The following is a 57,671-nucleotide window of genomic DNA, read 5'->3' as shown; positions in this document are numbered from 1 at the left end:
CTCACAGAAGGTCTAATCACGCAGGTGATTAGCCAAAAATTACCTGGAACTGCATGTGTGTTACTGCAAAAGGAAGTAGTTTATTATCTTCCAGTCCATGTAGGTGATGAAATTACTGCAGAACTTGAAATTATTGATATTAACCATGAACGAAACTGGGTAACGCAAAAGGTTAGTTGTTTTAACCAATTTGGAAATGAAGTGGTCAAAGGACAGGTTGTTATCCTCATTTTACCGAGCCACAGTTCTTAGGTGGGAAAAAGCCAATGTTAAAAAATAAATCTAACAATCGCATTCGATACAGCTTTGAGGATATTATCGGAGAAAGTCAATTGATAACTCAAATCAAAGAATTGGCAGCAAGAATCGGCACAAGTAATTCCACTGTCCTGATTACAGGGGAAAGTGGAACCGGAAAAGAACTATTTGCCCAAGCAATTCATGGCCTTAGTTCAAGAAAGAATCATTCATTTGTTGCCGTTAACTGTGCCGCTATACCCCATGAGCTATTTGAATCTGAGGTTTTTGGATATGAGGCAGGGGCTTTCAGCGGGGCAAAAAAAGAAGGAAAGCCCGGTAAAATAGAATTGGCGCAAAATGGGACCCTTTTTTTAGATGAAATATCCGAACTCCCATACCAAGTCCAGGGTAAGCTGCTTCGGGTATTACAGGAAAGAGAAGTGGAACGGCTTGGGGGAACAGGGAGTAAAAACGTAGATATCCGCATCATTGCTGCAACGAATCGAGATTTAAAATCACTTGTCCAGGAGGGCAAGTTCCGGCAGGATTTATTTTACCGCTTGTACGTGTTTGAATTAAAAATTCCTTCGCTGCGGCAAAGAAAAGAAGATATATTGCCTTTGGCATATCATTTTATCAATTATTTAAATGATCAAATAGCACAAAATGTAAAATATATGAGTCCCGAACTGCAGGAATGGCTTTTGTCTCATGATTGGCCTGGAAATGTTAGAGAACTAAGAGCGTTTATTGAGCGTGGGATGAATTTGGTAGAGGGTGATACACTAACAATTGAAAATTCATTTCTTTTTTCAGCTTTTGATGCTACTGCACATAAAACGGTTGAAGAAGAGGGCACGTTTGCCGTAAGCCTGGAAGAGGCAGTCACAAAGGCTGAAATAGGTGCTATTCAGCGAGCTTTAAAAGAATCTAACGGAGACCGGACAAAGGCGGCGCAAATTTTAAATATCCATTTAGCAAGCCTTTATCGGAAAATGGCAAAATATAAATTGAAATAAAATTTGTTAAAACACACATTTTCGTGTGTTTTTTTGTCTTTATAGGGTTTAAGGATTGAAAGTTTTCGCAGGGTTGTTTCGCAGATCTGCGAAAAAAAGTAGAATTGCGAATTTTCAAAAATAAAAAACCTGACAGAGAGCAATCACAAGTTGGCACGAAATTTGCAAATTTAAAAAGTAGAGGAGGGGGTATCTTGTTAAATTTTTCATTTAGCCAAGAACAAGATTATTTTCGAGACATGCTTAGAAATTTTTCCGTGAATGTATTACTTCCACAATACACGAAATGGGATCGCGAAAAGACTCTTCCAAGACATTTATGGAAAAAGCTCGGGGAGCTGGGGGTTAATGGCCTGAGGATTCCTGAAGAGTACGGAGGAAGCGGCGCTGAGTGTGTTACCGCTGGTATTGCGGCGGAAGAAATTGGCCGGGGTGATTTCAATCTGACTTATGCTGTTATGCTAAATGCATTGGCCTCTGAAATAATTACCAATCATGCAGCAGAGCAATTAAAAAAAACATGGCTTCCGCAAATTGCAAGCGGTGAAAAAATTGTTGGTGTCGCGATTACTGAACCATCGGCAGGAACCGATGCAGCGGGAATCCGCTCAACGGCAGTACATAAAGGAGATTGCTATGTACTAAATGGAGAAAAGTCTGGAATTAGTGCAGCGACGTTTGGCGATGCCTTTATTATTTTTGCCAAAACGGATCAGAATTCCGGCAGTAAGGGCATCAGTGCTTTCATAGTCCCTTCAGAACTACCGGGAGTGGAGTGTAAAGGCTATGACGACATGGGAAATATTCCGATTGGGAGAGGCTCTATTTATTTAACGGAAGTAGAGATACCTGAAGAAAATTTAATTGGATTAGAGAATAATGGCTTTTTCCAGGTGATGAATGGATTTGATTTAAGCCGGCTGTTAATTGGACTTCAATGTGTGGGGGCTGCCTTTCAAAGCATCGATGAAACAATTGAACATGTAAAAACAAGGCATGCATTTGGAAAACCATTGGCAAGGTTTCAAGGCGTATCCTTCCCAATTGTCACACATTACACTCAATTGGAATTAATCAAATGGCAGGCCTACCGTGGTCTTTGGCTTCGTGACCAAGGCAAAAAGCATACAAGAGAAGCATCCTCTGTAAAGTGGCTTGGACCAAAATACAGCCAGGAAGCCATTCACGAATGCATGCTCCTCAATGGTCATTATGCTTATACGAAAGATATGCCGCTTGAACAAAGATTACGAGACGTTATTGGTTTGGAAATTGGGGATGGAACGGCACAAGCAAATCAGATTGTCATCGCAAAAGAATTAATAGGTAAAGAATTTCGCCCATATTAATCTAGGAGACAATCCATTATATGGAACAATCTGAACCCTAAAAAAACTGGAGGGAAAAAGAGATGGAACTACAAGATGTAATGTATGAAAAAAGAGAGGGAATTGCCAAAATTACAATTAACCGACCTGAAGTTTACAATGCGTTTCGGGCGCAAACAGTTCAGGAATTAATCTGGTCATTCCGCGATGCCTGGGATGATAACCGTATCGGTGCTGTTATTTTAACAGGGGCAGGTGAGAAGGCATTCTGTACTGGCGGTGACCAAAAGAATAAAGGAGACAGCGGCTACGATAGCTCAGGAGGTCTTGGAGGGGGAATCGGCTTAGAAATAGAAAATCTGCACCGAACTATCCGTGCTATGCCGAAGCCTGTCATAGCTGCTGTTAATGGCTATGCGATTGGCGGCGGTCATGTACTTCATGTCCTCTGCGATTTGACTATTGCTTCTGAAACAGCCCTTTTCGGCCAGAGCGGTCCAAAGGTTGGCAGTTACGATGCCGGCTTAGGCTCAGCATATTTAGCTAGGATTGTTGGCGAAAAGAAAGCAAGGGAAATTTGGTATTTATGCGAAAAATACACGGCACAAGAAGCGAAGGAAATGGGCCTCGTCAATAAGATTGTGCCACAAGATGAATTGATGGGAACCGCCGAGGATTGGGCCGGAAAAATAGTAGAAAAAAGCCCGACCGCGATCAAAATGTTGAAATACTCCTTCAATGCTGATTCCGCAAATATTGAAGGGATTTCACAGATTGCAATGGCAAGTCTCGGAATGTTTTATAAAACGGATGAGTCAGCAGAAGGAAGAAATGCTTTTGTTGAAAAAAGACCAGTTGATTTCAAGAAATTCAGGCAGTAACAAAGTTTTACCTAGTTTAAAGGGGGAATCAAGCTGATGGGTTTTGAAACGATTTTAACAGAGGAAGTTTGTAAAAAATACGAGTCTGATTGGTCAAATAAAACCATTTTACATTACTTACATCAAGCGATTGACAAAAACCCTGATAAGACAGCCATAATTGATAAAAATAGCCGTTATACCTATAAAGAGCTTGATAAATTAGTAGATCGTGTGGCTCTAGGATTGCTCGAAATAGGCTTGAAAAAAGGCGATGTTATCTCATTTCAACTGCCCAACTGGAATGAGTTTGTTATTCTGCATTTTGCGGTTACGAGGATCGGAGCCATCAGTAATCCGTTGATCCCTATTTATCGTGATCGAGAAATTGGCTTTATGGTTAAGCTTGCCGAATCCAAGATGATTGTTGTCCCTGATGAGTTCCGAGGATTCAACTATCCAGAAATGATTGACAGACTTCTTCCGGAATGGCCTTGTATGGAACATATATACGTTATTGGGAAACATGTACCGACAGGAATGAAATCTTTTTCGTCCCTGATTGATGTACCATGGGAAGAACGAAGAAATCCGGCTGAATTAGACAGAATCAGCATTGATCCCAATGAACTTACTGAAATTATTTTTACATCCGGGACCACAGGGGAACCAAAAGGTGTTATGCATACCCATAATACCGTCACCTTTACCTCAGAACTTTGGCTCGATCATTTAAAGTTAACGTCTAAAGATGTGATTTTCATGGCATCTACTTTTGCACATCAGACAGGTTTTCTTTATGGCGTCCGCTTACCCTTTATATATGGAGGAACCGCCGTTTACCAAGATATTTGGAATCCAAAGGAATTTATCGAATTGATTGAAAAAGAGAAAATAACCTTTACGACAGCCGCGACGCCATTTTTACAAGATACCATACAAGTCGAGGATATCGAAAAATATGATTTAAGCTCCTTAAAATACTTTATTGCGATTGGGGCTCCAATACCAAGAACACTTGTAAAACAAGCTGCTCAAAAATTGCCATGCGGAATTCTATCAGGCTGGGGTCAATCGGAAAATGGCCTTGTAACGCTAACACTTGCGAATGATACGGAGGAAAAGCTAACCAATACGGATGGTGTTCCATTCCCTAAGATGGAGGTAAAGGTAGTTGACGCAAATGGAGGTCAGCTGCCGCCAAATAGTGAAGGCGATTTATTAGTTAGAGGTCCGGCGTTATTTGTTGGTTATTTAAAAAGATTGGAGCTAACAAAGTCCGATTTTGATGGTGATTGGTTTATTACGGGGGATCGGGCAGTTATGGCTGAAGATGGGTATATTCGAATCACCGGCCGTAACAAAGATATTATCATACGCGGAGGCGAAAATATCCCTGTGGCCTATATTGAAAATATTTTATATGAACATCCCGATTTATCGATTGTTCAAATTGTAGCTATGGCAGATGCCCGACTACAAGAGAAAGCCTGCGCCTTTATAAGCATGAAACCCGGGAAAGAACCGCTTACGATGGAGTTATTGAAAACCTTTTTAGCAGAAAAAGGGGTGGCTAAGCAATATTGGCCGGAACACGTAGAAGTGATTGAAGACTTCCCAAGAACGCCAAGCGGTAAAATTCAAAAATTCCGCTTACGGTCGATGATTAATGAGAAGTTAGCGGATAGGGTGTAGCTTTTTGCTTTTTAGAGTGAAAATGGCCTCTGTTGAAGATTCTAATTATTTTGTAAATTATTCATTGTAGATAGTAAAAGTGTTACTAAACAGAGAAGAAGTAATAGGAGGGATCGTGAATGATTCAACGTGTTGCGTTTGTAACAGGGGCAGGAAGTGGAATTGGCAGAGAGATTGCGAAATTACTAGCTTCCCAATCTATGAGAATCATTGTTGCCGATATCAATAGTGGTGGTGCAGAAGAAACCGTCTCCATTATAAAGGGAAACCATGGTGACGCGATGGCTGTATATTGTGATGTTACGGATTTAGATAGTGTAAAGAATGCAGTTAGGGAGTCGTTGAATTTTTACCAAAGAATCGATGTTCTTGTAAATAATGCAGGCTGGGATAAGGTTGAACCTTTCCTAAAAAGCGAGCCTCAGACATGGAAGAAAATTATTGATATCAACTTAATGGGGCAGGTTCATACATGTAAAGAGATTTTGCCGGTAATGATTGATGGCGGTTATGGGAAGGTCGTAAATATTGCCTCTGATGCTGCCCGAGTGGGGTCAAGCGGGGAGGCAGTATATTCCGCTGCAAAGGGAGGAGTTGTCGCACTGACAAAAACCCTGGCACGTGAAATGGCCCGCCATAAGATCAACATTAATTGTGTGGCACCAGGACCAAGTAACACGCCGTTATTTCAAGAAATTGGTTCGTACAATGAAGGGCTTGCCGGGGCATTAGAAAAAGCAATTCCCTTCCGTCGCTTAGCACAGCCGGAAGATATAGCCGGTGCTGTAGCTTACTTCGTTTCGGATGATGCAGGCTACGTAACAGGTCAAACCCTATCGGTCAGCGGCGGATTAACGATGCTTTAATGACTAGCCAATAGGGGGAATTCCCCCTATAGTAGTTCTATTAAATAAAAAGGTGCTTTAATAACTGGATCGGACATGTTGCTGCATGTTTGATCTTTTTTACTAATATAACCCATAAAGATGTGCAAAAAACCCATTAAGATATATAATTATATCCATTATGGGTTTGTTAAAAATGGATCACACTGCTGTATGGGGGAACGGTTTATGGTTGCAATAAAAACAATTAAGATTGATGGTGAAGAGATTCATATTTTTAATAGTGCCATCTATATTTTTGAATCAAGCTCTGGATTTACGTTAGAGTTGGGGATCATTGTTAGTGAGATCACAGTAAAAAAATATAAAAATGAGGAAAACCTTATTATTGAAATCGAATTGGAAGATGGTAGAATCATAAATTCGATTATGCATGTAAAAATTCTGTCTGGCGGTCTGCCGCAGCTTAATTTATTTTGTGAACTCGATGATGGTCAAGAGTATGAAGATTTCGATAGAGTGAACGAAAAGGATTCGTGGTTTCCAAATATAGAAGAAGGAATCACTTTAGAAGAAATAAGAAAAGTGGAAATGCCTATTGAAGATATTAGTTTAAAATTAAAACTACCAATTGACCAAATAGAATGGTTAAAAAGCCAAAAAAAGAGTTCATTAAGTCAATTGTTCCAAGAATTCATTCATGATTATTGGAAAAAAGGATACTGAGATTTATAGCAACTAACTATCTTCCGCTCATTCCCTTATAAAATGAAGCAAATTTGACGAGACTGTTAAGGAACAGAGACCATTAATGTGGATGGAGTTGCTTTGATGACTACCCCTTTTGATTACCCGGAAATTTTTTATAATGAGGCTATTTTATATTTAGAAATGAAATGGGAGCGCAGACTCAGTGATCATGAACGACATGTGCTAATTGAGGGCTATCGCTTTGGCAGGATGGTTGAGGCAGAAGCGGAAATTAAAATTTTATTTGCTAATTAATTTGAAATTGGATCAAGTAGAAAAAGGGTGCCCAATCGGACACCCTTTTCTGAAATCACCGGTTATTGACCCTGTTGATTTCGTAATGATTGTTCAGCATAAGCAATAAGTCGTTTTGTCATCTCGCCGCCGACTGAACCGTTTGCTCGTGCGGTCGTATCAGCACCAAGTTGTACTCCAAACTCGTTAGCAATTTCTTCTTTCATTTGATCCAGAACATTGCCCGCACCAGGAACCAACAGTTTGTTTCTAGCCATGATACATCACTCCCGACGATTTTTTTTGAGCAATAAAATAAATTGCTCCGATATATTTTATCCTAATTATGAACATAAATTCAGAAAAATAAGTGATTAGTCCAACCCAACCATATAACTCCCTTTTTCTACAAAAAATAGTTTCCTTCAACTACAAAATTTGTAAGGTTCCTCAGACTTTTGACGTATTTTTGTGTTTAAAAGCGCAAAAATACAAGTTTGGATGTATAATAAGGACTTGCATAACGTAGAGGAGGAATTTAATTTGATGGAATGGACTTTAGCCGGATTGTTTTTGCTATCCGCTATCTTACTCACAATTTCTTTATTAAAATCTAATCGGATCGCGAAAGAAGAACATAAACAAATTGATTTGATTCATATATCGACGATGAAAGAAATCAATGCTTTGCAAGAGTCAATTCGGAATATGGAGCTTGACATGGAAGTGGTCACGAAGGATGCGGGAATTCAACTTTCAGCTGAGGATAAGGTATTAAAGCGTGAAGTACTAGATTTATATAGACGCAATTACTCGATTGAGAGTATCGCAGAGATGAAACAGGTACCAGAAAATGATATTGAACAGCTCCTTGCCCCATTTCAGGAAGTAAAGGGTGAAGGGAGAGCGGCTGCCAATGAGAATTAACTTACTAAGCAGCTTTGCAGCAGGAATTCTTATCAGCACAACCATATGCGGGGCCGTCTACCTTACAAATCCTAGTGACCAGTCAAAAGCAACTGTCAACACAGTTGAAAACCGATCAACAGTCAAACCTTCGGAAAAAGAGATGAAACAAAAGCTTGAGACAAAAGGCTATATTGTCCAAACGAAAGCTGAATTTGACAAAAACGTGAAGGATGCAAAGGACTCTGGGCAAAAACAGGTTACTCCTGATAATAACCAGTCTGCAAAAACCGTTACGAAAGTCATTGTGAATGTAGCTGATGGTATGACAAGTATCGATGTAGGCAAGGCACTTGTCCAGGCGAGTTTAGTCCAGGATGCATTTGCTTTTTCACAGGATATTGAGCATAAAGGTCTAGAAAACCGTTTGCGTCCAGGAGTATATATAGTGGATAGCGAAATGTCATACGACCAAATGGTCTCAACTATTTTTAAATAACACAAAATTAGCGAACAGTGCCGACACTGTTCGCTTTCTTTTTAGTGGCTGATTAGTTGGACTTCCAGCCATTTCCGCACACTATTGATGAACCAGATTTTTGTACTTTTATGTATATCCCCAACGGTTACTGTTTTTTCATGAATTTCTCCATTCCTTAGTAATACTTCACGAAATGTGCCTGCTAACAATCCGCTATCTATAGGCGGTGTCCATAATGAACCGTCTATTTCAAAGACAACATTTCCATTTGTAAACTCCGTTATCTCACTCTCTTCATTCCAAAGGAGGACATCATAAACTTCGGCGGGCTTCTCCAATTGAAATGGTGTATAAACTTCCCGATTTGTAGTTTTATGGTACACAAAGGGACTATTTTTATCTATTGGTTTATTGGCAAGCATTACTTTTAATGCTGTCCCCGGTTGCACAATCGGATTCCCTTCGGTGATTATCTCTCCGTTTTTAGCTAGCAGCAGCCGGACTTTTAACACATCATTTCCATTTTTCTTTGAAAAAATGTCCAAAGCCCTTTTGACATCGGCAATATCACATGGATACCCGAAGTATTGAGCCGAATTTTTCAGGCGCTGAAGATGTTCTTCTAATAAAAAATAGCTTCCTTTGTCTAATAACATGCTTTCAAGTAATTGAAACACAGGTTTGTTTTCTTTAAGGAAGCTAGCCTTTGTCAGAATTTCTTGATATTCACCCTCGCTGGTGGAATCCCAGGTGATTCCACCGCCAACACCATAGGTTGCTTGACCTGATTGATGTTCAATTAATACGGTTCTGATTGGGACGTTAAAAATGGCTTCCTTTTCAGGTGTAATAAAGCCAATGGTTCCACAATAAACCTCACGCGGTGCCTTTTCTAGGTCTGTGATGATTCCCATCGTGCTGACCTTAGGCGCGCCAGTAATCGATCCGCAGGGAAAAAGTGCTTTAAAAATATCAACAAGGGTTGTTTGGTTAGCAACCTTTGCGGTAACGCTTGAGGTCATTTGATGGACGGTTGGGTATTGTTCGATTTCAAAGAGCTTTGGCACGGAAACAGTGCCAAGTTCGGCGATGATGCTTAAGTCATTGCGCAACAGGTCGACGATCATCACATTTTCAGCTCGGTTTTTTTCTGAATGGTAAAGCCAACTGGCATTTGCTTCATCTTCAATCGTTGTTTTTCCTCTTTGTATTGTTCCTTTCATTGGCCGTGTTGTTAGGAAGTCACCTTGTAAGTGAAAAAACAATTCGGGTGAGGCAGATAAAATGCTATGTTCACCGGTGTTGAGATATGCACAGTAATTGGATGCTTGGGCCACTTTTAATTTTTCAAAAAAAGCAATGTCGTCACCACGAAAGTGGGAGTTTAGACGAATGGTATAATTTGTCTGGTATGTATTGCCGCTTTCTATCGCGTGTTTAATTGATGAAATAGATTGATTGTACTCATCTCTGCCAACAGATGATTTCCATTCGGAAAGTGAAAATGTATTAGTACTGGTTAGTGGTTGTTGCTGAGGTTCCCGGAAAATTCCAAACCATAAAAATGGCATTTTATTTCCGTCCTTAACTTTATAGGCAGAATCGAAGGCCGGCGCACTTTCGTAGGATAAAAATCCTCCAGCATAGAACCCGTCTTTAACAGCCTCTTCCACAAGTTGCAAGCAAGGAATAACCTCTTCGATGGTGTGCGCCTGAATCAGCCTGATCGGATTTTGAAAAGTTAGCGGTTGTATTTTACCGTTTGAATCAGCAAATTCAAATGAGAGTATTGGAGTTTGATTCATGATTTTTGGGTTCATCCTTCTTTTAAAAAATGATTTTTGGTAAGTTAACTATAAAATTTATAACATAGATTGCTTAGTGTATACTAGTGTAACTTATTCACTGTGGTTAGTTGTTTTAGAGAAAAGGATAGTGTTTTATTATATTAAAATAATAAAAAAATGTAAACGCTCTCTATGTAACTAAGGATTAAATAGAAAAGTAAGTTCAGAAACAGGCTTGTATAAGTAAAAAGACCTATTATTAGTAAAAATCTCCAAGTTTCATACTTTGTTCAATATTTCACAATCTGTTTTTCAAAATCCATTCTATGATAAATTCATAAATGAACAAGGAGTGATTAGACATGATGATTTGTGAATGGAAAACCTTCGCAACCGATTCTGAAACCTATACCCAGGAGGTATTTGAGGAAACAGTAGGCGATGAATTTGAAGCGATGCAGGTTGAAGATAATGAAGAAATTCCAGCCTATATTTGGACAGTCAATTATGTGATCATTGTCAAAAAGTATTCAAAAGTTTTAACTGAGATCTTATTTGAAAAGATTCCAAGAAATCCAGTTTGTGAATAACGCAAATGAAAACATAAACTGTTGCAACATGATCAAATCCTTTGTGAAATACATCGCATTTATTCACGCGCTCATTTGTTATTATAATTTTGAATATTAAAACATTTTCAAAAGTACTTATCCAATTGGAGGGACAATCATGACAGTGGTAGAAAAATTAGGAAAAGAAAAACAGACTGTAACAAATATGATTGATGTCTTAGTGGAAAATGGCTTAAAGGCATTAGAGGAATTCCGTGGATTTGACCAAGAAATGGTAGATGAAATTGTAAAGCAAATGGCCTTGGCAGGTCTTGATCAGCATATGCCATTAGCTAAACTTGCTGTTGAAGAAACAGGCAGAGGTGTATATGAAGATAAAATAATCAAAAATATGTTTGCGACAGAATATGTTTATCATAATATTAAATATGATAAAACCGTTGGGATCATTAATGAGAACGAACATGAAGGAATCATAGATATTGCTGAGCCGGTCGGAGTTGTCGCTGGGGTTACACCTGTCACAAACCCAACCTCCACAACAATGTTTAAAGCACTAATTTCGATTAAGACAAGGAATCCGATAATCTTCGCCTTTCATCCATCTGCACAGAAGTGCAGCAGTGAAGCGGCTAGAATCCTAAGGGATGCAGCGATTAAAGCCGGAGCACCGAAGAATTGTATCCAATGGATTGATACTCCATCCCTTGAGGCGACGCAAGCATTGATGAACCACACGAAAATATCAATGATTCTCGCAACTGGCGGAGCTGGCATGGTTAAATCTGCCTATAGCTCAGGTAAACCTGCCCTTGGAGTTGGGCCAGGGAATGTCCCTTGTTATATTGAAAAAACAGCCAATCTTCAACAAGCGGTTAATGACTTAATACTATCGAAAACATTTGATAACGGAATGATTTGCGCCTCCGAACAGGCCGTTATTATTGATAAAGAAATTTATGCTGATGTAAAACGGGAAATGATTGCGAACAATTGTTATTTCTTAAATGAGGAAGAAAGAGTAAAGATTGAATCCTTAGTCATCAATGAACATTCATGTAGCGTTAATCCAACCATTGTGGGCATGGCTGCTTCAAAAATTGCTGCCTTGGCAGGTGTTATCGTTCCAGAAAACACAAAAATCCTTGTGGTAGAGTTAAAAGGCGTGGGCCCTGCTTATCCACTATCAAGGGAAAAATTAAGCCCAGTTTTAGCCTGCTTCAAGGTTAGCGGTCATGAAGAAGGCTATAAAAGAGCAGAAGAAATGCTTGAATTTGGCGGTTTAGGACATTCCGCTGTCATTCATACCAATGACCAAACTGTCATCAAAGAGTTTGGTTTACGAATGAAAGCAGGACGGATCATCGTGAATGCTCCGTCATCACAAGGTGCGATCGGTGATATTTATAATGCCTACATTCCTTCCTTGACCCTTGGCTGCGGTTCGTATGGCGGAAACTCTGTATCTACTAACGTTGGTGCGGTTCATTTAATCAATATTAAAAAAGTGGCTAAAAGGAATGTCAATATGCAATGGTTTAAAGTTCCGTCAAAAATTTACTTTGAGAAAAATTCAACTCAGTATTTAGCGAAAATGCCGAAGATCTCGAAAGCGATCATTGTCACTGACCCTGGAATGGTGAAATTAGGCTATGTCGATAAGGTGCTTTACTATTTAAGGAAACGTCCGGATTATGTACATTGCAAAATCTTTTCAGATGTAGAACCGGATCCATCGATTGAAACGGTGATGAAGGGTGCCGAAATGATGGCTAAATTTCAGCCTGACGTGATTATTGCCCTTGGCGGCGGCTCTGCCATGGATGCTGCCAAAGGAATGTGGTTGTTCTATGAATACCCTGATGCTGAATTCTTTGGCTTAAAACAAAAATTCTTAGATATTCGCAAACGTATTGTTAAGTATCCGCATCTTGGAGCAAGGGCTCAATTTGTTGCTATACCTACAACGTCCGGAACAGGATCAGAAGTAACTTCCTTCTCGGTTATTACTGATAAAGAAGCCAATATTAAATATCCTTTAGCTGACTATGAATTGACACCGGATGTGGCGATTATTGATCCGCAATTCGTCATGACGGTTCCAAAACATATTACGGCTGATACAGGATTAGACGTATTGACGCATGCGATTGAAGCCTACGTCTCTTGTATGGCGAATGACTTTACTGACGGTCTAGCAATGAAGGCAATTCAGTTGGTATTTGAATACCTGCCAAGAGCCTTTAAAAACGGAGGCGATGAAGAGGCCCGTGAAAAAGTTCATAATGCATCAACGATTGCCGGTATGGCCTTTGCAAATGCCTTTTTAGGAATAAACCATAGTCTTGCACATAAATTGGGGGCCGAATTCCATATCGCCCATGGACGTGCTAATGCTGTGCTTATGCCGCATGTTATTCGCTATAATGCTTTAAAACCGAAGAAGTTTACCGCATTTCCGAAGTATGACCATTTCAAGGCTGACAAACGGTATTCAGAAATTTCCAGAATGCTCGGCTTACCTGCCATGACGACTGAGGAAGGGGTAGAAAGTCTTGTTCAGGCCATTATTCAATTGGCGAAAGAATTGGAAGTCCCAATGAGCTTAGAAGCAAACCTTATTGATCAATCTGAATTCGAAAGCAAGGTTGACCTCTTAGCAGACCGTGCCTTTGAAGATCAATGTACGACTGCCAATCCAAAACTACCTTTAGTAACGGAATTAGCCGAGATTTATCGATTAGCCTATAAAGGCATATAACCTATTATTTGCGGTCAGACCCCTGGTGAGCAAGAGCTTCAGGGGTTGACCACATTTTTACTTGAATTTTTAAATTATTCTTTTGTATTACAATAGAATAGTATATAAAATAATAGGGATAGAAATTATTGGAGCAGGTGGAATGATGGCAAAAACAATAGTCGAAAAATTGAACTTACAAAAATACAAAAAAACAGCGGTTTTAAATTTACCAAAAGGAGCAGATTATGTAGCAGAGCTCGCTGATTATGATACAGAGCTTGGCGATGGATCCTATGACCTTATTTTTGCATTTGTATTAGATTTGGATTCTTTAAAGGAACTTGTAAAAAAGGTAATTAATAAAAATCAAATAAATAAAAACGGTTATATGTATATGGCTTATCCGAAAAAGGGGAATAAAGTCTATCCAACCTTTATTCATCGTGATGACTTATTAAGCGGGTTGGGAGCCGATGAAAATGGCTATATTGGTACAAGCACGATCAAATTTGCTCGGATGGTAGGGTTAGATGAGGTTTTTACGGTGGTGGGTCTAAAAGAGGATTCTAAAACAAAAAATCAACCATCTACGAAAGCGAGTCAATGTGTTGATGATTATATTTCCATGATCCCTGACGTAGAAAAGGATTTGCAGGAGACACCGGAAATACTGGCATTCTATCAGTCACTTACGCAAGGATACCGTAAAGATTGGGCCCGTTATGTGTATAGTGCGAAACAAGAGGCAACAAAAGCAAAAAGGCGCGAGGAAATGAAATTGATCCTTAGTGCGGGTTATAAGAGCCGCGATCTATATCGCAGCGGAAAATAAAGTAGTGAAATCATAGGTCAAACTATTAAGTAAATAAGGCTGCCTATCCTACACAGGAACAGCCAGCCTTTTGCAATTATTATCTTTGGAGTGTGCTAACTGGTAAAACACTTTTTAGTACTGACTCCTCGTCAATGGTTAAAGGGACTAACGGTAAGCGGACACCGCCAACATTGATGCCTGTCAGATTTAATGCTGCCTTAACAGGTGTTGGGTTCGGTGCTGCAAATAGTGCTTTCATAATCGGAAGCAGTCGTTGGTGTGCTGTAGCGGCCTCTTTAAGATGACCATTTTTAAAGTTATTGACCATTTCCTGCATTTCATTCCCAATGACATGGGATGCGACTGAAATGACTCCGGCACCGCCAATCGCTAAAACTGGTAATGTTAAGCCGTCATCACCGCTATACAGCGTGAAATCCTCCGCAGTTTGACTAATAATTTCAGCCATAGCATCAAGGTTTCCACTCGCTTCTTTGACCGAGCCAATATTATCGATTTTTGAAAGTCGAACAATGGTGTCAACATTCATATTAATGCCGGTTCTTCCTGGGATATTATAGATCATTACCGGCAGGGAAGTTGATTCCGCTATCGTTTTAAAGTGTTGGTATAAACCTTCTTGAGATGGCTTATTGTAGTATGGAACAACAAGCATAATCCCATCTACGCCTGTTTCTTCGGCAAGTTTAGTTAGGCTAATTGAAGCCCTTGTATTATTAGAACCCGTTCCAGCAATGACCGGGATTCTTCCATCAACGACTTCTACAACAAATTTAAATAATGCAACCTTTTCCTCTGTAGTTAAGGTTGGGGATTCACCGGTGGTGCCCGCGACAACTAATCCATCGGTACCATTTGCAATTAAATGATTCACTAAATTTTTCGTTGCGTTAAAATCAACTTCACCATTTTGGTCAAATGGTGTCACCATTGCCGTTAATACTTGGCCAACATTCATCATTCTCACCCTTTTTCATTTTTTTTAGAAATTAGAGGGGGCAAAGGCCAATCTCAGATTGACGCAAAAAAGCAGCAGCGAGGGTTCGCAGCTGCCGTAGAAACATAATAAAAATAAGTTCCTATGCGTGGATAGCCCTCCATATAGTTTCCTATATGACAGTTCTGTGCTTATTCAACAGCAGAACCAGCTTCAAGACCATGAGTATCTCTGAAGCTTCGGCAAATTCCCCTTTAAACAATCGTCTAAGGATCTCATTATCCTCAAATTGTCTACTAATGGTCTTTGCGCCTCTATCCTCACTTCAAAAGATATTGAAGTAAGAAAGTATGTAATTGATTGCTACTATACCAGATAATTCAATTTAATACAAGAGAATTTTTCCAATCTATCGGTAAGTATTTGAATCCTTACTTCAATATAATACAATAGTAATAATAGACAAAAAATAGGATGATGATCATTGGATTCAACGATGAAAAAAATAATAGAAGCTAGTTATCTAACAGCGGACTCGGCGGCACACTATCGAACGATTCTCCGCTATTTTTACCATCAGCACGAGAGAATGAGAGATTTCATTGCACCGGAAGAGTTATTGGAATATATGCGCCAGGTTCCCTCTTTCGCCGATTATCAAGAAGAGCAGCTCCATCAACAATTAGCGCAGCTTGTAAAATGGAATAATTTAATCGCAAGGCAGGATATGACCAACGCCAAAACAATCGAAGAATATAAAAAGAAGCGGTTCCGCTATCAATGTACACCTTACACGGTTGAGATTGAGAGAATGATTGTGCAGCTTGAAAAATTAGGAGATACCTTCCAAGGTTCATTAGAACGATCGCAATTTGATCGTCTGTTCCAGGCGTTAACCACCATGCAAAATGAACTTGACCACAACAAATCGGCTGAAGAATATATGCGGATTTGGGAGGATGTATTTCGATATTTTCAAACGATTCGTACCAGCACCGCCGATTATATTGCCTATATAAATAGTGAACAAACAGACCAGCGAATGCAGACTGAAGCTTTCTTAGTCTATAAAAACCAGTTTACAACCTATCTACGAGATTTTATTGTATCTTTACAAAAAACATCGCTGCAAATCCAGCATTCATTAGCAGAATTAACCCCGGAACGGTTACAGCACTTTTTTCAAAAATTAATCGAGCATCGCGGGGCGATTCCCCGTCTTGAAGACGTTTCATCGTCAGCGAACGATTGGCTTACCGAATATAAGGAATATTGGTTTTCATTACGCCAATGGTTTTTAGGATCTGCCACACAGCAAAGTGAACTAGATGTCCTTCAGTGGCAGACCAATGAAATGATTCGCCGAATGGCAAGATATGTGCAGCGCATTGGCGAGAGGCAGCAGCATTTTCGCAGCCGGAAAAAGGATTATCTGCAATTATCAAAATGGTTTGTAGAATGCAGTGATCGTGAAGAGGCTCATAAACTATCAGCGGTTGTGTTTGGCTCGATGACAATCCAGCATCTCCAGCTCGAGGAAGCGACCACCGAAAACCTTCATGTCGATACATGGGAAGAAGCACCCACTGAATTAACAATAAAACCGAGAACAGTCCGCTACCGAGAAAAAACAAAACCGGGATCGTTTATTTCGAATGAACAGAAGAAAAAAGAACAGAGAGAACTCTATTTAAAGGAACGAGAGCAAGAGAAAAGGTTAATAGAAAAATATATGAATCAAGGCAGAATCACACTCTCATCGCTAACAACTGTAGAACCGTTTATCCGCAAGGTTCTATTAAGCTGGATTGGGAAATCAATGGCTAATAAAAATCGCGTGGTCAAGACGGATTACGGGTTACATGTTAAGGTAATGCTAGATTATGAGAAAATGATTACATTACAAGCTGAGGATGGTAATTTATTGATGCCAGATGCCACATTCTTGTTTGAGGAGACTAGGTGATAGTAATGGAACAAACACAATTATTCGATGAAAAAGCCACCCAAGGAATGGACATTCTATTTCATCATTATTGGATATTACGCACCGAACAGCCGGAATGGTATCAGCTGATTCGTGAGCGGGAGAAAGTCCTAAGGCGCTACCTGGATGAAAAGTTTGGCCTGCGTCTAATTGTCCATCAACATTTTATTAAACTGGAAAAAATTCCGGTTGAACCGGAAGGCTGGATGGGGATCCAGGATTTTCATGAGCCGATGGATTATGCAATTTTTTGCTGTGCGCTTGCCTTTTTGGAGGGGAAAGCTGTGGATGAACAGTTTCTGCTTTCAGAGCTATGTCAGGAGATCCAAACGGATTATCCGGGAGACTTTCCGCTTGATTGGACGCTCTATACCCACCGGAAATCATTGATAAGAGCTGTCAAAGTCCTGATGGAATTTCGGCTCATTCGGACGATTGACGGGGATATCGGCCGCTTTGACCAGAATGAAGAGCAGGAAGTTTTATACGAAGCTTCCACATATAGCCGTTATTTCATGAGAACGTATCCAGATGATTTTTCTAGCTTTCAGCATTGGAGCGAGTTACTAAAAGAAGATTGGAAACTGAACCAAGAGGATGAACGAAGAAAGAGAGTGTACCGCAAGCTGTTCTTTTCACCTGGATTGCATCGCCGAGATCAACAGGATCCTGATTTTCTCTATATCCGAAACTATCGTAACCGCTTATCGGAAGATATTGAGAAGCACAGTAATTATAAACTCCATGTCTACAAAAATACGGCTTTTTTATCGATTGCGGAGCCGAGGCAGTATCAACAGGTTTTTCCTAATTCCAAGGCATCGACTGATATTATCCTTCAATTGTCAAAGTACATTCATGGGCAGCCTGAGCGGTTTAATGCCAATGAAAATGGTGAAATGCTAATGACGGAAGGCGAGTTTGAACAAGTAGTGGATGATTTACGAAAACAATTTGGAACAGGATGGGCGAAGTACTTTCGTGATATGAGTACGAGTGGAATTCGAACGGAGCTGCTTCGAGCGATGAAGGATTGGATGCTAGTGGAAGTGGATGCCGAAACTTCGCTAATTCGGATTAAATCATTAGTAGGTGTAATGACGGGTGAGTACCCTGCAGATTATCTAACGGGAGGTACAGAATGATGACAGAAGCAAAATGGGTGATGAACCGTGCGGGGTTATTGAATTTTTGGTATTACGATGATGAAATTTTTCATTTTTCGGATGGAAAGCTCCTTTTGAGAGGGACGAACGGTTCCGGAAAATCGGTTACCATGCAAAGCTTTCTGCCTGTGTTGTTAGACGGAAAAAAATCTCCTGACCGCCTTGATCCATTTGGTTCTAAAGCGCGCAGAATGGAAGATTATCTGCTTGGGGAAAAAGAGGTAGTCGATCGTGATGAGCGTACAGGGTATCTTTTTATCGAATATAAAAAGGCTGGTGTTGAGCGCTATATTACAACTGGGATCGGGATGCAGGCCAAGCGGCACAAAGGGATTAAATCATGGTATTTTGTGATAACCGATAATCGCAGAATCGGACATGATTTTGAACTTGCCCATTCGCAACTGGGAGACCGAGTGCCTTTTTCCGCAAAAGAATTGGAAAACCGCATCAGCGATGGCGGCTATGTAGTCCATTCCCAGCGTGAGTACATGGAGCTTGTGAATAAATATATTTTTGGTTTCCAATCAAATGAGGCCTATGAAGACTTGATTAAGCTATTAATCCAATTACGGAGCCCTAAACTCTCGAAGGATTTTAAACCGACAGTTATTTATGAAATATTAGAATCAGCACTGCCTCCTTTAACCGATGATGAGTTAAGGCATCTATCAGATACGATTGAAAGCATGGATCAAACGCAGCAGCAGCTCGAACAGTTGGAACGGGAATTTGCTTCTAGCTCAAGGCTGGTTAATCAGTATCATTTATATAATCAATACATTTTGGCTGAACGGGCTGCGAAGTGGGAGAATGCGTTAAAAAGGTATACGGATGCCGAGCTGCCTTTTCGCAGCATGAGGTAAATGTTCACGATTTCGAACGTCATCAGCTAGAGGAGTTTGATTTTTCCATCTGGATTCGTGAGATTGGCAGTCATGAACAATTACTTGCCAATTTAAAGCAATTAGCTGATGAGGAAAATCGCCTGTCAGAAGAGCACAGCCGGCTTCAGCGGCATTCCTCTGAGAAAAAGAAAGAAGTAGATGGATTACGAAAAAATCTGGATCACTTAGCTGAATGGTTTACGGAAGAAAAACAAAAGTTGGAGCATCAGGTGTTTTCTTGGATCGAGCAGCATCCAAAGATTATTTTTTCAATTGAGAAGCGACAAGAAATCGCCCGTTCAATCGAGGGATTATATGAAGAAAATCGGTACGAGGAAGTAAGAGAAAAACTGCTTGCTGCGGTTAATGATTATATTACCGATGTCAGTACGAAGAAAAAACTAATGGAGAAAAAGATAGAAGATAAAAAGTTCGATTTGGAAGCAGCACGAGCAGAACTACATCGATGGAAGACCTTAAAAATGCCTAACCCAGAACGGGCTAAAGATACAGAGGCATTTCGCGGACAGCTATTGGAAGACGGACAAGCATTCGTTCCCTTTTATGCGGCTGTTGAATTTCAAGATCATGTGACCGAGGAACAGAAAGAGCGAATTGAGTCAGCGTTAAAACAAACGGGTATATTGGACAGCTTGATCACTGAAAAATCCCTTGCCCCGACCCATGATCGGGTGATTCGACCGGAGCCACAATTGCTGGGATATACGTTAGCAGATTATTTGCATCCGGATGTAGAGGCAGATAGTCCTATTTCAAACAAACTTGTTGATGAAATATTGCGGAGCATCTCTCTTGAACAGGAAGGTTCAGGTTTTCATGTGGATGCCGATGGGTCGTATTCAATTGGCTGTTTAGTAGGACATGCCCCAAATGAAGGACCGTCTAAATATATCGGACGTTCATCTCGTAAACGATACCAGCAGGAGAAAATCAAACAATGCGAGGAAAGCATTGAGCAACTCCAATTAGAGATGGAGGACCTAAACGCGCAACTCTGTCAATATGAAGAGGAACTCCTCCGTGCGGATCAATGGAAGCAGACGATGCCTGCGGATCACGAACTCAGTGATGTGAATGTTCAGATTGAAAAGACCGGTCATCAATTGGAGGAACAGAAAAAGATTCTTGAACAGTTAGATGAACAGTGGAAGCTAGTACACGGCCAGCTTCAGGCAATTAAGGTAAAACTCCACCAAGAGGGCGGCCAGCTAAATCTTTCTTTGACAAAAGAAGTCTTAGGTCAAGCATTAATCTCAGCTAAAAACTATCGTGATCAACTCTACAGCTTCAAAGATCTTTTTCAAAAATGTTTATTTTTGCTGAAAAGAATCGAGGATTTAACGCATCGCTTATCTGAAATGGAAACAGAACTGGACGACCTCAAAGGGGATCAAAATGTCAAGGAATCACAGTTGCGTAAAGAAAAAGCTGAAATTGAGTCGATTGAGCAGCAGCTGCAGTTAAAAGGAATTGAGGAAGTAAGACTTCGGATTCGGCAGGTGCAGCAGGAGCTAAAGGAAGCTATAGAAGGGATCAATTATCTGCTTGAAACCATCCCCGAAAAGAAAGCAAGGCAAGGGACTTGTCAAAAGGAATTAGTTTCCGCCAAAACAAATGCGGATTTCTGGTCAAATATGGCGGATGAATGGGAACAGATGGTGAGAGAAGAAATTGCTCGTGGTTTTGTAGAAATTGCTGAAATTGATCCTGTTAAAATCGTCAAACAGCTGGATTCTATTTTAGGAAAGTACGACCGGTCAAAGCTAAATGAACAGGTAACAAAGGCATTCATCAATGAACAAGTATTTTTAACAGAGTACAGGATGTTTGAATACCCGGAAGAGACCGAGCGTCGACCAGAGTGGTTTTCAAAAGAATGGGGCGAATATTTTGAACCATTTATCAATGAATGATATCAGCTTCAAAGCCGCCGTTTGATTCTAATGGAATATAAAGGGCAGCGTGTCAGTCCATATTTTGTGTTCACGTCACTTGAGAAAGAGCTGGAAGACCAAAAAGGCTGGCTTGATGAACAAGACCGCCAACTCTATGAAGATATTATCGTCAATACAGTTGGGGTGATTCTACGGAACCGAATCAAGCGTGCCGAAAAATGGGTGAGTGAGATGGACAAAATCATGGAAAGCCGTGATAACTCATCCGGATTAACGTTTTCTATTGCTTGGAAACCATTAACGGCTGAATCGGAACAAGAATTGGATACGAAAGATCTGGTTAAGCTTTTGCAGCGGAATAGTAAGTTTTTGAACGAGGAAGATTTAAATCGGATTACAAAACACTTCCAGTCAAGAATTGAAAAAGCAAAGGAATTAATTCAGTTACGGAATGAAGGGTCGACACTCCATCAAGTATTAAAGGAAGTGTTGGATTATAGAAAGTGGTTTACATTTGTTCTTTCCTTTAAGCGTGTAAATGAACCGAAACGAGAATTGACGAATAATGCTTTCTTTAAATTTAGCGGGGGTGAAAAGGCAATGGCGATGTACATTCCGTTATTTACAGCTGCCTATTCTCGCTATAAAGAAGCAGGGGCGATGGCGCCGTATATCATTTCCCTCGATGAGGCCTTTGCCGGAGTCGATGAGAATAATATCCGCGACATGTTTGAAGTGGTGGAACAGCTTGGCTTTAACTATATTATGAACTCGCAAGCATTATGGGGCGATTACGACACCATCTCGAGCCTATCGATTTGTGAGCTAGTCCGGCCAAAGAATGCCGACTTTGTCACGGTGATTCGCTATCAATGGGACGGGAAACAGAGGACGTTTGTTGCGGATGATGAGCCTGCTCAGGAGCTAGTAATTCATGAGTGACAAAGTACAGGTTTTCAGGGAAGAACCAGGCTTTCTTAAGTTGTTCCGGCTTTTTAAGGAAAAATATCGTTCTATTGGGCGAGTTGGCGGCACGGTTAGTTTAGATGGTTTTTCCTTTGATGAAGTGGAATCAATCGCTGGATTTTTAGGTCAGCCTGTTGAAGCCATTCTTAACAATGGAAAGGTTTCATTACTATCCTTTGAAAAGGAATTACCGCAAACTGGTTTTGTGGAATATTCACTTATTGAATTGCTTGAAAAAGTGCTGGGGGAGACCATCCTAACAAAAAACCAGGAAACGGGCATTGAAGAGGAGAAAGAGAAAAGATTTTTCGAAAAATTAAGGTTATCTTATCCAGATGGATACTGGTGGTGGAATTGGATGGAGTCGAAGTCACCGGATACCCGCTGGATTTGGTCCCTTTACAAGCAGGATTCTGCGGGGTTAATGGAGAGATTAATCACCGTTTTTAAAGCGTTTCAGGATGTTCCATGTATGGCGAATAGGTATGAAAAACTGCCGCTATTTGCCCAACGAATAACTGGGAACCCGCATTTTTTTGATAGTAATCAACTAACAGGTAAATTGCTTGTTAATTGCATGCAGGTGGATCAACAACTAAAGAGACAACGCGAATCGGGAATGCCGAAAACAACAGAGGATCTAAATGAGTTACTAGGATTGTATGGTTTGATGAGGGATGATTTGTGGAGTTTTGTTTCTTGCCGTGGATTACTTGCAGAAGGTGAAATGGGGCTGCATCCAGTTTGGCAAGCTGCCTCTGAAACGGATACCGTTTTAAACGTACCAATAAAGGAGTTATTAAAAATAAAGAGAATCTGGCCCGCTGTGGGGAAAAAGGTATGGATTGTCGAAAATTCCAGTGTTTGTTCGACGATTGTTGATGAGGTTGCTGAAGCTCCAGTAATTTGTACACATGGTCAATTTCGCGCAGCGAGCTGGATTATGTTGGATTTATTAGTGGAAGAAGGCTGTCATCTTTACTACTCAGGAGATTTCGATCCGGAAGGGATTTCCATGGCGCAGCGGCTTATGGATCGGTATCTAGGTCGTGTCACTTGTTGGCGAATGGATCTAGAGTCCTATGAAAAATCAATTTCAGCTGAGGACATTTCGGGCAGGCTTTCCAAAATAGATTCTATCACATCACCTGAACTTGTTGATGTAGTGAACACTATGAAAATCAGAAAAAGAGCAGGATATCAAGAGGGGTTAGTATTTGACCTTATTCAAGATATAAATAAGACAGTTTAAAAGCAGGAAAATGGGGCTGAACCAAAATGATTTTTTGGTTCAGCCTTTATTTGTTTATATACTCAATCAAAACTCAAAATCGTTTCCGTTTTTTAAAATATTTAGACAAATAACTTGATTATTTTTATTTAGTATCATACTATTTAGAATAATATAAAATATTTAATTACATTCGAAAAATGAAACAAGAAGGTATAGTTCCATTTTCGATATAAAAATTTTAATAAAGGAAGCGACTTTTTTTGAATTATTTATTTGCACCTCAGACCAAAACCTATGAATCTTCTGCTGTTAGAGACATTTTAAAAGTGACTCAGCAAGGAAACGTCATTTCATTTGCAGGAGGATTGCCGGCTGAAGAGATCTTCCCGATTGAAGAAGTGAAAATAGCTTATGAGAAAGTATTTGCATCTGGTAAATCTTCATTACAATACGGATTAACAGAAGGATTCACGCCACTGCGAGATGCCATACAATCCAAAATGGAACGAAAAGGTATTTCATCCACACCTGAAAATATTTTGGTTACTACTGGCTCACAACAAGTAATTGACTTATTTTCTCGAATAATGCTTACTAATGGAGATGTTGTCCTTACTGAAGATCCTACTTATTTATCAGCATTACAGGTATTTAGATCGTACGGGGCAAATGTTGTAGCAGTTAACAGTGACGAACATGGTATGGAGCTTGAAGATTTAAAGGAAAAGATGGAACGTTTTCATCCAAAATTTATTTACATCATTCCTACTTTTTCAAATCCTGATGGTAAGGTTTGGAGTAATGAAAGACGTCAGAAACTACTAAACCTTTGCTATGAATATAACGTTCTGATTTTAGAAGATGATCCTTACGGTGATATTCAGTTTCATTCAGAAGAACAATATCAGCCAGTTGCTGCTTATGATATTCATCAGAGTCATGTCGTATATACCAGTACATTTTCCAAGTCTGTTGTTCCTGCGCTCAGAACAGGATGGGTTACGGGACCAGTAAAGATTATTCAAATGATGGTGAAGGCTAAACAAATGAATGACTTACAATCAAGTAGTATTGACCAACAGGCCCTTTATTACTTATTACGGGACTTCAATCTTGATGGACATATCGAAACAATTAGAAAAGAGTATTATTTCCGAATGACAATTATGAAGGATTATTTGGATAAAGTTGGATCTGATTTATTTACCTATAAAGAACCAAAGGGTGGAATGTTCATGTGGGTAGAAGGGAACGAGAATCTAAACACAACAACCTTACTTTCTGAAGCTGTAAAAAATGGGGTTGCCTTTGTACCAGGAGCTCCTTTCTATGTCGACCAGCCCAAATACAATACATTTAGATTAAACTTTAGCCATTCGACACCTGAAAAGCTTAAAATTGGTATGGATCGCCTAATAGGCGTATTACTAAAGCCTGCTTCTGTCTAATTGAAAATTTTAAAAAGTAGGTTCGCACAAATAGTGCAAACCTACTTTTTTAATGGGTGATTTTGATTTCGCAAAAATTAATTGAATGTAGAGAGTTCATTCTACTGTAACAGACAAAGACTTTACTAATACCGATGGGGAGCCAATCGGTGAAAGCGGGAATGTTAAATCAGAGCCAATTTCCTTAACATTTTGCAATAATTGATAAAAATTACCCGCGATGGTCATTAAATTAACTGGGTATTGAACCTTACCATCCGCAACGTAGAATCCATTGGCAGCAACTGAAAAGTCTCCTGAAACAGTATTGGCCCCCGAATGCAAGCCTGATAGACCTGTAATCAAAATGCCTTCATCCATGGAAGCAAGCAAACTCTCAAATGTGATAGTTGAAGGCTCGATATAAAGATTGGATGGTCCAACCTTGACAGCACTTTTATAAGAATCTTTGTGTGCATGCCCAGTCGTTTTAGTTTGCTCTTTTTTTGCTGTCTTTTGATTGTGGAGAAAGGTTTGTAAGACACCGGACTCTACCAATGTAAGTTTCTTAGTCGCTACCCCTTCACTATCAAACGTTCTGCTTGCAAGGCCATCCTCTAGGAATGGGTCATCAACAATGGTAATTTTCCCTCCAGCGATTTGCTTTCCAAGCTTATCCCTTAGGGCAGAGATACCTGCTTGCGTGTTTTCAGCAGAAAAGTTTGGAGCATATGTTGCCAAAAGGCTTGCGGCGGCATCATTTCTTAATAAAACTGGATAGTCTTTGCTCTCTATATTTCTTGACCCCAATTGTGAAAGTGCTTCTTCCGCGGCTTTTTTAGCAATTTCCTTTGCATCTAAGCGATGAAAGTCTTTTGTCACCTTAAATTCAAAAGATGTTTTCGTTTCCTCGCCGGCTTTAACAATCGGTTCTACGATGACATACAAATAGTTCATTTTGTCCGTTAATGACAAACCTTTATTATTTGAAAGACTTCTAGAAACGGATTCTGTCCGGATCATGCAATAATCGGTTGCGACAATTCTAGGATCCAGCGCAAGTAATTCTCGTTCAACATCCTTTATAAATTGTATTTTTTCAGAAATGGTTATCTCATCCAAGGCTTTTGAGAAAAAGTTTCCTTGTTCATACTGACTGCTTCCGGCAAAGATTTCTTCAATATCTCCATCATGCATAATTTGTGTATTTTCTTTCGCGTTTTCTAATAAGAAGGGGATGGAGGCCTCATCTATTTTTTCGGAATAGGCATAACCCATTTTTTCATTAATAATCCCGCGGAAGGAAACACCTCCGTCTTCGGCAATTTCATATTGATCAATTTCACCTTTGTATACTTGGCAGCCAAAAACTTCTTTCTTTTCATAATAGATTTCTACATCTTTAAAACCGTAGTTTTGTGCTGCACTGAATAGGTTCGCCTGAAATTCTTGTATGTTCATTTGCTTATTCCCCCTTTGTCCCACCGACGGTAATTTCGCTGACACGGATCATGGGCTGACCGACGTTAACGGGAATACTTCCACTTAGTGAACCGCACATTCCGGCACCGTGTCCTAAATTATTCCCAACCATATCGACAAGCTGCAAGGTCTTAGGGCCATTTCCGATTAAAGTAGCCCCTTTTAACGGTTTTCCAAGCTTCCCGTTTTTCACTTCGTACGCTTCCATGACCGCAAAGTTATAATCACCCGTAGCAGGGTTAACCTGTCCGCCGCCCATGTATTTTGTATAAATCCCATGTTCGGTGTTGGTGATAATTTCTTCAGGTGTTGATTTTCCAGGGGCAATAAATGTATTCGTCATTCTGGAAGTTGGCGCAAAGCGGAAGGATTGCCTCCTGCCTGATCCGGTTGATTCCATGCCCATTCTGCGGGAGTTAAATTTATCAATTAAATAGCCTTTTAGAATGCCATTTTCAATGAGAACATTTTTCCGCGCCTTTTCGCCTTCATCGTCTATATTGATGGATCCCCATTCATTTTGAATCGTGCCATCATCGATATATGTAACAATGGACGGTGCGACCTTTTCACCCATGCGATTCGCAAACACCGAATTGTTTTTAGCAACAGCTGTGGCCTCTAAGCCATGTCCACAGGCTTCGTGGAAAATAACACCGCCAAATTCATTATCAATTATGACAGGGAATTTCCCGCTCGGACATGGGCTGGCATCCAGCATTGTTACCGCAATACGGGCCGCCTCGTTTGCATAATAATCCAAATTTAAATTTTCAAAGAATTCAAAGCCTTGGGAGGCACCTGGGCCATAGAACCCGGTTTCCATTTGGTTATCGCGAACCGCCACTGCCTGAATCGCCAGCCTTGAACGAACTCGTTTGTCTTCAATCCATTTCCCTTCGGAATTAGCAATCAGTATATTTTGTTCTTCATCCATAAAACGTACAGTTACTTGTGAAATACTAGAATGGTAGTTTTTGGTAGTATCATAAGTACGTTTCATGATGGCTGCTTTGTGGGATTTATCCACTTCTTGCGGCAAAAGTTGAATGGGATGAATGGCATCAAATGATTCTTGCACAAGAGGGGAAGGTTGAATAATTGTATTACCGCTAATGGCTTGCGCTGCATTTTTAGCTGCTTTTAGAAGTCCTTCCTTGCTATGGTCTGTGGTATAAGCATAAACACTCTGCAATCCTTTAAACACACGAATGCCAATTCCAAAATCACGTCCAGAGAGACAGGTTTCAATTTTTCCGCTTTGTAATGTGAAATTATTGGTGAAACGATCCTCGACGAAAATCTCCGAAAAATCACCGCCGGTGGATAAAGCTGCTGTCAGTACATCCTCAATTATTGATTGACTTAGCATTTTAGACCTCCTAAATTCTTTTTAATAATAGGAAGATTCCGATATTATTAAATGGAATCACCTGAAAACGGATTCATTTTTATCATACAACAATTTAATTATAAATGGTTAATTTTACCTTGCTAATGATTGCATTTTTTTAAATAGATAAAAACACCTTTGTAAAGGGAGGGAATTCCAAGCAAAAAGTTGAATATAAATGAGAATACGTTAAAAAAGGGAGACTAAAAGATGACTGCAATTCCTAGACCGGCATCAACCGTTGTGTTAATGGATCAATCTTCAAGGGTCTATTTGACAAAAAGACCTGAAACGATGAAGTTTTTTGGTGGTTATTATGTTTTTCCTGGGGGGGCCGTAGACCAAGCAGATGGCATACAGGATTGTAACGGTTTTATAAATGGAATACGTAATGATACATTTGAACTCTCACATTATGTGGCCGCTGCAAGAGAATTGTTCGAAGAGGTAGGGATACTAGTTTGCAAGAAAGAAGACGGTTCTCCTGTCCAACTGAATGAAGAAATAGAATTGGAATACCGACGTCTTCTTATAAAAGGTGATATTTCTTTTTTACAATTACTAAAAAAGGAAGGACTTCAATTTCAGCTTGATCACTTAACCTATTTCGGTCAAATCATTACACCAACTAGAAGCCGCATCCGATTTGATACACGTTTTTTTCTGGCACAATTGCCAACTGGGCAAGCTCCCAAACCAGATGCTAGGGAAATTAGTGAAACAAAATGGATTACCCCTGTCGATGCACTAACAGCTTTCCAAAATGGAGAAATTTTATTGGGGCCGCCGACGATTCATGCGCTGAAGACGATTATTAACCATCAATACGGCGGGCATTTGCAGATGCCCGAATTTAATGAAAACGATTATTTGGTTGATATAAGAGAGTAATAGGTATCCACTTGTGCAACGAAGCCTTCTTTTATTAATTTAATCAGATGTGCCTCTGTAGTTCGTTTTGCTACCTCAAAGACATTTGGATGTGGAAGCTTGTCATAAATTAGGTTTGTCAAATGGACGACGCTTAAGCTTCCATGGTCTTTGAGCAGGGATTTAATTTGGTTTTCGCGATGAAATCTTCTTCCTAATACAAAATCAATATGTTCGTAGGGATTTTCCACCCATTCCCCATGCCCAGGCCCAATTTTGGTTAATTTCAATTGTTTTAACCTTGTTAGAGTTTGGATATAGTCTGACATATCCCCATCAGGCAGCCCAATCCATGATGTTCCTTCCGCAACGATGTTATCTCCGGCAAGGAGAATTTGTTTTGACGGTATATAAAGATTTAATTGACCTGCTGTATGACCAGGCGCATGAATGATGATGATTTCTTCACCGGCAATGCTAATTTTGTCTCCATCCTCTAAGAAGGATAGTTGATTCCATGGAGCAATCGCTTTAATAGTGGCTTGTTTTTCCTGACGGTGGCAATAAACAACCGGTTCCCAATCCACTAATTGCAAAACACCTGGGGCGTGGTCAGGGTGTGAATGGGTTAATATAATCGATTTTGGCAGAGCAAGTTCGTTTTCCTTCATTGCACGATGTAAAACAATTTTTGTATCTGGTTGATCGTAACCAGCATCAACTAATATACTTTCGTGCTCGTTCCCTAGTAAATAGCAATTTGTAGTGGTATGTGGCAATAAAGTGGGTGTTGGTATTGGAACGCGAATGATTTTTAACTTATTTCCTTTTTTCATAGACAATTCCCTCACAATCGATAACGTCATATAAACGACCAATAAATAACGTATTCACCATCAGTATAGGAAATTCCTGCTAAAAAAAGGATACCCAAGTTTTTGCCGATTTTTTATCAAAAATTAATTATTGTCTTAATTTTTTCAATATCACCGATTCAATAAATTTCCATGGCATAAGACTTTTTAGAAACAAAGTTTGCTTTACACCTTTCCCAACTGGATATCTAAGGTCTGGTGTTTTTTGTTGTGAGGTAATTTTGGCGACTAGTTTCGCTACTTCGATGGGGTCGCCATGTGCTTCTTTTCCGCCCTCAATTTCTTTCATCATTCTCTCCATATAAGATAAATAGGGGGAGTCAGGATCTATATCCATCTGATCGACACTTGCCCAAATATTGGTTTGATAAGAACCTGGCTCAATTAAGGAAACATCAATCCCAAATGGTTTAAGCTCTAACCTTAAGCTTTCGCTATACCCCTCAAGGGCATGCTTGGAAGAAACATAAGCAGATAATCCAGGAAATCCCATTCTGCCGCTAATACTGCTGATATTAATAATCCTTCCGTTCCCATTTGCCCTTAAAAATGGAAGTATTGCTTGTGTTACTGCAATCACTCCAAAAAAATTGGTTTCAAATTGCCGCCGATATTCTTCAATCGACAACTCTTCACTAAAACCCCCGAGAGCAAACCCCGCATTGTTTACTAACACATTTATAGATGGATAATCTGATAGCAAGGTTTTAAACTCATGAATAGAATCGGATGAAGTAACGTCCAGCTGATGGATATGAATAGTTTTTTCTATCTCTTTTTCTTTTGCAAGTTCAAGGAGTTGGGTAGCTTTTTTTACATCTCTCATTGTCGCCAAGACAGTAAACCCCTTCATGGCCAGCTCAATCACGCACAACAAACCAAATCCGCTTGAGGCCCCCGTCACAATCACTGTTTTATTGGTCATAGATTTTCCCATAAAACCTCTTTTCATCTATTTAGGACGTCAGGGTTAATCAAGTTTTTAGGACGTTGACCCAATAGTCCAGACAGTAAATTTTCAACCGCCAAATTGGCCATTTTCAGCTCAGTTTCAAAGGTGGATGATCCGATATGTGGTGTAGTTACCACATTAGGAAACTGAAGCAATGGATGATCGGGCGATAATGGCTCTGATCTATAAACATCCAATGCGGCGGCGTGAATCTCCTTTTGATTTAATGCCGCAATCAGTGCTTCTTCATCAACCGTTTTGCCCCGTGAACCATTCACAAAAATAGCGGATTTTTTCATTAGTTTAAATTCTTGTTCCCCCATTAAATTCTCTGTTTCAGATGTAAGTGGCGTCATTAAGCAAACAAAATCTGATTGCTTTAGTAATGGTTCAAGGTCACAATATGTAGCGTTATATTTACCCTCGGCTTCTATGTTACGGGTACGATTGTAGTATAGGATATTCATATCAAAACCGAAATGCGCTCGCTTTGCGATGGCTGAACCGATTTTGCCCATCCCGATGATCCCCAATGTTTTATGGTGCACATCCACTGCATATTGTGCTGTCGTTAAATGCTGCTTCCAATTTCCTGATTTAACAAAGTGATCTAACTCTGGGATGCGCCGTGCAGCTGCAAGGAGAATCCCAAAAATAGCATCGGCTGTTGTATCCTCGAGGACACCTGGTGTATTGGTTCCCATTACACCGCGCTGTGTCATCTCTTCAATAGAGAGATTATTATAGCCAGTGGAATTATTAGAGACAATTTTTAACTTTGGTGCCTTTTCGAGTAACTCCTTATCAACCGGAAGAGCTAGGCCAACTATGCCTTCAGCATCCTTAAGGGCATGTAAAAAGGCATGGTCTGTTTTTGGATTAATCCCATCAAATATTTCTACTTCAAAGGAATCATCGAGCTGTTCAAGGGCATCAGTTAAGACCAAGTTATATGCGATTATTTTTCTTTTCATCGTATGTTTCTCCTTTCTAGTAGAAGTCCTTTGTTTGAAAAGGGGCAATACCTATATAGTATTAAAATATACCAATATGAAGCAAGAAAACTAGCGCATGATTAGTATATTTTTTGAAAAAATCGCAGAAGTAATTGTCGGGCTAGAAAAAAGATGAAAAGGAAGTTCAAATGAATACGAGGCACTATAGTAACCACTCTATTATTTTGCTAAAATAGTATGAGCTATTAGTTTTTTTAGGCTAAATATCATATAATAAGGCTAAAGTTAATTTTCTGAATAATTAAGTAATGTTGGGATCAGGCTAGGAGGAATTGTTGATGTGGGATTTTGATATGAATATAGATCAAATAGCTAGAATTAAAGTAATCGGTGTTGGCGGTGGAGGAAATAATGCTGTTAATCGAATGATTGAGGATGGCATTCAAGGCGTTGAGTTTATTGCCGTGAATACAGATGCCCAAGCTCTTAATCTATCAAAAGCTGAGATTAAGATGCAAATTGGGGCAAACTTAACAAGAGGATTAGGAGCAGGTGCCAATCCGGAAGTAGGGAGTAAAGCAGTAGAGGAAAGCAGGAAACAGCTGCAAGAGGTGTTAAAGGGAGCAGATATGGTTTTCGTTACAGCCGGAATGGGCGGTGGTACGGGAACAGGAGCTGCACCAGCGATTGCGCAAATATCCAGGGAACTTGGGGCTTTAACAATTGGGGTGGTGACACGTCCATTCGGCTTTGAAGGCCGTAAGCGTGCCGTAAATGCGGCCAGTGGAATCGAGGCAATGAGGGAAGCGGTAGATACATTAATTATTGTCCCCAATGATCGCTTATTGCAAATTGTTGATAAAAAAACACCTATGTTGGAAGCTTTTCGCGAGGCGGATAATGTCCTCCGCCAAGGTGTTCAAGGAATTTCTGATTTAATTGCCGTGCCGGGCTTAATCAACCTTGATTTTGCTGACGTGAAAGCAATTATGTCCAATCAAGGGACAGCGTTAATGGGCATTGGGGTGTCGAAAGGCCCACACCGTGCCGTTGAAGCAGCCAAAAAGGCTATATCAAGTCCACTCCTAGAAACCTCCATTAATGGGGCGCAAGGTGTACTCATGAATATCACAGGCGGCAGTAATTTGAGTTTGTATGAGGTGCAGGAAGCAGCCGATATTGTTGCCTCTGCCGCAGACAAGGAATTAAACATGATTTTTGGTTCGATCATTAACGATAGCCTAAAGGAAGAAATAATGATCACGGTTATTGCTACAGGTTTTGTGGATTATGATCGCCCATCCAAAAATCAGTCTACAACGATCACAAATGAAGGAAGGAACCCTTCTGTTCGTCAAAAAATCAAACAAGAAGAACCTGTACAGGACATGGAACGACAATGGCATCTGCCTGAAGAAGAACAGAAAAACGATCACCGTTGGCAATCGCAGGAGCAAGACGATTCTCTTGATATTCCGGCATTTTTGCGAAATCGAAATAAAAGGTCAAGATAAAAGGCAAACCCCCAAAATCTCCATCCGTTTGGGGGTTAGCTTTTTTCTTCTATTTCCTTAAAAAAAGACGCAACCAAGTGATTAAGCTTTTGGAAATTTATTTCTTCCGTGATGTCTTTTTTTGAATTCAGCGAGGATAGGGCACTTTCAATGAGATATTTTCGTGGTTTCTTGTTGTTCAATAATTCGTCATGTATAAAGTCCAGTAATTCCATGTTTTTGAACTGATCACCATTTTGATTTAGAGATTTTTTTAATAAAAGAATTGTATGGTAAAGTTCCTGTTGGAAAAACTGGCTGTATTTTTGACAGTTCGGCAGCCACTGATCTAAAACCTCTGGATTTAGTAATTGTTCATCCGCTTTTGACACTTCTGTCACCATGTGTTTTATCCGTTCCATACTATATCTGACAATTTTTTCAATACTGGTCGTATTTGACCTTTTCGCCATTCCGTTAAATTTTAGATTGTGGAGTAAAATCCCGATAAACATAACGGCACAATCTAACAAATAGGGCTTTTTGCTTTCGCCAAAGAGATCGATGAAGCGGTTGTAAACCCAGCGAAGAGACCTTAATTGTCCTCCTCTAATAAATTGCTTAAGTTCTTCATCATGTGAAACAAATACCTCTTCAAAAAGAAATAATAACTTATTCGTCCGCGTCATTTTCAATTGCAATTCCACTTGTTTGATAAAGATTTCGACGTTTGAGGGATCTTCTCCAATGAGTAATTCATTGCGATCATAATCAAGTTTTTTATAGATCATTTTAAAAAGAGCGATTAATAATTCGTTTTTAGAAGAAAAATAGTTATAAAATGTCCCTTTAGAGATTCCACTATAATTTAAAATGTCCTGAATGCTTGTGGCTTGATAACCTTTGTCAATAAATAATTGACGGGCGGCATCAACTACATGCTGTTTTCTGTCATTCATTTGATCACCCTTTATCAATTCTTTGGACTATATGTATAAAAAGACTACTTGTATAAATTGTATAGTACCGTATTTTTTGAATGGTTACAAACCCATTAAATAACAGGATATTTTTTAATTGCATATTTTGTACCAATGGTATAAGATATTGTTTATGCGAATTTAGAGAATAAATTTGAACTATCCGTCTAAGGGGGAACAATAATGGATCAAACCGAAAAAAAGCATGATCGTCCACCGTACGGAATTTTAGCCGTACTGATGATTGGTGCCTTTATTTCATTTTTAAATAACACGTTATTAAACATTGCACTGCCTTCTATTATGAGTGACTTGAAAGTAGAGGCAGCCACTGTTCAATGGCTCACAACAGGTTTCATGTTAGTAAACGGAATTTTAATTCCAGCTAGTGCGTTTTTAATCCAGAAATTTTCTGTCCGTCATATATTTTTAGCCGCGATGGGTTTATTTGCAGCAGGGACGATTCTTGCCGGTTTTGCTCATGTTTTTCCACTTCTTTTAGCGGGAAGAATGTTGCAGGCCTCCGGTTCAGCTATTTTGATGCCACTGTTAATGAACGTAATGTTAGTTGCCTTCCCGATTGAAAAAAGGGGAGCCGCAATGGGTGTTTTTGGGCTGATCTTAATGTTTGCACCGGCCATTGGCCCAACATTGTCAGGCTGGATTATTGAACATTATGACTGGAGAATGCTTTTCCACTTTGTTACCCCAATTGCCATTATCGTGATTTTATTAGGTGTTTTCCTATTAAAAGACAAAAAGGAAAAAGTGGATATCCGCCTCGATTTCTTGTCGCTTCTTTTATCAAGTATCGGTTTTGGCGGTATTTTATATGGTTTTAGTTCTGCAGGAAGTAAGGGATGGGACAGCCCACAAGTATATGGAACAATAATAGTGGGTATTATTTCATTGTTCGTGTTTATTTTGCGTCAATATAAGATAGAACAGCCATTATTAAATTTTAGAGTGTATAAATACCCTATGTTTGCTCTATCTTCTATAATTGCCATGATAGTAAACATGGCACTGTTTTCCGGGATGCTGCTTCTGCCGATTTATGTTCAGAACCTGCGTGGCATTTCTCCAATGGACGCGGGGCTAATGCTGATGCCTGGTGCGATTTTGATGGCATTCATGTCGCCTATTACAGGGAAATTATTTGATAAAATTGGCGGCCGAATCTTAGCAGTCACTGGTTTAGCGATTATTGTGGTAACAACTTATGGTTTTAGTCAATTAACACTTCATACCACTTACACACACTTAATCATTTTGTATTCGGTTCGTGCTTTAGGGATGTCAATGGTCATGATGCCGGTTTCGACAAACGGCCTAAATCAATTACCAAGAAGATTCTATCCACACGGTACTGCCATGAACAATACACTAAACCAAGTAGCAGGTGCTATTGGTACCGCATTGATGGTGACCATTATGTCAAATCGTGCGGTGTCGCAGGGTAAGGTGCTTGGTGAGGAAGCAATGAAACACTTGACTGGAAAACCCACTCCAGCTGCACTTGCCGAAATGAAACAGCAGATCATGATGCAGGCAACATTAGATGGAATTAATTTCTCCTTCCTTATCGCTGCCTGTATTGCCGCAGTAGCCTTAGTATTATCATTCTTTATCAAACGCGTTAAACAAGCAGAAGACGAACTAAAAGGCGGAAGCACCACTAAAACTGCCGATAAAAAAGTAGCTGCAAAATTAATAGAGAACTAAGGTGCCTGACACCTTTTCTACTTTTAGCAGTATGTTTACGAGCCCCTTCTTTTTTAAGAAGCGGGCTCGTTTTTCTGTATGATTTGTTTAGTTTTTGGGAGTTTTATTTCCGAAAATTCTTAAAATAAATTTTATTGAAAGCGTATGCTATAATGGTGATAAAAAACAACAGCAAGGAGTCTATCACGATGTTGAAAGATATTTTTATGGGTCTATCCCAAAACCAACTACTTAATAGTGCTGCAAAGAAATATGGGTTAAAAATGGGTGCACAAAGCGTTGTTGCTGGAACGAATATACCGGAAGTCATTAAAAGTATTAAAGAACTAAACGCACAAGGAATCTCTTGTACGGTTGATAATCTTGGAGAGTTCGTTTTTAAAGAAGAAGAGGCAACGGCCGCGAAGGAACAAATTTTGCAGGTCATTGAGGCAATCCATGAGAATCAAGTAGATGCACATATTTCATTAAAACCGACGCAGGTTGGCTTGGATATCGATTATACATTTTGTTTAAACAATGTTAGAGAGATTGTGGATAAAGCGAGCCAATATCAGATGTTTATCAATATCGATATGGAGGACTTTAAACATCTAGAACTTACCTTTAATTTATTGGACGACCTATCACTTGAGTATGATAATGTGGGTACCGTTATTCAGGCTTATTTCCATAATGCGCTGGAATACGTTGAACGATATAAAAATTACCGTATTCGTCTTGTAAAGGGTGCGTATAAAGAGTCAGATGAAATCGCTTACCAGGACAAGAAAGACATCGATGCCAATTATATTAAGCTGATTGAATGGCATTTATTAAACGGGAAATTCACTTCGATTGCTACCCATGATCACAGAATTATTAACCATGTGAAAGAGTTCGTAAAACGCAATGATATTTCAAAAGATAAATACGAATTCCAAATGTTGTATGGGTTTAGAAAAGAGTTGCAGCTAAAATTGGCAAGCGAAGGGTACAATTTCTGTACGTATGTTCCCTTTGGAAATGATTGGTATGGGTATTTCATGAGACGGTTGGCAGAAAGACCGCAAAATTTAAATCTTGTTGCGAAACAAGTATTTAACAAAAAGACAAACACCATAATCGGAGTAGCAGCAGGGGCATTTTTATTGGGAAGACTAACAACTACCAAAGACAAGAAGAAAAAACGTAAATAAATATTCATGTGACAGATATAAAGCAAAAAGACTACCTTCACCCCATTTGGTGTAGGTAGTCTTTTTATATACAGAAAAGAGCTATTGTTCATTATCACTATCATAATAATAAAAAGGGTGTCAGGCACCATTAGTAACAGCGCTGTAGGAGAAATTGGCGTCGTCCCATTGATAGAGTCCTTCTTGGAGTTTGATGATGGAATCAAATGGCCGTTGGAGGGAAGTGTCCGCTTCAAGTTCCATATCTTCCGGGCTATTTTTTTGCTCTTCGATCAATTGGTTTCTTAATCGAAGCATATCTGTTTTGGAAGCAATGCGAATGATTTTATCTAGGGTAATCTTCTTTTCGCTAATTCCAAAAGAATTACAAATACTTGTCTGAAAACTTTTGTTATACTGGAGCATCATGTGTAAATCATTGATACATGCCACGCCGAAAACCTCTTTTATAATATCCTCATAACGCAGCTGTGTTCCTGTTGCAAATTTAATAATATTTTTTTCCGGGTTCTCTAAGCAGTAAACTGTTTCAATTGTATTTTCCATTTATAACACCTTTTCTTCAATATATTTCTATCGCAAGTACTTCAATGGGCATTGTCGGTATGAGTGGGAAACTAGAAGGATTTTAGAAAAATTAAGCAAATATTGATAGTACGGCTCTTAATATTTCTGTGTATTAGTTATATTATATCATACTTTGTACTAACACCCGCTAAGTTCTTTTAAAATGTAGAAATTTGTCGAAATTATTTCAATGTAAACATAGGAAATTATTATTAATAGTTATAAAAAGTTCACAGGAATGTGGGAGAAATTGTTTTAAAATAGAAGTATGTTAAATACTTCACAAATTAGCGAAAAAAGTTTTGTTAAAGGGGCTCATCATATGGGATACAGTATACCAGCAAAAATTTTGGAAATAACCGTGGAAAATGGAGTGAAGAAAACGAAATATTCTCTGATGCAAACAATGATTTTAGGTTTTGAGGCAGGTGCCTTTATTGCATTAGGATACTTATTATTTATTCGGGTAACCGCAACATTATCGCCCAATTTAGAAGGGTTAAGTAGTTTAATTGGCGCGGCTGTTTTTCCAATTGGCCTAATTCTTACCTTACTTGCCGGTGGCGAACTTCTAACAGGGAATATGATGGCTGTGCCGCTTGCAAGAATGGAAAACAGGATTAACACCGGACAGGTACTTTTTAACTGGTTTCTTGTTTCGGTCAGTAATTTTCTTGGCGCCATCTTTGTTGCCTATTTTTTCGGCCACCTTTTGGGACTTACCGAAATGACACCCTACCTCGCGAAAACAATCAGTATCGCAGAGCACAAGCTTGAAGCATCCTTTTTGCAAGCCTTTATTTCAGGAATTGGCTGTAATTGGCTGGTTGCCGCAGCTGTCTGGCTTTCTTACGGGGCGGATGATATGTTCGGAAAAATTGCCGGTATTTGGTTTCCAACCATGACGTTTGTGGCAATCGGATTCCAGCACGTTGTAGCGAATATGTTTGTCATCCCGGCAGCAATCTTTGCCGGCCATTTTACCTGGATTGAGTATTTACATAATTTCATCCCAGTCTTCTTGGGAAATGCCATTGGGGGAACAATCTTTATTGGGATGGCTTATTGGTATGCTTTTAATAAAAATAAATCACCATACACCGAGACTAACATTAAGGAGACTATGGAAAAAGTAGGATAATGAAAAATACCTACAGCAGTGGTGGAACAGTCGTTCTGCCGCTGCTTTTTTCTTAACCAAAAAGCTTCGAACCTTTCCTTTTAAGTAAAACATTTTGATCATCACCCGGACATATAGACAGGTCATAAGGAATAAAATGGGTGAATGGAAGATCCAACTAATCATTCAGATTATGTTGGATAGCAACAATGATCATTGAAATAGAGGAGAAGTTGAAAGCAATGGCTATACGGAAATGGGCAATTACAATTTTAGTAATTGGTAGTTGTATAGGACTCCATTCGCAAAGGAAAATTAACAGTTGAAGTGAAAACCTCTGCGGCTTATCAAAGTCTTATTGAAAAAGGGAATTAGATAAACAGCGAAATGAGGAACTGAACTATTTCTGTCAGTTCCTCATTAGTTTTTGATACCAGTCTAGTAATCGTACAAACCTTATTGCAATCCTTCTATTGTAAGCATTTTGACAGGAAGGAAATCTTCGCCCGTTTCTAGGTAGCTAATCGCAACGTGATCTCCTTCTTTTAGGTAGATGGCTAGTGGCGCTTTTTCTGATGAAATTAGATAGTTTTTATGGTTGTCTAATAGGAAAGAAACAACTGTGAAATCGCCGGATTTTTCTTTATAAACCCTTAGGACTGTGCCAGATATTTGCATTTCTTTGGCTTTAGAGCTCCCATTCACGGTTCCTTTTCCGCGTTGCAATGCTGTCTTATATTGTTTTAAGGCTTCATTTGGGGTGACACCATAAACGGATATTTCTGGATTTGCTGCCGAAACGATAAAGTAATTTTGCAAGAATCCGTTAGAATCAAGTACAGGCGTTAGCCAGCTTGCCTCACCGTAGAAATTGTAAAGAATAGCCATTTGACCGTGCCATTTCTTTTCAATAAATTTCTTTTCAATAATCTGTAATGCCCCTTGTGAATCCATGTATGATTGATCCGGATTACCCGTATAGTAAGTCGCTGTGCCAGTTCTTGAGTTGGTTAGGGAGTAGCCAAGCATCGAGTCAACACCTTCTTTTGGACTAGTGAAATCGGTGAAGTAATACATAACACCTTTTTCATCAAAGATTGGACTGACATTTGCTTCTGTACCCTCATCTGAAGGCAGCTTTACATCAGATTTTCCGAATTTGCTATTCCAAAATCCGTGGATAAAGTTCCCAAAATAGCTGTTTTGAAGACTAACCACCTCAGGTGATACGGTGCCATCAATAAAATCGGGAACTTCGGTTAATGGATATTTTTTTGTTTTGCCATTCTTTGAATCGATCACTACTATTCCTTCTACATCAAAACCATTCCGTGCCGTAATAAATTTTCCGTAGGAACGAATATAAAATGGTTTTCCTTCGTCATCAATTTCCAACTGCACATCTCCATAGAAAATGTTCTTCGGAAAATTCATCCGAATATGGCGCTCAACATTTTTATTAAAGAAGGAGGAAGGGGTGTACACCATTTCCGACTTTATGAATTTAGGATTTGCAGATGAATCGGTGGCACTTAAGGAAAAATAACCCGGTGTTTGTCCGCCTTTCCACCATTTAAAAAATCCCGAGAATTCAACAGGTGCGATATAGACATAATCGCCGTTCACCTTTTGAATTTGTAAATTTCCAAGTTCATAATAGCTTGTGTTCGGCACTTGGCCGAATGCTTTTTTCATTTTGTTCCGGGCAAATTGCGGCGGAACGCTAGCAGGTGTTTCCTTCTCATCGAAGGTCTTGATTTCCACCTTTTGATCCATTTTTGCCATTTCATATTTTTCATTAGCATTAAACATAAAGGCGGTAAGGAAATACACAGCTGTTATGACGCTAACAATGAATAAAATGCCTTTAACCTTTCTTTCCACTCCTTTTGATAGGATTGCTCCACCGGCGGTAATAAAAATGGCTAACGGCCAAACGGTAGAAAAGTTTCTATCAACATTACTTAAATAATAGAAAGCAAAGACAGCAGGCATTAGAATGACGACCACCGCGATGATAACGCCCGTTTTTAGCTGTTTACCCTCCTTCGCACTTAGCTGTTCATTTTTATAAATGGGAAAAAGAATAAGAGCAGAAGCGATTCCAATAATCAGTGTAAATAATAATATGTTCCCCATAAAAATCTCCTTTATTATCTTGGCATTCCCTACGTTATGATAAATATACGGAAAACATAATGAAAAGTTTCATTTCAAAAAAAACGAGCCTCAGAGAGTTCCCTAAGGCTCGTTTTTAATATTTAGCACTATGGTATTAAGATTAATGGTGTCAGGCACCAATTTCATATGAACGTTCTAATTCATCAATAAGGGAACCGACGTAGGCGACAGCTTTTTTGATTGGATCTGGTTTTGACATATCGACACCTGCATGTTTTAAAAGTTCAAGCGGCTTCATGGTGCCGCCAGCTCGAAGGACTTCCAGCCATCTGTCAACAGCGGGCTGGCCTTCTTCCTGAATCAGTTGGGCAACAGCGGTTGATGCTGTTAATCCGGCTGAGTAGGTGTATGGGTATAGGCCCATGTAATAGTGCGGCTGACGCATCCAAGTTAAGCCAGCACCCTCATCGATTTCAACCGTGTCTCCCCAGAATTCGGCTAGGACGGCACCAGTGACTTCCGATAGTGTTTTGGCTGTAAGGGCTTTGCCTTCCTCAGCAAGGGCATAGACCCTTCGTTGGTATTCGGCTTCAAGTAAATGGGTCACGAAGTTGTGAAAATAGGTACCGAGCAGCTGCAGGATAACCCAGCGGCGCATTTGCTTATCTTCATTTTTAGCAAGCAAATGCTGACCTAACAGCATTTCATTCAGCGTTGACGGTGCCTCCACAAAATACATGGATGGACGGACATTCATAATCCGTTGGTATTTATTCGCTAGAAAGAAATGCCCCGCATGGCCAAATTCATGTGCTAAGGTGAAGCATCCGCGCATGTTATCCTGCCAGGTAATAAGGATGTACGGATGGGCACCATAAGGACTGGAACAGAAAGCTCCAGTTGATTTGCCCACATTATCAGCAAGATCAACCCATCTCTCATTAAATCCGCGTTCGATAATTTCACAGTATTCAGGACCCATTACTTTTAATGATTCCAAAATGACCTGGCTTGCTTCCTCATAGGTTGTTTCCGGATTGAAGTCCGGATCCAAAGGTGCTTTCAAATCACAGAAAAGCATTTGATCAAGGCCTAAAACCTTTTTCTTTAATTGGGCAAAGCGGCGCATATGCGGTGCTAATTCTGTAAAAATGGTGTCGATTTGGTTGTTATACATGTCTATGCTTACCTGTTGTGGTTCGAGCAGCATGTGGGTGGCCGACTCATACTTACGCAAGCGTGCAAGTGTAACCTGTTTATTCACTTCAGCAGCATAAGTTGCCGCCATTGTATTTTTGTACTGCAGTAGCGATGAAACAAAGGAATTGTAGGCCTTTCGGCGGATTTCTGTATCTGCGGAAAACTCATAACGATTTTCAAATAAAGCAAACGAAACAGGCCATTCGTTTCCGTCAGCATCTTGAATTGGTGCAAAATCCATATCAGCCAGCTTACTCATTTGGTAGATTTGATAGGGGGCTCCTTGTAAGTCACCAAGTGCTGCAAGTGCTTCTTCTGTTTCGGGCGATAATTTATGCTTTTTCGTTTCAAGAAGCTCCTCTAGGTTTTTCTTGAAGGCCATAAGCTCAGGCTCTTCTTCTAGATATTTTGCAACTTTTCCTTCCTCAAGTGTTAGGATTTCTGAGTTGATAAAAGATAAGGCAGCAAAACTTTTTGTCCGCAAGGCGGAGAATTTTGCTGAAGTCGCCTGATTTATCGGATCTGCGCCATCGGCGGATTGTTTTAAATTTGCAAATGTCCACGCCTTAATGATTCGCATTGAAAGCTGCTCTTGTGCAGACAAGCAATCTAGTAATGCCTTTGCACCAGTATGTAATGTCCCTTTAAATCTGTTAAACCCTAAGATTTGTTTTTCAATCAGTTCACATTCCGTTTCCCATGCCTCATCAGAAGGGAATAAATCATTCAAATTCCATGTTTGTTCTTCAGGAACCTCTAAACGAGTGAGTCGTTTTTCAACTGTTTTTTTCACCGAATTTCTCCTCCTTAAAATTTGGTCCTCCTAAATTTTATCATATCTTATCAAATATGTTATACTTTTCTGAAAAAGGGGGAGTGAGTATGGAAGAAACGGTAGTAAAAGCGATTCAAGATGAATATCCTGATGATTTTGCCTGGTGTTACGGCTGCGGCCGATTAAATGTAGCGGGGCATCATTTTCGAACAGGGTGGCAGGGTGAACAAACGGTGTCGATTTATTCACCTGATCCTGAACATTTAGCATTGCCGGGTTTTGTCTATGGCGGGCTTGTTGCCTCGTTCATTGATTGCCATGGAACAGGCTCTGCATCGCTATTTCTCCATCGAAAAAATGGTCATGAACCAGGTGACGGAGCAGAGCCGCCACGCTTTGTGACGGCATCATTAAATGTAAACTTTTTGAAGCCAACTCCACATGGGGTTCCTTTGAAAGCAGTTGGAACGATACAGGAAATCCATCCGAAAAAATATAAAGTGGAAATAGAAGTTTTTGCGAATGATGCGGTGTGTGCACTAGGTGAGGTTATCGCAGTCGTTATGCCTAGTACATTTACGAAAAAAGAATAAATGGGACACGCGCCAAAAACCCTTAATCTATTGATTAGGGGTTTTTTCTAGCTCATCTAATTGCCTAAAATAATCGTCGATCAGTGTTTCTAGCTGTTGAAGTTCCTTATTGCAGCAAGCATAACCATTCATCGATGTAAGAGCGCTTTTAATTAAGTATTTACGAGGGTTATTGGAATGCAGTAATTCATCTTGGATAAATTCTAACAATTCCAGATGTTTTTCTTCATCATCATCAGAAGATTTATTTTTTGACACCGATTTCCGAATGGTTCCAGACAAATGGAAGAGTTTCTCCTTTAATCCTTGTTTATTTCTTGAACCATTTGGCAACCATTTTTCCAAAAGTGCCGGTTCGAGCAATTGGTCACCGGATTCAGACACTTCTTCCACCATTTTTACTAAACGAGCGACACAATATCGAACCACAGGGCCAATTTTTTCACCTGTTTTATGGGCTCTCCGATTATATTGGACATTATGCTGCAGGATGCCCTGAAACATAATCGCACAATCCAACAAATATGGTTTTTTATCTTCACCAAAAATATCTATGAACCTAAGATACAGCCATCGAAGAGCATTCAACCGGCTTTTTTGAATAAATTGCTTGAGTTCAGAATCATTTGAAGCCATGACCTCTTCATAAATAGTAATAAGCTTGTTTTTTCTATTTGTAATCATTTGCATTTCAAGTTGTTTGATGAAAATCTCAAGATCGGCTGGGTCTTGACCAATCAATAATTCATTGCGTTCCTGTTCAAGCTTCTTATAAACAGATTTATAAATGCCAATTAATAACTCATTTTTTGATGCAAAGTAGTTATAAAAGGTCCCTTTAGAAATGCCACTATAATCTAAAATGTCCTGAATAGATGTAGCTTGGTAGCCTTTTTCGATAAATAATTGCTGTGCCATTTTAATGACGTTCTGTTTCCGATTGTACATAAAATCACCTTACCATTATTTTGTACTCCTTGTATAAAATATACTACCTTATATAAGCCCGCATGACAAACCCATAAATAAGCAGTTTTTTTTTGTTGCCAAAACTAAACTGACAGTATATTATTATGAAAGGTGAAACAGGGGTATAAAAAATTGGACTATCAGTTTATGAGGGGGAAAATCAATGGATCAAACAATAAAACAAACCAATCGTCCGCCGTATGGGATTCTTGCGGTTCTAATGGTTGGTGCCTTTATTGCCATGTTAAACAACACATTATTAAATATTGCCTTGCCGTCGATTATGACGGACTTAAAGGTGGAAGCATCGACTGTTCAATGGCTTGCGACAGGTTTTATGTTAGTAAACGGAATTCTGATACCGGCTACAGCATTTTTAATTCAAAAATATTCAGTTCGACAACTTTTTTTAACTGCAATGGGGTTATTTACTATCGGTACCATTCTGGCAGGTTTTGCCCACGTGTTTCCCATTCTTTTAGCAGGCAGGATGATTCAAGGGGCGGGGTCAGCCATCTTAATGCCGCTATTAATGAATGTCATGTTAGTTAGTTTCCCAGTGGAAAAAAGGGGGGCGGCAATGGGGGTATTTGGATTAGTACTTATGTTTGCTCCTTCTATTGGCCCGACACTTTCTGGCTGGTTAATTGAACATTATGACTGGAGAATGTTATTTCATTTTGTTACACCAATCGCGGTTATCGTGCTATTGCTTGGCATTTTCTTACTTAAGGATAAAAAAGAGAAAATAGATATCCGCCTTGATTCCTTGTCACTTTTACTATCAAGCATTGGGTTTGGCGGAATCCTTTATGGATTTAGTTCCGCTGGTAAGAAAGGCTGGGATAGTCCGGAAGTTTATGGAACACTTATTATTGGTGTTATTTCATTAGCCGTATTTATTATACGTCAATTAAAACAAGACAAACCGATGCTCAATTTCAAGATTTATAAGTACCCGATGTTTGCCTTATCCTCGGTTATTTCGATGGTGGTTACGATGGCGATGTTTTCAGGGATGCTGCTAACCCCTATTTATGTGCAAACTATTCGCGGAATTTCACCGCTTGATGCAGGTTTAATGATGCTGCCTGGAGCCATTATTATGGCAATCATGATGCCGATCACAGGAAAATTGTTTGATAAGTTTGGCGGTCGGATATTAGCGATAATTGGTTTAATTATTACCGTAGTCACGAGTTATTATTTTAGCCAATTAACACTTCATACAACCTATACACACTTAATTATTTTATACTCCGTGCGAATGTTTGGGATGTCGATGGTGAATATGCCGATTACGACAAATGGCTTAAACCAGTTACCTGCGCGTTTTTATCCACATGGAACAGCAATGAACAGTACGATGTCACAGGTTTCCGGCGCTATTGGTACGGCGTTGTTGGTGACAATCATGACAAATCGTACGACAACACATGCAAAGGAAATTGGTGCAGCTGCGATGGCTCACTTAACGAAGCAGCCAACACCTGCAGTACTTGCAGAAATGAAACAGCAAGTAATGATGAAAGCGATGCTAGAAGGAATCAACGATGCATTCCTTGTGACAGTAGGGATCGCGGCGGTTGCGTTGATTCTATCCTTCTTTATTAAACGAGCGAAACAAGCCGAAGATAAAACTGAAATAAAGCCGGCTGGAAAAAATGTAGCGGCAAAATTAGCGGGAAATTAATGACGGCAGGGAGGTGACTTTTATAGGCATCTCTCTTTTTCTTATGGCAACATTTGCTTTTATTATAAAAAAAATAGATTATAATGTAGGAAGCGACCATAGGAGGATTTTATATGTTAAAAGACCAAGAATATGTAGAGAAAGATGATAAAACTCGATTTCTAGATGCTTATATTGAACGTTGTGACAAAGAAACAGAAAATATGATCAAGAATGAATCATCTGCGTTTTTGGCTGAACCACTTGACTACCTAAAAAAGCATAAAAATGAGTTTATTTATCTAGAATCAAAATGGTTTGACTTAGTAAATGTGGACTCCATTTCAGTAGAAGCGGATGATGTATTTGGAACATACGATGTTATGCTGGGATTAAAGCTGCAGAAGAAATTTGAAAAGGTAATAAAAGAACAGCTAAATGCAAATCTACATGGTGGTGAAGCGAAATTCGATTTAATCTTCAGCCATGAGGATGGTTTATGGAATTTGAATTTTGCTTTAAATTATGTCGAAGGATTTAACGAGAATATAACAATGAATGAGGCTTTCCAGTTAATTTATCATTTCCTTTTTAAATTGATTGAAGCTGTAAAAGGGATAAATAGTTGAAAGTAAAAAACCTAACCAGCTAATGTTGCTGATTAGGTTTTTACTTTTTCAATGGTTTAGGATCACGTAAAAATATTATTCAATCGAGTTTTTTTTACAAGATTTTCATTTTGATTGTGTTAAATTGGAGGAGAATTCAGAAAGGTGTAAAACTTCAAGAAAAAGATTTTTACATAGTGGATAATGAAATGCTTGCATCATTTTACAGATTGTAAGGTGCATTGCCCATTTAGGGTCTGTAAAATTAGGATAGGATGCACAAATTTTCCGTGAAGATCAAATTATCATCAGAGGTAGGTGATTTTTTAAGTTCTTTTTATTGTTAAGCGCTTTCATCCTGTGTTTGTAATATAAATTATTCATGATTGAAGGAGGGCTTCTCTTTGGCGAATGAAAAAATGCAGCGTATTTCCATAACTGAACTTGAAAAGAACTTTTTAGAAGTAGAGCGTGGACTAACAAACCAAGAAGCTATTGAAGAATCGAACCGATGCCTCTATTGCTATGATGCCCCATGTATTAAGGCCTGTCCAACTGGAATTGATATTCCAACCTTTATTAAAAAGATTGCCTCAGGAAATCTATTAGGCTCTGCTAAAACGATTATGTCCTCAAATCCTGTTGGCGCAAGCTGTGCGCGGGTTTGTCCAACAGAGGAGCTCTGTGAAGGAGCTTGTGTCCTCAACCATTCTACTAAACCGATTATGATCGGCAATCTGCAGCGATATGCCACTGATTGGGCCATAAAAAATGAACAGACCCTTTTTCAACCAGGAGAATCAAACGGAAAAACAATCGCTGTGATTGGTGGCGGCCCTGCCGGATTATCTGCCGCAAGGGAACTGGCAAGATTGGGCTATGATGTCACCATTTTTGAAGCCTCTGAGAAAGCTGGGGGCTTAAATACGTATGGGATTGTTTCATTCCGGCTTCCGCAGTCCATTTCCTTCTGGGAAGTGGAACAGGTTGAAAAATTGAATGTAAAAATTAGGACCAACACCGTAGTCGGAAGGGATATCTCAGTTGAACAAATAATGGAAGATTTCGATAAGGTTGTCTTAGCGGTCGGAATGGCGCATGTTCCGAACCTCGGTGTCGAAGGTGAAGACCTAGACGGTGTCTATGATGCGATTGAATTTGTAATGGCAACCAAAAGTGGTCAATTATCGAACGACTTTGTTGGCAAACGAGTAGTTGTCATTGGTGCCGGAAATACCGCGATTGACGGGGCGACTTGTTCCGTGCGCTTGGGAGCAGAGAACGTCAAGATTTTATATCGCAGAACGGAAGAAGAAATGACGGCTTATGATTTTGAATATGAATTTGCGAAACAGGATGGGGTTGAATTCCGCTGGTTAACGGCTCTGAAAAGGATTATCGGTGATGAAAACGGACAAGTAACGGGCATTGAGTGTTTCAAAATGAAACTCGGTGAGCCAGAAAAAGATGGTCGCCGCAGACCTGTTGCGGTAGAAGGATCTGAATACGTGTTGCCTGTGGATGCCGTGGTAAAAGCAATCGGACAAACAAGGCACATGGAACTAATTGAGGCATTTGGACTGCAGCATGAAGGCGGTGTCGTTAAAGTCGAACAAGACACGCTTCAAACCTCCAATCATAAAATATTTGCCTGTGGTGATGTGGTTTTTGGAAAAGGAAAAGGAGACGCAATGGTCGTAACCGCTGCCCAGCAAGGTAAAAATGTGGCGTATGCCATTCATAAGCACTATTCGGCAGTCGGAACAGCAAATTGAATCTAGTAATCTATTAATCATAAAGGGGGAAAAATGATGGCTGATTTACGTATTAATCTTGCAGGAATAAAATCTCCTAATCCGTTCTGGCTTGCATCAGCACCGCCTACCAACTCAGGCTACCAAGTTCAGAGGGCCTTTGAAGCTGGCTGGGGCGGAGCAGTATGGAAGACATTAGGCGATCCAATCTTGAATGTATCTTCCCGATTTGCTGCGATTAGTTTTAACGGACAACGAGTGGCCGGTTTTAATAACATTGAGCTCATTACCGATCGTCCATTAGAAGTGAATTTAAAGGAAATCTATGAAACGAAAAAGCGATTTCCGAACCATGCGATTATTGCTTCATTAATGGTCGAGCCGAAGCAGGAGAAGTGGCATGAAATTGTCAAACAGGTGGAGGATGTCGGGGTTGATGGCCTCGAGTTAAACTTTGGCTGTCCACATGGAATGGCGGAACGGGGCATGGGTGCTGCTTCAGGCCAAGTGCCAGCTCTCGTAGAACGACAGACCTATTGGGTGAAAGAAGTGGCAAAGACACCGGTCATTGTCAAATTAACGCCAAATATTACAGACATTACCGCAACTGCCGAAGCAGCCTGTAATGGTGGTGCGGATGCTATCAGTATGATCAATACAATCAATAGTTTGATGGGGGTAGATCTCGATTCCTGGAACACGATCCCGCATGTAGCTGGAAAAGGGGCACACGGCGGTTATTGCGGCCCTGCGGTTAAGCCGATTGCCTTAAATATGGTCGCAGAATGTGCAAGACATCCGCATATTAACGTGCCGATTTCTGGCATTGGCGGGATTTCAAACTGGCAGGATGCTGTCGAATTTATGTTGATGGGTGCAACTGGTGTTCAAGTCTGCACGGCAGCGATGCACCATGGTTTCCGGATTGTCGAGGATATGATTGAGGGACTAAGCAATTATTTGGATAGTAAAGGAATCTCCTCTATTTCTGAAATCATCGGAAAATCCGTTCCAAGATATTCGGATTGGGGTAATTTGGATTTGAATTACAATATCGTCGCAAAAATCAATACCGATGTTTGTATCAACTGCAATAAATGTCATATTGCCTGCGAGGACACGTCCCATCAATGCATCGATATGCTGACGGATGCATCTGGAAAAAGCTACCTAAAGGTAAGGGAAGAAGACTGTGTAGGCTGTAATCTATGCTCCATTGTCTGCCCAGTTGACGGGGCGATCGACATGGTAGAAGCAACCAGGGAGCTTGCGCCGATGACATGGAATGAGCGCCAAGCTGCCTTAAGTCTCGCGGTTGAATGCAAGGCAGATGTTACCAAGTAAACGTAATAGATTAGGAGGAACCATTGATGAAAAAGATTATTAAAAACGGCACAATTGTTACCGCAGCTGACACCTATCAAGCAGAAGTATTAATCGAAGACGGCAAAATAACGCAAATTGGTACGAATCTATCAGCGCTAGGGGCAGAGGTCATCGATGCGAAAGGCTGTCTTGTTTTTCCAGGGGGAATTGACCCGCATACACATCTTGACATGCCATTCGGCGGAACGGTAACAAAGGATGATTTTGAATCGGGGACTATTGCCGCTGCTTTTGGCGGTACGACCACGGTCATTGACTTTTGTTTAACTAATAAAGGGGAGCCGCTTAAAAATGCTATTCAAATCTGGCATGATAAATCTCGGGAAAAAGCGGTCATTGATTATGGCTTCCACTTAATGATTTCGGAAATCAATGAGAACGTCCTGAATGAACTTCCACGGGTAATAAATGAAGAAGGCATTACTTCGTTCAAGGTGTTTATGGCCTATAAAAATGTCTTTCAAGCAGATGATGAAACGTTATTCCGTACCCTTGTTTCTGCTAAAGAACATGGTGCATTAGTCATGGTTCACGCGGAAAACGGGGATGTCATTGATTATCTAACGAAAAAGGCTCTTGAAGAAGGGAAGACCGAACCGATTTACCATGCGTTAACAAGACCGCCTGAATTAGAGGGCGAAGCGACAGGCCGCGCGGCAAAGTTAACCGGGTTGGCAAATTCCCAGCTTTATGTTGTCCACGTATCCTGCGCAGATGCTGTTGAAAAAATTACCGAGGCCCGCAGTAAAGGCTTCGATGTTTGGGGCGAAACATGTCCGCAATATTTAGTACTTGATCAAAGCTATTTAGAAAAAGCGAATTTTGAGGGGGCGAAATATGTATGGTCGCCGCCATTACGGGAAAAGTGGAACCAGGAAGTTCTCTGGAACGCATTAAAGAGTGGGCAGCTGCAAACACTCGGATCAGATCAATGCTCGTTTGATTTTAAAGGGCAAAAGGATTTAGGCAGGGATGATTTTACCAAAATCCCGAATGGCGGTCCGATCATTGAGGATCGTTTCTCGATTTTGTTCTCTGAGGGAGTGAAAAAAGGACGTATTAGTCTTAATCAATTTGTTGACCTCACTTCTACTCGTTCCGCCAAGTTGTTTGGTTTATTTCCGAAAAAAGGAACGATTGCCATTGGTGCTGACGCTGACCTTGTGATTTTTGATCCGAATTTTGAACGAGTGATTTCGGCAGAAACGCATCATTTAGCTGTAGATTACAATGCCTTTGAAGGAATGCAAGTGACGGGCGAGCCTGTTTCCGTTTTAGTGCGCGGAGAATATGTTGTCCGCGAAAAACAGTTTGTCGGGAAACCAGGATCCGGCCAATATTTGAAGCGGGCAAAATATAGCAGCAATGCCCCGTTAACCCAAGGCGAAACCTTATCCATTTAACTTATAATTGCAGCTCCATTCAGCATATTTTAACCTCCCCCAGCAATTGCTCGGAACTTCCTGGGCAATTGCCGTTTTAAAATTGAAAGGTTGATGTCGGTTTTGAATTTTGGAATCTAAAATTCTCGTTAAATTAACCGAAATGGAGTGTTTCTATGAAAAAAAGCCATTTAAAATCACCTGATTTATTGCCCATCCATCAAAAGGATCGAAAAATCACCAAATTGGGATTTTCCTTTATGTGGGTGGGGATGTGTGTGGTTCTTGCTGCCTTCGCCATTGGGGGTTCGGGGGTCATGTCCTTATCCTTACCATGGGTTATTCTCGCAACTGTCATTGGAAGCCTTGCAATTGGTTTTTTCATCTCCTTAATTGCTGACATTGGGATTGAGCATGGTTTGTCCTTTCCCGTTTATATGAGAGCACCTTTTGGAACGATTGGTACCCATATTCCTTCCATCACCCGCGGTGTGACCGCATCGATGTGGTTCGGTATTAATACCTATTTTGGGGCAACAGCGATGAACGGCATCTTAAATATTTTATTTGGCTTTGATAATTGGTTTGTCTGCTTTCTCATTTTTGCCGTGGTTCAGTTGGTTAATACTGCACTAGGAATTAAATCTATCGAACGTTTTGCTGACATGGCTGCACCTGTCATTATACTTATATCGTTATGGATGTATTCGTCCTTATCGGATAAGGCGGCGGTAGCTGGAAGAGATATTTGGAGCTGGGCGGAGTCCCCTGTTACCGGCGGGGCAGCATTTACCGCATTTTTAGTGGTGATTTTTAGCAATATGGGCTTTTGGGCTACCATAAGTGCTGATATACCATCTATTTCTCGGTTTATTAAAGCACCTGCCAATGAAAAGAACTGGTTTAAACGAAATAAGGGTTCCTTAATTGGCAACATGATTGCCATGCCATTAACGCAAACCTTTATGATCATTATTGGTGCTGTGGCCTATATTGCCGTCTTAAATTACGATCCTGTTGTTGCCCTTCAGGAGTCCGCTGGCGGTTTTATCCTTGCCATTCTACTGCTTATGATTGTTTTGGCACAATGGTCAACCAATACCGCGGCAAATGTTGTCCCTGCTGCGACCATTTTCTCTAACGTAGGCGGTCCGAAGTTTCCGTTTTGGGCTGGTGTCATTACGGCAGGTATTGTGGGAACCGTTGTTCAGCCATGGACGTTGTTTGGTGTAATCATTCCGATTCTTCTCATTGTTGGGGGGATTCTATCGGCAATCGTGGGCATACTGTTTGCTGATTATTATTTGCTCCGGAAGCGACGAGTGAATGTTCCTGAATTATATGAAGATCATGGACAGTATAAATACATGGGCGGTGTAAACGCTGCTGGCTTTATTGCCTGGATCATCGGTGGAGTTGCCTCCTATTTTGTTCCGGAATATGGGTTTTTAGTAGGTTTCTTAATTGGTGCAGTTATTTACTATGTGCTTGCAAAGTACTGGTGGTTCAATAAATATCGCCAGGCTGAAATCGAGGATCCAAGTGATGAAAAGTATTTAGGTATTTCGGTTGGACGCGATTGGGTCATTGAAGATCATTCGTATGAGCCTGTTGCAGAAGAAATCCCCAATAATGTAGATTTATATTAATTCAGAATAGAAGGGTGATAAAATGTCAGATTATCAACAATTTCTAAATGAACGAGACAAAATTGATTTTCTTCTCCAAAAAGGCTGCCGTATTAGCGGGGTAAGAGAACATTTAAATGGGGCTTCGGTTGATTTTTTACATCCAAATGGAAATGTAACCGAAACACTTCTGATTGGAACAGCTAATGGCCGGAAGTACTTTTCACATATTTTAATAAACCAGAAACAAGCGAATAGTTAAGCGGGATCGCGGTAAAAGGATGAGGATTGGTTCATGGATCAATCCTTTTCTACCCTAACATTTCAAGGAGAACCGGACATATGAAGGAACATTTTCAACTAAAGGTTGCAGATATAATTAAACGGAAACACTTTGAACAAGCTATGGTTATAGCGGGAAATGAGGGCATTCAGCGTAACGTCAAATGGGTTCATGTAGTCGAGGTTACGAGTATACGAAATCTATTAAATGGGAACGAGCTTATTTTATCAACGGGTGTTGCTTGGAAGGATAATATGAAGTTATTTGTTTCAATGGTTAAGGAATTCATTGAAAACAATGCGGCTGGGCTATGTCTTGAATTGGGAACCTACCTGTCAGACGTACCAGATGAGGTAATTGAAATGGCCAATGTGCATCAATTTCCGATTATTATTTTTCAAAAAGAAGTACCGTTTGTAGAAATCACACAAGATATTCATTCGGTTATCATTAATCAGCAATATCAAAAGATTTCTGATTTAGAGAATTATTCGCAAAGCTTAAATAAACGGCTGTTAACGATTGAAACCTACGAGGATATCCTTCAGTTTATTTTCTCAGCATTGGATGTGCAAATCATTTTTCGTCCAAAAAGTAAGGAATATGAATTTGTCCCAGAAATTAGCATCCATGAACAAGACTCCATTATTCAACAGCTTGAAGAGGCAAAGACGCAGGCTTATGATCATATTGCTTCAACGCCCATCTTTTTATTCGGACAAGAGTATGCTGAATTGTTCATCTATTCAAAGGATATTCCGATAAGCGAATTTGAATTATTGATTTTAGACCGGACAGCGACCGCCTTAGCCCAGCATTTATTAAGAGATTTATATGTTGAGGAAAAAAAGCGCGTGGAGGAATTTGAATGGCTGCAAGGCTGGCTGGAGGGTGAACATTCACTCGAGGACATTCACGAATACCTGACAGAGAATGGAATAAAGGCCAAGACGAATGACGCTGTCGTTTTGATCACTAAACAAATCCCGATTAAGGATAAAGCAAGTCAAGATGGAACCTACATGAAATTATTATTACGATCTGTTTTTGAACAGAATGGCTTTGCTGTCTTTTTCGTTGAAAAAAGAAATGATATGACCTTTATTCTGTTAAATAATCGCACGAAAAAGAACTTGAAGGAACGGATAAAAAAAGCAATTGAATCGATTCAAGACTCAGAATTTATCCGAAAACAATCTGCAGGAAAATTCATGATTGCAGCTGGGAAGTTGATTCATTCCATTAGTGACGTACATAAGAGCTATCAGACAGCGAAAGAGACCTTAAGAATTCAACAAAAAATGACGTATAAACAAATTTATTATTTTTACGAGGATTTGCATTTGTATCGACTTATTTCACAAATGAGTAAACATACTGATCTGCAGGAGCTCGCATCAGAATATCTTCAGCCGGTTATTCAATATGATCAAAAATACAACGGCAAACTACTAGGGACATTAAAGACTTATTTGGAATGTAACGGTTCCAAACAAGAGACTTCCAATAAGTTATTTATTGTCAGACAGACTCTGTACCACCGTCTGCAAAAACTTGAAAACCTTTTGGGAGAAGATTTTATGGAGCATGAGAAACGGGTAGCAATTGAATTTATGTTACTAGTTCATGATTATTTATCGTCTGCCCAGCCGAATAGCGTCAACCAAGCGAAGTAAGATTTTTGATTCTAGTAAAATGACTAAATGTAAAATGAGTGTTCAAAATGTCGCAGAATTGCTGTAAATTATTTTACATTTCGTCTAATGAAAGCGTTTTAGAGATGCGAGATAATGAGTTTATAAGGATATTTTAATAGTGCTAATCCAATTTTTAAAAACTAGGGGGTTTTCGCATGAGTGTGACGAAAAAGGAAACGGCTGTGTTGAAAAATTTTATTAATGGAGAATGGGTGAATTCGGTTAGTGAGCAGACACTTGATGTACCAAATCCGGCCACTAATGAAGTAATCACAAAGGTTCCGGTATCATCGAAAGAGGATGTCAATCTCGCTGTTTCAGCGGCAAAGGAAGCATTTAAAAAGTGGAAAAACGTTCCGGTTCCGAAGCGTGCACGAATTCTCTTTAAATATCATTACTTGTTAACGGAAAACCATGAAGAATTGGCCAAGCTCATTGTTCAGGAAAATGGCAAGGCCTATAAGGAAGCATATGGGGAAGTGCAGCGCGGAATTGAGTGTGTCGAATTTGCCTCTGGTGCACCAACTTTAATGATGGGTGAAACGTTATCGGGGATTGCCGAAGACATCGACTCTGAAATGTTCCGCTATCCATTGGGGGTTGTTGGCGGGATTACCCCGTTCAATTTTCCGATGATGGTGCCGTTATGGATGTTCCCGCTTGCGGTTGCTTGTGGCAACACATTTGTGTTAAAGCCTTCAGAGAGGACGCCGATATTGGCTAATAGATTAGCAGAATTATTCTTGGAAGCGGGAGCTCCAAAAGGGGTTTTAAATGTCGTCCACGGTGCCCACGATGTCGTGAATGGATTACTTGAGCACAAGGACATCGCGGCAATCTCGTTTGTCGGTTCCCAGCCGGTTGCCAAGTATGTATATGAGCGGGCAGCAGCGGGGGGCAAGCGGGTCCAAGCCCTTTCAGGTGCAAAAAATCATCATATTGTGATGCCTGATGCCGATATGGATAAAGCAGTTCAGCATGTTCTTAGTTCCACTTTTGGAAGCGCGGGGCAGCGCTGTATGGCCTGCAGCGCAGTAGTGGTTGTCGGCGATAATGAACCGTTTGTTGCAGCGCTAAAGAAAGCAGCAGATGAACTTATTATCGGAAATGGAATGGATGATGAGGTGTTATTAACCCCAGTTATTCGCAAGGAACACCGTGATAAGGCACTTGGCTATATTGAAAAAGGGATTGCAGAAGGGGCGGATTTAATTCGGGATGGACGCCGTGAGATGGCTGAGCTTACAGAGGGGAATTTCTTGGGTCCAACGATTTTTGACCATGTGACCGCTGATATGACCATTGCCAAGGAAGAGATCTTTGCTCCAGTATTAAGTTTGCTTCGTGCAAAGGACTTAGATGAAGGGCTGGACTATATCCGTAAATCAAGATTTGGCAATGGAGCAACCATTTATACAAACAATGCTAAGGCCGTCCGTCAATTCCGTGAAGAAGCAGATGCAGGGATGCTTGGGATTAACGTCGGCGTACCGGCAACCATGGCCTTCTTCCCATTCTCAGGCTGGAAAGACTCCTTCTACGGTGACCTCCACGTCAACGGCAAAGACGGACTAAACTTCTACACCAGAAAGAAAATGATCACATCAAGATTTGATGCCTAAGCATTAGCTGCATAAACATAGGAGAAAAGTGATTAATGGTGTCAGGCACCAATTATAATATTGGAGGGATGGGTATGGTGCAAACTAGTGGTCAGCATGAGACTTTGTTGACGCAGGATGATCAGTATGTTTGGCATTCGATGAAGCCTTATAATCCGAAGACAACTATTGTTGCGGCGAAGGCAGAGGGTGCGTGGGTAACGGATGCTGACGGGAAGCGCTATTTGGATGCAATGGCTGGTCTTTGGTGTGTGAATGTTGGCTATGGCAGAACAGAGCTTGCGGAAGCGGCCTATGAGCAATTAAAGGAGATGGCCTATTTCCCTCTATCGCAAAGCCATGTTCCCGCTATAAAACTAGCAGAAAAATTGAATGAAATGCTCGGTGATGACTATGTCATCTTCTTCTCCAACAGCGGTTCCGAGGCTAACGAAACCGCCTTTAAAATCGTAAGGCAATATCACCAGCAGAAGGGTGAGTCTAACCGCTATAAAATCGTCTCGCGCTACCGGGCTTATCATGGTAATTCTATGGGTGCTCTGGCCGCAACGGGTCAGGCACAAAGAAAATACAAGTATGAGCCGCTGGCACCAGGGTTTATTCACGTCTCACCGCCAGATTCCTACCGTGATGATACGAATGTTGCCGATCCAAGGGAATTGTCTTCCGTAAAAGAAATTGATCGGACAATGACCTGGGAGCTAAGCGAAACAATCGCTGCGATGATTATGGAACCAATCATTACCGGCGGCGGGGTTCTTGTCCCGCCAGATGGTTATATGAAGGCAGCAAAAGAGGTGTGTGAAAAACACGGTGCCCTCCTAATTGTCGATGAGGTCATTTGCGGGTTCGGCCGTACGGGTAAGCCATTTGGCTTTATGAATTACGGTGTGAAGCCGGATATCATCACAATGGCTAAAGGGATTACCAGTGCCTATTTACCACTTTCAGCAACGGCAGTACGTAAAGACATCTATGAAGCATTCAAAGGGACAGAGGAGTATGATTACTTCCGCCACGTCAATACGTTTGGCGGGAATCCAGCTGCCTGTGCATTAGCTTTGAAAAACCTTGAAATTATGGAAAAGGAAAAGTTATTTGACCGTTCTAGAGATCTTGGGGAACAGCTGCTGAATGACTTAACGAACCTGCTTCAGGATCATCCCTATGTCGGTAATATCCGCGGGAAGGGTTTATTAGTCGGGATTGAACTCGTAAAGGATAAGACGACGAAGGAACCATTGGATTCAGGTCTAGTCAATCAAGTCATTGCCAGCTGTAAGCAGGAAGGAATTATAATTGGAAAGAACGGGGCAACGGTAGCCGGTTACAACAATGTCTTAACCCTGGCACCACCGTTAAATATCGAACAGAAAGACTTACAATTTATCATTAAGACGTTGAAAGAATCGCTAAATAAATTACTATAATGATAAAAATGCCACTCGCAAACTTGATTTGCGGGTGTTTTTTAGTGGGGGGATAAAAGTGTAAATTTTACTTTGAGAAATGTCCAGCTCCAGCGCCCTAGCGGCTAGTGTCCTTCGCTCTCCGCCCTACGATAAGTCAACATCG

General features: G+C 40.1%; 46 protein-coding genes, 1 pseudogene and 1 riboswitch (1 of these 48 running past the window's edge). Of the genes and pseudogenes, 34 read left to right on the top strand and 13 right to left on the bottom strand.

Going from position 1 to position 57,671, the window contains the following annotated elements:
* From BABA_RS12435 to BABA_RS27315, 8 genes are all read left to right on the top strand, one after another.
* Positions 1–252 carry the 3' portion of a hotdog family protein gene (locus tag BABA_RS12435; RefSeq protein WP_007085545.1) on the top strand. The gene continues 174 nt to the left of window position 1, outside the view, so only the last 252 of its 426 coding nucleotides appear in the window; the start codon falls outside the window, past its left edge; it ends in the stop codon at positions 250–252.
* Positions 253–266: 14 nt separating this feature from the next.
* The gene (locus BABA_RS12430) at positions 267–1,259 is read left to right on the top strand and encodes a sigma-54 interaction domain-containing protein (RefSeq protein ID WP_007085544.1); all 993 of its coding nucleotides are present in this window, start codon (positions 267–269) and stop codon (positions 1,257–1,259) included.
* A 194-nt stretch (positions 1,260–1,453) separates the two neighbouring features.
* Positions 1,454–2,608, top strand: coding sequence for an acyl-CoA dehydrogenase family protein (locus tag BABA_RS12425; RefSeq protein ID WP_007085543.1), 1,155 nt, complete (start codon positions 1,454–1,456; stop codon positions 2,606–2,608).
* A gap of 62 nt (positions 2,609–2,670) precedes the next feature.
* A complete protein-coding gene (gene menB, locus BABA_RS12420; protein WP_007085542.1) occupies positions 2,671–3,468 on the top strand; it encodes a 1,4-dihydroxy-2-naphthoyl-CoA synthase in 798 nt (265 codons plus the stop codon).
* Positions 3,469–3,504: 36 nt separating this feature from the next.
* The gene (locus BABA_RS12415; protein WP_007085541.1) at positions 3,505–5,142 is read left to right on the top strand and encodes an AMP-binding protein; all 1,638 of its coding nucleotides are present in this window, start codon (positions 3,505–3,507) and stop codon (positions 5,140–5,142) included.
* A 119-nt stretch (positions 5,143–5,261) separates the two neighbouring features.
* On the top strand, positions 5,262–6,008 hold the full coding sequence (locus BABA_RS12410) for an SDR family NAD(P)-dependent oxidoreductase (protein ID WP_007085540.1): 747 nt from the start codon (positions 5,262–5,264) through the stop codon (positions 6,006–6,008).
* Positions 6,009–6,215: 207 nt separating this feature from the next.
* On the top strand, positions 6,216–6,713 hold the full coding sequence (locus BABA_RS12405) for a hypothetical protein (protein ID WP_007085539.1): 498 nt from the start codon (positions 6,216–6,218) through the stop codon (positions 6,711–6,713).
* Positions 6,714–6,818: 105 nt separating this feature from the next.
* Complete coding sequence (locus tag BABA_RS27315; RefSeq protein WP_157273173.1) at positions 6,819–6,992, top strand: hypothetical protein; 174 nt, start codon at positions 6,819–6,821, stop codon at positions 6,990–6,992.
* Between the two features lie 62 nt (positions 6,993–7,054).
* On the opposite strand, the gene BABA_RS12400 is transcribed toward BABA_RS27315, so the two are convergent.
* Entirely contained in the window at positions 7,055–7,249 is a 195-nt protein-coding gene (locus BABA_RS12400) for an alpha/beta-type small acid-soluble spore protein (RefSeq protein ID WP_007085538.1), read from the bottom strand.
* 268 nt (positions 7,250–7,517) lie between these two features.
* Between BABA_RS12400 and BABA_RS12395 the strand changes: the two genes are divergently transcribed.
* Together BABA_RS12395 and BABA_RS12390 are read left to right on the top strand one after the other, a co-directional pair.
* The gene (locus BABA_RS12395; RefSeq protein WP_007085537.1) at positions 7,518–7,898 is read left to right on the top strand and encodes a hypothetical protein; all 381 of its coding nucleotides are present in this window, start codon (positions 7,518–7,520) and stop codon (positions 7,896–7,898) included.
* A complete protein-coding gene (locus BABA_RS12390; RefSeq protein WP_007085536.1) occupies positions 7,888–8,376 on the top strand; it encodes a hypothetical protein in 489 nt (162 codons plus the stop codon). Before BABA_RS12395 ends, BABA_RS12390 begins: the two co-directional genes overlap by 11 nt.
* Before the next feature lie 41 nt (positions 8,377–8,417).
* Here the strand turns inward: BABA_RS12390 and pabB are convergent, their stop codons facing one another.
* Positions 8,418–10,163: an aminodeoxychorismate synthase component I gene (gene pabB / locus BABA_RS12385; protein ID WP_007085535.1), complete on the bottom strand. Its 1,746-nt coding sequence runs from the start codon at positions 10,161–10,163 to the stop codon at positions 8,418–8,420.
* A gap of 344 nt (positions 10,164–10,507) precedes the next feature.
* On the opposite strand from pabB, the gene BABA_RS12380 reads away from it, so the two are divergent.
* The 3 genes from BABA_RS12380 to BABA_RS12370 all read left to right on the top strand — a co-directional run bounded on the left by BABA_RS12380 (position 10,508) and on the right by BABA_RS12370 (position 14,292).
* Positions 10,508–10,735, top strand: coding sequence for a hypothetical protein (locus BABA_RS12380; protein WP_007085534.1), 228 nt, complete (start codon positions 10,508–10,510; stop codon positions 10,733–10,735).
* Positions 10,736–10,874: 139 nt separating this feature from the next.
* Complete coding sequence (adhE, locus tag BABA_RS12375) at positions 10,875–13,478, top strand: bifunctional acetaldehyde-CoA/alcohol dehydrogenase (protein WP_007085533.1); 2,604 nt, start codon at positions 10,875–10,877, stop codon at positions 13,476–13,478.
* A gap of 142 nt (positions 13,479–13,620) precedes the next feature.
* Entirely contained in the window at positions 13,621–14,292 is a 672-nt protein-coding gene (locus tag BABA_RS12370; protein ID WP_040346221.1) for a YdeI/OmpD-associated family protein, read from the top strand.
* A 79-nt stretch (positions 14,293–14,371) separates the two neighbouring features.
* Here the strand turns inward: BABA_RS12370 and dapA are convergent, their stop codons facing one another.
* A complete protein-coding gene (gene dapA / locus BABA_RS12365) occupies positions 14,372–15,253 on the bottom strand; it encodes a 4-hydroxy-tetrahydrodipicolinate synthase (RefSeq protein ID WP_007085531.1) in 882 nt (293 codons plus the stop codon).
* A 124-nt stretch (positions 15,254–15,377) separates the two neighbouring features.
* Positions 15,378–15,557: riboswitch (Lysine riboswitch) on the bottom strand.
* 159 nt (positions 15,558–15,716) lie between these two features.
* Between dapA and BABA_RS12360 the strand changes: the two genes are divergently transcribed.
* The 5 genes and pseudogenes from BABA_RS12360 (at position 15,717) to BABA_RS12340 (ending at position 24,836) form a co-directional block, all read left to right on the top strand.
* A complete protein-coding gene (locus BABA_RS12360; protein ID WP_007085530.1) occupies positions 15,717–17,198 on the top strand; it encodes a TIGR02677 family protein in 1,482 nt (493 codons plus the stop codon).
* Positions 17,199–17,203: 5 nt separating this feature from the next.
* Positions 17,204–18,364 (top strand): TIGR02678 family protein, encoded by a 1,161-nt coding sequence (locus BABA_RS12355; RefSeq protein WP_007085529.1) that lies wholly within the window; start codon positions 17,204–17,206, stop codon positions 18,362–18,364.
* Positions 18,364–22,130, top strand: a pseudogene (locus BABA_RS28500) (TIGR02680 family protein). Before BABA_RS12355 ends, BABA_RS28500 begins: the two are co-directional and overlap by 1 nt.
* A complete protein-coding gene (locus BABA_RS12345; protein WP_007085528.1) occupies positions 22,123–23,406 on the top strand; it encodes a TIGR02679 family protein in 1,284 nt (427 codons plus the stop codon). The pseudogene BABA_RS28500 and the gene BABA_RS12345 overlap by 8 nt, the downstream one beginning before the upstream one ends.
* A 242-nt stretch (positions 23,407–23,648) precedes the next feature.
* The gene (locus BABA_RS12340; protein WP_007085527.1) at positions 23,649–24,836 is read left to right on the top strand and encodes an aminotransferase-like domain-containing protein; all 1,188 of its coding nucleotides are present in this window, start codon (positions 23,649–23,651) and stop codon (positions 24,834–24,836) included.
* Between the two features lie 96 nt (positions 24,837–24,932).
* On the opposite strand, the gene BABA_RS12335 is transcribed toward BABA_RS12340, so the two are convergent.
* Positions 24,933–26,276 (bottom strand): TldD/PmbA family protein, encoded by a 1,344-nt coding sequence (locus BABA_RS12335; protein WP_007085526.1) that lies wholly within the window; start codon positions 26,274–26,276, stop codon positions 24,933–24,935.
* Between the two features lie 4 nt (positions 26,277–26,280).
* A complete protein-coding gene (locus BABA_RS12330) occupies positions 26,281–27,669 on the bottom strand; it encodes a TldD/PmbA family protein (RefSeq protein ID WP_007085525.1) in 1,389 nt (462 codons plus the stop codon).
* 231 nt (positions 27,670–27,900) lie between these two features.
* Between BABA_RS12330 and BABA_RS12325 the strand changes: the two genes are divergently transcribed.
* Complete coding sequence (locus tag BABA_RS12325) at positions 27,901–28,581, top strand: NUDIX hydrolase (protein ID WP_007085524.1); 681 nt, start codon at positions 27,901–27,903, stop codon at positions 28,579–28,581.
* Here BABA_RS12325 and BABA_RS12320 read toward each other — a convergent pair.
* The 3 genes from BABA_RS12320 to BABA_RS12310 form a co-directional block, all read right to left on the bottom strand.
* Positions 28,557–29,396, bottom strand: coding sequence for an MBL fold metallo-hydrolase (locus BABA_RS12320; protein ID WP_007085523.1), 840 nt, complete (start codon positions 29,394–29,396; stop codon positions 28,557–28,559). The genes BABA_RS12325 and BABA_RS12320 overlap by 25 nt on opposite strands.
* Positions 29,397–29,523: 127 nt before the next feature.
* A complete protein-coding gene (locus BABA_RS12315; protein ID WP_040346242.1) occupies positions 29,524–30,360 on the bottom strand; it encodes an SDR family oxidoreductase in 837 nt (278 codons plus the stop codon).
* A 23-nt stretch (positions 30,361–30,383) separates the two neighbouring features.
* Positions 30,384–31,361 (bottom strand): 2-hydroxyacid dehydrogenase, encoded by a 978-nt coding sequence (locus BABA_RS12310; protein ID WP_007085521.1) that lies wholly within the window; start codon positions 31,359–31,361, stop codon positions 30,384–30,386.
* Positions 31,362–31,681: 320 nt separating this feature from the next.
* Here BABA_RS12310 and ftsZ point away from each other — a divergent pair, with 320 nt between their 5' ends.
* Complete coding sequence (ftsZ, locus tag BABA_RS12305; protein ID WP_007085520.1) at positions 31,682–32,857, top strand: cell division protein FtsZ; 1,176 nt, start codon at positions 31,682–31,684, stop codon at positions 32,855–32,857.
* Between the two features lie 35 nt (positions 32,858–32,892).
* Here the strand turns inward: ftsZ and BABA_RS12300 are convergent, their stop codons facing one another.
* Positions 32,893–33,795: a TetR/AcrR family transcriptional regulator gene (locus tag BABA_RS12300; RefSeq protein WP_007085519.1), complete on the bottom strand. Its 903-nt coding sequence runs from the start codon at positions 33,793–33,795 to the stop codon at positions 32,893–32,895.
* 204 nt (positions 33,796–33,999) lie between these two features.
* Between BABA_RS12300 and BABA_RS12295 the strand changes: the two genes are divergently transcribed.
* Both BABA_RS12295 and BABA_RS12290 read left to right on the top strand, forming a co-directional pair.
* The gene (locus BABA_RS12295; RefSeq protein WP_007085518.1) at positions 34,000–35,541 is read left to right on the top strand and encodes a DHA2 family efflux MFS transporter permease subunit; all 1,542 of its coding nucleotides are present in this window, start codon (positions 34,000–34,002) and stop codon (positions 35,539–35,541) included.
* Positions 35,542–35,729: 188 nt separating this feature from the next.
* On the top strand, positions 35,730–36,719 hold the full coding sequence (locus tag BABA_RS12290; RefSeq protein ID WP_007085517.1) for a proline dehydrogenase family protein: 990 nt from the start codon (positions 35,730–35,732) through the stop codon (positions 36,717–36,719).
* A gap of 120 nt (positions 36,720–36,839) precedes the next feature.
* Here BABA_RS12290 and BABA_RS12285 read toward each other — a convergent pair whose 3' ends face one another.
* The gene (locus tag BABA_RS12285; protein ID WP_007085516.1) at positions 36,840–37,265 is read right to left on the bottom strand and encodes a hypothetical protein; all 426 of its coding nucleotides are present in this window, start codon (positions 37,263–37,265) and stop codon (positions 36,840–36,842) included.
* 343 nt (positions 37,266–37,608) lie between these two features.
* On the opposite strand from BABA_RS12285, the gene BABA_RS12280 reads away from it, so the two are divergent.
* Positions 37,609–38,427, top strand: a complete 819-nt coding sequence (locus BABA_RS12280) for a formate/nitrite transporter family protein (protein ID WP_040346216.1) — start codon at positions 37,609–37,611, stop codon at positions 38,425–38,427.
* Between the two features lie 435 nt (positions 38,428–38,862).
* Here BABA_RS12280 and BABA_RS12275 read toward each other — a convergent pair whose 3' ends face one another.
* Both BABA_RS12275 and pepF read right to left on the bottom strand, forming a co-directional pair.
* Complete coding sequence (locus BABA_RS12275; RefSeq protein ID WP_007085514.1) at positions 38,863–40,545, bottom strand: hypothetical protein; 1,683 nt, start codon at positions 40,543–40,545, stop codon at positions 38,863–38,865.
* A gap of 151 nt (positions 40,546–40,696) precedes the next feature.
* Positions 40,697–42,520, bottom strand: coding sequence for an oligoendopeptidase F (gene pepF, locus BABA_RS12270; protein ID WP_007085513.1), 1,824 nt, complete (start codon positions 42,518–42,520; stop codon positions 40,697–40,699).
* An 89-nt stretch (positions 42,521–42,609) separates the two neighbouring features.
* On the opposite strand from pepF, the gene BABA_RS12265 reads away from it, so the two are divergent.
* Positions 42,610–43,095: a PaaI family thioesterase gene (locus BABA_RS12265; protein ID WP_007085512.1), complete on the top strand. Its 486-nt coding sequence runs from the start codon at positions 42,610–42,612 to the stop codon at positions 43,093–43,095.
* A 27-nt stretch (positions 43,096–43,122) separates the two neighbouring features.
* On the opposite strand, the gene BABA_RS12260 is transcribed toward BABA_RS12265, so the two are convergent.
* Positions 43,123–44,043: a TetR/AcrR family transcriptional regulator gene (locus tag BABA_RS12260; protein ID WP_007085511.1), complete on the bottom strand. Its 921-nt coding sequence runs from the start codon at positions 44,041–44,043 to the stop codon at positions 43,123–43,125.
* Between the two features lie 184 nt (positions 44,044–44,227).
* On the opposite strand from BABA_RS12260, the gene BABA_RS12255 reads away from it, so the two are divergent.
* The 10 genes from BABA_RS12255 to BABA_RS12210 all read left to right on the top strand — a co-directional run bounded on the left by BABA_RS12255 (position 44,228) and on the right by BABA_RS12210 (position 57,526).
* Complete coding sequence (locus BABA_RS12255; protein ID WP_007085510.1) at positions 44,228–45,757, top strand: DHA2 family efflux MFS transporter permease subunit; 1,530 nt, start codon at positions 44,228–44,230, stop codon at positions 45,755–45,757.
* Positions 45,758–45,870: 113 nt separating this feature from the next.
* On the top strand, positions 45,871–46,365 hold the full coding sequence (locus BABA_RS12250) for a hypothetical protein (RefSeq protein ID WP_007085509.1): 495 nt from the start codon (positions 45,871–45,873) through the stop codon (positions 46,363–46,365).
* Positions 46,366–46,763: 398 nt separating this feature from the next.
* Complete coding sequence (locus BABA_RS12245) at positions 46,764–48,119, top strand: NAD(P)-dependent oxidoreductase (protein ID WP_040346233.1); 1,356 nt, start codon at positions 46,764–46,766, stop codon at positions 48,117–48,119.
* A gap of 36 nt (positions 48,120–48,155) precedes the next feature.
* Positions 48,156–49,442, top strand: a complete 1,287-nt coding sequence (gene preA / locus BABA_RS12240) for an NAD-dependent dihydropyrimidine dehydrogenase subunit PreA (RefSeq protein WP_007085507.1) — start codon at positions 48,156–48,158, stop codon at positions 49,440–49,442.
* Positions 49,443–49,468: 26 nt separating this feature from the next.
* Positions 49,469–50,887 (top strand): dihydropyrimidinase, encoded by a 1,419-nt coding sequence (gene hydA, locus BABA_RS12235; RefSeq protein ID WP_007085506.1) that lies wholly within the window; start codon positions 49,469–49,471, stop codon positions 50,885–50,887.
* 155 nt (positions 50,888–51,042) lie between these two features.
* Positions 51,043–52,515, top strand: coding sequence for an NCS1 family transporter (locus tag BABA_RS12230; RefSeq protein WP_007085505.1), 1,473 nt, complete (start codon positions 51,043–51,045; stop codon positions 52,513–52,515).
* 22 nt (positions 52,516–52,537) lie between these two features.
* On the top strand, positions 52,538–52,756 hold the full coding sequence (locus tag BABA_RS12225) for a hypothetical protein (protein WP_007085504.1): 219 nt from the start codon (positions 52,538–52,540) through the stop codon (positions 52,754–52,756).
* 80 nt (positions 52,757–52,836) lie between these two features.
* Entirely contained in the window at positions 52,837–54,453 is a 1,617-nt protein-coding gene (locus BABA_RS12220; protein WP_007085503.1) for a PucR family transcriptional regulator, read from the top strand.
* A gap of 176 nt (positions 54,454–54,629) precedes the next feature.
* A complete protein-coding gene (locus BABA_RS12215; protein WP_040346211.1) occupies positions 54,630–56,096 on the top strand; it encodes a CoA-acylating methylmalonate-semialdehyde dehydrogenase in 1,467 nt (488 codons plus the stop codon).
* Between the two features lie 74 nt (positions 56,097–56,170).
* A complete protein-coding gene (locus tag BABA_RS12210; protein ID WP_007085501.1) occupies positions 56,171–57,526 on the top strand; it encodes an aspartate aminotransferase family protein in 1,356 nt (451 codons plus the stop codon).
* Positions 57,527–57,671: the final 145 nt, after the last annotated feature.

The organism is Neobacillus bataviensis LMG 21833, from assembly GCF_000307875.1.
GTDB lineage: Bacteria > Bacillota > Bacilli > Bacillales > Cytobacillaceae > Neobacillus > Neobacillus bataviensis.
The sequence above is the reverse complement of the archived record's forward strand: the minus strand, read 5'-3'. Positions and strand labels throughout refer to the sequence as shown.

Coding starts and splice junctions, on each gene's coding strand:
- BABA_RS12430 (WP_007085544.1), top strand. CDS start 267: ATGTTAAAAAATAAATCTAACAATCGCATTCGATACAGCTTTGAGGAT.
- menB (WP_007085542.1), top strand. CDS start 2,671: ATGGAACTACAAGATGTAATGTATGAAAAAAGAGAGGGAATTGCCAAA.
- BABA_RS12415 (WP_007085541.1), top strand. CDS start 3,505: ATGGGTTTTGAAACGATTTTAACAGAGGAAGTTTGTAAAAAATACGAG.
- BABA_RS12410 (WP_007085540.1), top strand. CDS start 5,262: ATGATTCAACGTGTTGCGTTTGTAACAGGGGCAGGAAGTGGAATTGGC.
- BABA_RS12405 (WP_007085539.1), top strand. CDS start 6,216: ATGGTTGCAATAAAAACAATTAAGATTGATGGTGAAGAGATTCATATT.
- BABA_RS27315 (WP_157273173.1), top strand. CDS start 6,819: ATGACTACCCCTTTTGATTACCCGGAAATTTTTTATAATGAGGCTATT.
- BABA_RS12400 (WP_007085538.1), bottom strand. CDS start 7,249: ATGGCTAGAAACAAACTGTTGGTTCCTGGTGCGGGCAATGTTCTGGAT.
- BABA_RS12395 (WP_007085537.1), top strand. CDS start 7,518: ATGGAATGGACTTTAGCCGGATTGTTTTTGCTATCCGCTATCTTACTC.
- BABA_RS12390 (WP_007085536.1), top strand. CDS start 7,888: ATGAGAATTAACTTACTAAGCAGCTTTGCAGCAGGAATTCTTATCAGC.
- pabB (WP_007085535.1), bottom strand. CDS start 10,163: ATGAATCAAACTCCAATACTCTCATTTGAATTTGCTGATTCAAACGGT.
- BABA_RS12380 (WP_007085534.1), top strand. CDS start 10,508: ATGATGATTTGTGAATGGAAAACCTTCGCAACCGATTCTGAAACCTAT.
- adhE (WP_007085533.1), top strand. CDS start 10,875: ATGACAGTGGTAGAAAAATTAGGAAAAGAAAAACAGACTGTAACAAAT.
- BABA_RS12370 (WP_040346221.1), top strand. CDS start 13,621: ATGATGGCAAAAACAATAGTCGAAAAATTGAACTTACAAAAATACAAA.
- dapA (WP_007085531.1), bottom strand. CDS start 15,253: ATGAATGTTGGCCAAGTATTAACGGCAATGGTGACACCATTTGACCAA.
- BABA_RS12355 (WP_007085529.1), top strand. CDS start 17,204: ATGGAACAAACACAATTATTCGATGAAAAAGCCACCCAAGGAATGGAC.
- BABA_RS12345 (WP_007085528.1), top strand. CDS start 22,123: ATGAGTGACAAAGTACAGGTTTTCAGGGAAGAACCAGGCTTTCTTAAG.
- BABA_RS12335 (WP_007085526.1), bottom strand. CDS start 26,276: ATGAACATACAAGAATTTCAGGCGAACCTATTCAGTGCAGCACAAAAC.
- BABA_RS12330 (WP_007085525.1), bottom strand. CDS start 27,669: ATGCTAAGTCAATCAATAATTGAGGATGTACTGACAGCAGCTTTATCC.
- BABA_RS12325 (WP_007085524.1), top strand. CDS start 27,901: ATGACTGCAATTCCTAGACCGGCATCAACCGTTGTGTTAATGGATCAA.
- BABA_RS12320 (WP_007085523.1), bottom strand. CDS start 29,396: ATGAAAAAAGGAAATAAGTTAAAAATCATTCGCGTTCCAATACCAACA.
- BABA_RS12315 (WP_040346242.1), bottom strand. CDS start 30,360: ATGACCAATAAAACAGTGATTGTGACGGGGGCCTCAAGCGGATTTGGT.
- BABA_RS12310 (WP_007085521.1), bottom strand. CDS start 31,361: ATGAAAAGAAAAATAATCGCATATAACTTGGTCTTAACTGATGCCCTT.
- ftsZ (WP_007085520.1), top strand. CDS start 31,682: ATGTGGGATTTTGATATGAATATAGATCAAATAGCTAGAATTAAAGTA.
- BABA_RS12300 (WP_007085519.1), bottom strand. CDS start 33,795: ATGAATGACAGAAAACAGCATGTAGTTGATGCCGCCCGTCAATTATTT.
- BABA_RS12295 (WP_007085518.1), top strand. CDS start 34,000: ATGGATCAAACCGAAAAAAAGCATGATCGTCCACCGTACGGAATTTTA.
- BABA_RS12290 (WP_007085517.1), top strand. CDS start 35,730: ATGTTGAAAGATATTTTTATGGGTCTATCCCAAAACCAACTACTTAAT.
- BABA_RS12285 (WP_007085516.1), bottom strand. CDS start 37,265: ATGGAAAATACAATTGAAACAGTTTACTGCTTAGAGAACCCGGAAAAA.
- BABA_RS12280 (WP_040346216.1), top strand. CDS start 37,609: ATGGGATACAGTATACCAGCAAAAATTTTGGAAATAACCGTGGAAAAT.
- BABA_RS12275 (WP_007085514.1), bottom strand. CDS start 40,545: ATGGGGAACATATTATTATTTACACTGATTATTGGAATCGCTTCTGCT.
- BABA_RS12265 (WP_007085512.1), top strand. CDS start 42,610: ATGGAAGAAACGGTAGTAAAAGCGATTCAAGATGAATATCCTGATGAT.
- BABA_RS12260 (WP_007085511.1), bottom strand. CDS start 44,043: ATGTACAATCGGAAACAGAACGTCATTAAAATGGCACAGCAATTATTT.
- BABA_RS12255 (WP_007085510.1), top strand. CDS start 44,228: ATGGATCAAACAATAAAACAAACCAATCGTCCGCCGTATGGGATTCTT.
- BABA_RS12250 (WP_007085509.1), top strand. CDS start 45,871: ATGTTAAAAGACCAAGAATATGTAGAGAAAGATGATAAAACTCGATTT.
- BABA_RS12245 (WP_040346233.1), top strand. CDS start 46,764: ATGCAGCGTATTTCCATAACTGAACTTGAAAAGAACTTTTTAGAAGTA.
- preA (WP_007085507.1), top strand. CDS start 48,156: ATGGCTGATTTACGTATTAATCTTGCAGGAATAAAATCTCCTAATCCG.
- hydA (WP_007085506.1), top strand. CDS start 49,469: ATGAAAAAGATTATTAAAAACGGCACAATTGTTACCGCAGCTGACACC.
- BABA_RS12230 (WP_007085505.1), top strand. CDS start 51,043: ATGAAAAAAAGCCATTTAAAATCACCTGATTTATTGCCCATCCATCAA.
- BABA_RS12225 (WP_007085504.1), top strand. CDS start 52,538: ATGTCAGATTATCAACAATTTCTAAATGAACGAGACAAAATTGATTTT.
- BABA_RS12220 (WP_007085503.1), top strand. CDS start 52,837: ATGAAGGAACATTTTCAACTAAAGGTTGCAGATATAATTAAACGGAAA.
- BABA_RS12215 (WP_040346211.1), top strand. CDS start 54,630: ATGAGTGTGACGAAAAAGGAAACGGCTGTGTTGAAAAATTTTATTAAT.
- BABA_RS12210 (WP_007085501.1), top strand. CDS start 56,171: ATGGTGCAAACTAGTGGTCAGCATGAGACTTTGTTGACGCAGGATGAT.